Below are 56,554 nucleotides of genomic sequence, written 5' to 3' on the forward strand. Positions count from 1 at the left end.
CTCTCGCTGGGTATTCCCTTTCAGGCTGAGTTGATTGGTTATCATGAACAACTTCAGTCACTACCTGAATCTTGCTCACCAATATTTATTAGCAGTCCGGCATTTCTAAAGCGCATGGATACAAAATTGTCGCCGATTTTGTGTCGACAGATATTTTCCGCGGGCGGGCCGCTCAGTTATCAGGATGCGCAATCTACTTTAAATACACTGGGTACATTGCCAACAGAGATTTATGGTGCCACTGAAACCGGTGTTATTGCTTATCGCCACCAATCAGCACCTGAACAAGCATGGCAGTTTTTCTCCGGTGTCAGTTTGGACATCAACAGCGACAATACTTTCACTGTTTACTCTGCCTTGATACCTGAATCAACAGGTATACCAATGAGCGATATTATAGAGCTATCCGATAACCGGCAGCGTTTTTATCTGCTGGGGCGTAAAGATCGAATAGTTAAAATAGAAGAGAAGCGTGTTTCACTCACAGAGATAGAACAGCGCTTAATATCACTTCCTGAAATTGCAGATGCGACGGTATTGGTCTTAAGCCAAAACGAAAGAGTGAACATTGCTGCTGTTGTGGTATTGACCGACACAGGTAAAGAGCAACTTGCAGCAGAATCATTGAGGTCTTTTACTCAAAGCTTACGCAATACTTTGCGTCACTGGCTTGAGCCGGTCTCTGTTCCTCGTCGTTTACGTGTGATTGATGTTATCCCGCTGAATCCACAAGGGAAGCGTGATTATGCCCGCTTACAGGAGCTATTCTTATGATGTTGCCCGTCGTCGTCAGTCAGCAAATAACAGGTGATCATTTTGCCAGCATTGATCTCTTATTACCTGCTGATTTACTGTGGTTTAGTGGTCATTTCCCCACCTGTTCAATATTGCCCGGCGTCGCACAAATCAATTGGGTTATGCACTACGCCAATCAGTTACTGGGTCAGTTGCCGGTCGTGAGAAGTATCGATGTCGTAAAATTCCAGCGGCCACTGATGCCTGACGATGAAGTCACTCTCGTACTTAATTGGCAACGAACAAATCATAAACTGATGTTTAAGTACCTTGTCCATGGCGAAATAACTGCCAGTAGTGGAAAAATATCTCTATGTCAGTAACCACTTTCGCGCCGTGCGTGGTTATCCCTTGTTTCAATCATGGTGAGACTATGGCGGGTGTTTTATCTCAGTTGGCTATGTATCAATTGCCGTGTCTGATAATTGATGATGGCAGTGATGTTGATACTGCCAATGAGCTAACACGCCTGGCGGCGAAATACCCGTGGGTGGTGCTAATAACACAACCCGAAAATCGGGGGAAGGGTCATGCCGTTCTGAATGGATTGACCGTGGCGCAAAAGCAGGGTTACAGCCATGCTTTGCAAGTCGATGCTGATGGCCAGCACCAATTATCTGATATTCCAATAATGCTGGCCGAGGCAGAAAAATACCCCCATCATCTAATTTCAGGACGACCGGTTTACGATGAGTCTGTACCGAAGGCGCGGCTTTATGGCCGCTATATCACCCACTTCTGGGTATGGATCGAAACCTTATCTTTGTCGCTGAAAGACAGTATGTGTGGTTTTCGCGTTTATCCGATTGCCGAAACACAGGCTTTGGCTGCCCGGCACCCATTGGGTGTGCGAATGGATTTTGATACTGAGGTGATGGTGAGATTATATTGGCAGGGAACTGAGAGCCGGTTCTTGCCAACACAGGTCACCTATCCCGCAGAAGGTATTTCACATTTTGATGCGCTGCATGACAACTTACGTATTTCGTGGATGCATACCCGGCTATTTTTTGGCATGTTGCCGCGTATTCCTGCGTTGCTAAAGCGTAATATGCAAAAGCCCGAGCACCATTGGTCCCAGACGAAAGAACGCAATGGTTTGTGGGGGATGCGCTTGATGTTACGCAGTTATAAAATTCTGGGGCGCACAACTTTTAACCTGTTGTTATATCCTGTTATTGGCTATTTTTGGCTTACCGGACATCGTCAGCGCCAGGCATCAAACCATTATTTACAACACCTTACGGCTTTCGCCAAACAGCAAAATCACCCCTTACCGGCATCCTTAAACAGCTTCCGCCATTTCATGCGGTTTGGTGAGTCTATGCTCGATAAACTGGCGAGCTGGCAAGGGGATTTAGTGATGGGTAAAGATGTGGTTTTGGTTGGGCGTGAGCGCTGTGAGGCACAAATCGCCAGCCGTCAGGGGGCGCTAATTCTGGCATCGCATTTAGGTGATATTGAATCTTGTCGCGCTTTGGCTGAGCTATCTGTTGGTGTAAAAGTTAATGCATTGGTCTTTACCCAGCATGCTGCCCGTTTTAATCAGGTCATGCAGGAGATTAACCCACACGCACTGATTAACCTTATCCAGGTAACCTCTATTGGACCTGATACTGCCATTTTATTGCGCCAGAAGCTGGATGAAGGGGAGTGGGTCGCGATTGTTGGTGATAGAACCTCCGTCAGCCCTTATCAACGAGATAACCAACCAAGAGTCATTTGGAGCACCTTCTTAGGCCACCCAGCACCTTTCCCGGTTGGGCCGTTTGCGTTAGCTGCGGCATTGCGCTGCCCGGTGTTTTTGATGTTTGGTTTAAAACTCGGTAGGCAGGGGAAGGAGGCTGCACCATCAGGTGTTATTGATCCCGCATCTGCTGCCCGATTACATGTTTATTTTGAACCTTTCGCCGATCCATTGATATTACCGCGAGCAAATCGTCAGTCGGCATTGCAACAGGCAGTGGAGAGTTACGCCGCCCGCCTGGAGCACTACAGTTTATTAGCGCCGCTCGATTGGTTTAATTTTTATGATTTTTGGCATTTAAACGATGAAAAGCCAAACCAAGGAAATCAGTGACATGAATTTACCCGATGACCCGCGTTTTACTACCCGGATAGTTCACAATATCCCGTTTCATGATATTGACCCTATGGGGGTGGTGTGGCATGGCAATTATTTCCGTTATTTTGAAATTGCTCGTGAGGCTTTACTGAATCAAATTGATTATGGTTACCGCGCGATGCAGGCGTCAGGCTATGTGTGGCCAATAGTTGATACGCGAGTGAAATACATTGCCCCGCTCGAATTTGAACAGCGTATTCATATTTGTGCCTCTATTGAAGAATATGAGAACCGCTTACGTATCGGTTACCAGATTTATGATGCGACCAGCGGGAAGCGCATGACAACCGGCTACACCATTCAGGTTGCCGTTAAAGCATCCACGAAAGAAATGAGCTTTGTTTCACCGCCGGTACTGCTGGAAAGAATGGGTATCGTCTCATGAAATCGATATTCACCGTTCTCTTACTGTGTCTCAGTATCAGCGCTCATGCGGTAACGTTGGCATCGTTACAACAACGATTCAGCGAACAACCGGTGTTGCGCGCCGAATTTGAACAGCAGCGCAGTATTAGTGGAATGAATAAACCTTTAAAATCAAGTGGTAATTTACTGATTTCACAGGATAAAGGGCTGTGGTGGTCACAGCAGCAACCTTTCGTTCTGACACTGCTACTCGACGATAAGCGCATGGTGCAAACCATGGCCGGCCAGCCTGCGCAGGTTATTACTGCTGACAGCAATCCGCAAATGTTCCAATTTAATCACTTATTAACGGCACTATTTCATGCTGATACGTCGATTTTGGAGCAGAATTTTACCTTAGCTTTCACTGATAGTGGTCAAGATCGTTGGGTGTTAGTACTCACCCCGAAAACCACGCCATTGGATAAGCTCTTTAAAAGCATCACGTTGCACGGTCAATATTTTCTGGAAACTATCGATATTGAAGATATGCAGGGAGATGGGACCCACATCCGGTTTTTCAACCAATTAACTGAACCTAAGATACTGAGCCATGCCGAACAGCAGCTTTTTGCGCACTGATTGCCATCGAAAACTGGCTATCGGCTGGTTACTTATCTGTTTGCTGTTACTGGCAACATTACTCTGGCTGATCCCTCGTAGTCAGATTAACAGCAGTGTCTTGGCACTATTGCCCAAGCAGGAGTTGGCAGGCGTACCTGTCGAATTAACCGCAGGGTTTAATCAGCGTCTTGATCGCCAATTAGTGTGGCTGGTTAGCCCAGCAGAAGACCAATTGGCTCCGGTGAACTGGTGGTTGCAGCAGTTACAAAAAATGCCTGCGCTGCATCAGGTCAGTGGTGAGATGACTGCTCAACGTTTACAGGCGTGGGGCGCCTTTTTCTTTCAGCATCGTAATGTATTGTTGGATGAGGCTACCCGTCTGCGATTAAGCCATGGTGGAGCGGCACAGGCTCAGTGGATATTGGGGCAGGCGTATTCGGCATTTGCTGGCGTGAGTGGTAAAGAGTTGCAGTATGATCCTTTACTGTTGGTCCGTGGCTCTCAATTAGCACAACAACAAAACAGTGGGGCATTAAGTATCAGTAAGGGCTGGCTGGTGGCGAAAGATAGCCAGGGCCGCCCATGGTATTTGATTCACGGTGAATTACGCGCTTCATCTTATGATATGGCCAGTGCCCGTAGCACCGTTGAGTCATTGGCTGAATTAAAGCAGCAACTTCAGCAGCGTTGGCCCGGTACTGAAGTCTTGGAACGCGGCACGCTTTTTTACAGTAATTACGCGAGTCAGCAGGCTGAAAGTGATATCTCGACCATTGGTTTGATCTCCGTCGCCGGTGTATTCCTGCTGATATTGATAATGTTTAAATCGCTATTGCCACTCGCCTTATGCCTTTTATCAATAACTATTGGGGCATTGGCTGGGGCGGTTGCCACGTTACTGGTCTTTGGCGAAGTCCATGTAATGACGCTGGTATTGAGTGCCAGTATCATTGGTATTTCAGCGGATTATACACTTTATTATCTGACAGACCGCATGGCGCACGGTGGTCAAACGTCGCCATTGGAGAGCCTGGCAAAACTTTTCCCAGCCCTGTCAATGGCGCTACTCACCACCGTAATTGCCTATCTGATTCTGCTTATTGCGCCTTTCCCTGGGTTGCAGCAATTGGCTGTTTTTGCCGCCGCAGGTCTAACCGCCGCCTGTATCACGGTGATGTGTTGGTATCCGATATTGGCTAAACGGTTGCCGGTGCGCCCGGTTCCGCGCCTAAAGCTTATTTATCTGTGGCTAGAGAGTTGGCAAAACAACCGAATGTTACGTTTAGGCTTGCCGGCCCTGATTGCTATTTTGACTATCAGTGGGTTAGCCACATTAAAAATTAATGACGATATCAGTGAATTGCAGGCGATGCCGCGTGAGTTCCAGCAACAGGAACAGCGCATTGCGGCACTTACCGGTCAGCACAGCGATCAAAAATGGTTCGTTGTGTATGGTGATAATGCTGAACAGGCATTGCAACGTCTGGAGCAATTCTCTCCACAGCTATCACAGGCGAAAAAGGCTGGATGGATTGAAAGTTATCGTGTGTTGCCGCTGCCATCATTATTGCGGCAGCAACAAAATCTGGCATTACTTGAACAAACCGCGCCAACTATTATCCACCAATTGCAACAGGCGGGTATTAGCGTTTCTCTGCCAGATTTGCCAGCACAAGGCAACCAGCATACATGGGTGACCCCGGAACAATGGCTTGGCTCGGTGGTCAGTGAGGGCTGGCGATTGCTTTGGCTCTCATTACCTGATGGGCGCACAGCGATGTTGGTGCCGGTAAGTGGTGTCAGTAATCCGGCGGCACTGCAACAGTTAGCGGAGTCCGTGCCAGGAGTGACTTGGGTTGACAGGAAAACAGAGTTCAATGCGCTATTTTCTCTCTACCGCGCCTATCTATCATGGTTGTTACTCATTGCAGTGGTTGCTATAGCTGTAGTCTATTGCTGGCGCCTGGGTCTGCGTCGCGGCCTCTATTGTGTGGCACCGACGTTACTTTCATTGGGGATGGGGCTGGCGGTACTTTCTCTTACCGGCCACTCGTTAAATCTCTTCTCGTTGCTGGCATTAATATTGGTTCTGGGGATTGGTATCAATTATACCCTGTTCTTTACCAATCCCCGAGGGACGCCTAGCACCTCAATGTTTGCTATTTTTATGGCGGTGTTCACCACGCAACTGACTTTCGGCATGCTGGTATTTAGCCACACCCAAGCCATCAGTAGCTTTGGCATTGTGCTGAGTAGTGGTGTGTTTACAGCCTTCTTATTAGCGCCTCTGGCGCTGCCCAAGCCAAAAGGAGAGCCTGAGTGAATTATAAACGCTGTGGGGTGTTACTCGTTTTAGCCTTATTGATTGTAGGGTGTGCCAGTTCGCCGGACCAAACACAGCCTAAAGCCTGGCTTAAGCCCGGGGTGCGGGTCGCTTTGCCGCAACCGACTTTGGCACAACCTATCAATCAGCAGCAATTACTGACTGCAACAGCGCAGGGGAAGCAGCAGTCATTATTAGTGTTACTTCAGGCTGATGGGCAGCGCTTAACCTTGGTTGGGCTGTCGCCGCTTGGGATCCGCTTGTTCAAGGTTTCCTATGACCTGCAAGGTATTCATTTAGAGCAAACCATGAAAATTGTTGGATTACCTCCAGCAAATCAGGTTCTTGCCGATATTATGCTGAGTTATTGGCCCATCATATCATGGCGTCCGTTATTACCCGGAAATTGGCGGTTGGTGGATGAAGGGGATACACGCAGACTCTATGATGACAAAAACCAAATAGTGACAGAGATTCGCTACCAGCTATCAGGTAACACCCGTAAGCCAATCACTATTGAGCAATTTGTCTTTCACTACCGTATTACTATCCAAAATGTGGAGGAGTAACAGCGATGGTCTATTTCTCTGCTGTTGGCATGGTTAATGCGTTAGGTAGCTCATTGTCTGAAGTGAGTGCGAGCCTTCGTGCCGGGTTAGCCCCAGGCATGGCTCCCCAGCAAGGGTGGCTCTTGGGTGATTCGCCGATTTGGCTGGGTGCGGTGAATACTGAATTGCCTACCTTGCCCGAGCCACTTTCACAGCACAATAGCCGGAATAATCGCCTGTTGTTGGCGGCATTGTCGCAGATTCAACCTGAGGTTTCCGCATGCATTCTTCGCTATGGCGTATCACGGGTTGCTGTGATTATGGGAACCAGCACCTCAGGTATTTTTGAGGGGGAACGGGCGGTTAGAGAATATCAGCCTGGTTCTGGTGACGTCGCCGGGCAGTTTCCGCCAGGGTATCACTATCAACAGCAGGAGTTAGGCGATCCTAGCATCTTCCTCTCGCGTTATTTGGGGCTGAATGGCCCGAGTTATACCGTGTCTACGGCTTGTTCTTCCAGTGTACGGGCGATTATCAGCGGTAAACGTTTGATTGAGTCTGGAATAGTCGATGCGGCGATAGTCGGTGGCGCTGACAGTTTATGTCGTATGCCCATCAACGGTTTTCATAGCCTGGAGTCACTTTCGGCTGAGCGTTGTACCCCTTTTGCCGCGGAGCGCAAAGGGATCAACGTGGGTGAGGCAGCGGCGTTGATTTTATTATCACGTGAACCTTCACCTGTAGCGTTACTCGGGGTTGGGGAGTCCTCCGATGCCTGGCATATGTCCGCCCCCCATCCTGAAGGGCATGGGGCGGAACAGGCTATCAGGATGGCATTACGTCAGGCAGGGTTGCAGCCCGCTGATGTGGGCTACATCAATCTACATGGCACGGCGACGCGGTTAAATGATCAGATAGAAGCGCAGGTCGTGAATAGGGTTTTTGGTCATCAGACCCCTTGTAGTTCAACTAAACATCTTACCGGGCATACGCTGGGGGCCGCTGGGGCCACAGAGGCGGCACTCAGTTGGCTGATGTTAAGCCGGACTCTACCCTTACCAGTACAAGATTTTTCTCATGCTTCTTGGGATACTACTTTGGCCGAGATTAATTTGGTCACCAAGCCGGAAGTACTTAAAACCCCGGTTATTTTGTCGAACTCATTCGCTTTTGGTGGCAACAATGCGTGTGTGATATTAGGAGCCGGCTGATGGCGTATTCCGCTGAACATTACCTCCCACATCAATCACCAATGGTGATGCTGGATAACGTCCATTGGGTAGGGGAGGACGGGGCTGAATGCAGGGTCACCTTGAGTAAGCATGGGGTGCTTGCGCCGTTCCTCGATGCTCAGGGCTGCCTCCCCAACTGGTTTGCTATCGAATTAATGGCACAAACTATCGGCGTGTGGCGTGGCTGGCATGGCTTGGCGCAAGCGATACCTCCCACGATAGGGATGCTACTTGGTGGGCGAGCTATCAGCTGTGAATTACCGGCATTTCCTGCGGGTAGCGAACTTCAGGTTTGTGTCCAGTTAATCCTGCAAGATGAAAAAATTGGCAGTTTCGAGTGCAGTATCAACATGGCTGGAAAGCAGGTTGCTCGTGGTCGGCTAAATACTTATCAGCCAGATGCCGAAGAAATAAAAAAACTCACATTGAGGAAAGGCGCATGAAGCGTTCTGTTTTAGTCACCGGGGCCAGCAAAGGGATCGGGCGGGCCATCGCACACCGTCTGGCTGCGGATGGTTTTTTAGTGGTTGTTCATTATCACCAAGATCTTACTGGCGGTGAAGCGACACTGGCTCAGATTATTGAGGCGGGTGGTGAAGGGCGCTTGATCTGTTTTGATATCAGCGACAGGCCGCAGTGTAAAGAGGTACTCGAGCAGGATATCGCCACTCATGGCGCTTACTACGGTGTGGTGAACAATGCCGGTATTACGCGTGATGGTGCATTCCCAGCATTGACGCAAGAAGATTGGGATGGCGTCATTCATACCAATCTGGACAGTTTCTATAATGTGTTGCACCCCTGCGTAATGCCGATGATCGGTTTACGTAACGGCGGGCGCATTATTGCGCTTTCTTCGGTCTCCGGTGTGGTGGGGAATCGTGGTCAGGTGAATTACAGTGCGGCTAAAGCGGGGGTTATCGGGGCTTGTAAGGCTTTGGCGCTGGAGTTGGCTAAACGCAAGATTACCGTGAATTGTATTGCACCTGGGTTGATTGATACTGGCATGATCAATATGGAGCCTATCGCGCTGCAAGAAGCCATGCGGATGATCCCACTTAAACGGATGGGAGAAGCTGAAGAGGTGGCTGGTTTAGCCAGTTACCTGATGTCAGATATCGCCGGTTATGTCACGCGTCAGGTGATTTCAATTAATGGAGGAATGGTATGAGCAGCAGGATGGTTGCCATCAATAGAGTTGTGATTACCGGCATGAGTGGGGTCACTGCCTTTGGCAATAACTGGGCGGATATTTCAGCACGTATTTATGCCGGTCAAAATGCGGTGCAATATATGCCGCAGTGGGAAGAATATCAGGGGTTGAATACCCATTTAGGTGCGCCGATTGATGATTTTGTGGTGCCCGCACATTACACCCGTAAACGCATCCGCTCGATGGGGCGGGTATCCTTATTGGCCACCAGAGCCACTGAGCTGGCGCTAGAGCAAGCGGGTCTGATGGGGGAGGATGTACTTACCAATGGGGATACTGGGATTGCCTATGGCTCTTCTACCGGTAGCACTAAGCCGGTGAGTGAATTTGCCACGATGTTAACCGAAAAACACACCAACAATATTACCGGCACGACCTATGTGCAAATGATGCCGCATACGGCGGCGGTGAATACTGGGCTGTTTTTTGGGTTGCGCGGGCGGGTTATTCCTACCTCAAGTGCTTGTACGTCAGGTAGTCAGGCAATTGGTTATGCCTATGAAGCAATCCGTCATGGCTACCAGAAAGTGATGGTTGCTGGTGGTGCAGAGGAACTGTGTCCTTCCGAGGCGGCGGTATTTGATACCTTGTTTGCTACTAGCCAGCTAAATGATTCACCAAAATTATCACCAAGGCCATTTGATCGCCAACGTGATGGTTTGGTTATTGGTGAAGGGGCTGGCACGTTGATTCTGGAAGAACTGGATCACGCCAAAGCACGTGGTGCCACTATTTACGGTGAAATCATTGGTTTTTATACTAATTGCGATGCCAGCCATATTACTCAACCACAAAAAGAGACCATGCAAATCTGCATTGAAAAGGCGTTACTAAGCTCGGGCCTGGCTGCCACTGATATTGGCTATATCAGTGCTCATGGTACCGCGACTGAGCGTGGCGATATTGCAGAAAGCCAGGCTACGGCGGCTGTTTTTGGTAACCGGACCCCCATTTCCTCTTTGAAAAGTTATTTTGGTCATACCTTAGGGGCTTGCGGTGCTCTTGAAGCCTGGATGAGTCTGGAGATGATGCGGGCCGGGCGTTTCGCACCAACCATTAATCTGACCGACCCTGATCCTGCCTGTGGTGACCTGGATTACCTGATGGGCGAGGGGCGTTATATTGATACCGAATTCTTCCAGACAAATAACTTCGCGTTTGGCGGCATTAACACCTCATTGGTGATCCGTCGCTGGCCGTAACCGCCATTGCTTTCCTCATTGTTGATTTTTTATCAAAAGTATTGTGTTGAATATGGCATTTTTTGGCAATAAAACTCTGGGCATAATCAGTTCAGATTTTTACCGGGTGGCTCGGGTAAATGGCCCCCGGTAATCAGCCAATTTTAAACATGTCTAAGCACGATAAAAATTCAAAATGAGGAATTACTATGAGCGTACCTGCATTCGGCCTGGGAACTTTTCGTCTTCAAGATCAAGTTGTTATTGATTCAGTGAGTCAGGCATTAACCGCGGGCTATCGTGTTATCGATACCGCACAAATATATGAAAATGAAGCAGCTGTTGGCCAAGCTATTGCGCAAAGCGGCATCCAGCGTGATGAGTTATTTATCACCACTAAGATTTGGATTGCTAACTTAGCGCAGGGCAAGCTCATCCCTAGCCTGCAAGAGAGCTTGCAGAAGCTGAGAACAGACTATGTGGATTTAACATTGATTCACTGGCCTTCACCAAACGATGAAGTACCCGTCGCTGAATTTATGGCTGAATTAGTGAAAGCCAAAGAGCTGGGCTTAACCCGGCAGATTGGTATTTCTAACTTCACCATCGATTTAATGAAACAGGCCATTGCGGCGGTGGGGGCCGAGGTAATTGCTACTAACCAAATCGAACTGTCACCCTTATTGCAGAACAGTAAGGTCGTTGAATTTGCGAGAGAAAATGGCATAGCGATCACTTCTTATATGACGCTGGCTTATGGTAAAGCGCTAGAAGAACCCGTGATTAAAACGATTGCGGAGCAACATGGTGCCACTCCCGCTCAGGTGATTTTAAGCTGGGCGATGCAACTGGGCTATAGTGTGATCCCATCATCGACCAAAGCCGCTAATCTGGCCAGTAATATGTTAGCGCAGGAATTGCGCTTGAGTGCCGAAGATATGGCACTGATAGCGTCGTTGGATCGTGGTGAGAGGTTAGTCAGCCCTGAAGGCCTGGCACCTGCATGGGATTGATCACGCTTTAAACCATTATCTGAACCACCCTATGTTGGGTGGTTTTTTATTTTGCAGGGAACATTTGTGCCAGACGTTCATTGATAAAATCAATAAAACAACGCAGCCGGTTACTGACGACCTGATCACTGTAATACACCGCATTAATCGGCATAACGACGGGTAGAGTCTGTTCTACCAGTAGCGGCACTAAGTCCCCGCGTTGTAGATCGCCTCTGATCATGAAATCCGATAAGCAAGCAATGCCATTTCCCTCAAGGCAAAGGCGGCGTTGCGTCTCCCCATTATTTGACGTTAAATCTGAATTTATTTCATAAAGTTGCCCATCAGCACCTGCGAGCGGCCAACGATTTAGCACCGGTAAATCATTGAACCCCAGACATAAATGATGCTGTAAATCAGCCACCGTTTGCGGGGTACCATGTTGCTTTAGGTAGGCAGGTGAGGCCAAAATATGGCGATAACTGGTCATCAGCTTTCTGGCTCGTAAGGTTGAGTCCTGTAACGTGCCGACCCGGATAGCAATATCAACCTTTCTTTCAATTAGGTTAATAAAGGTTTCTGACGAAACCAGTGATAATGTCACCAACGGATAACGCTGACGAAACTCCGCCATCAGCGGAGCCAGAATGTGCAACACCACTGGAGTAGAAGCATCGATACGCAGCAATCCTTTGGGATTTAACTGATTATCGAGTATCTCGTTTTCCGCCGTGGCCATTTCCCGCAGAATATTTTGCACTCGCCGAAAGTAGTGCTCGCCTTCTTGTGTCAGGCTGATTTGCCGGGTTGTGCGATTTAACAGCGTCACCCCTAGCTTGCTTTCGAGTTTTTTTACTGTCCGGCTGACGACTGAATTAGCTTGATCGAGTTGCTCTGCCGCACGGCTAAAACTGCCACATTCCACTACGGTAACAAAAGTAATCAGTTCATCTGAATGCGCTTTCATTGTTGCCACTCCAGCAAAAATATTTTGATATTTTGAGCATTTTTGTCATTTAACCATAGGGACATAATAGCCGCTATCAAATTGACCCGTATTTCTGGAGTAATTATGCCACTTGCATTATGGGCACTGACCATCAGTGCATTCGCTATTGGTACCACTGAATTTGTGATTGTCGGGCTGGTTCCGACCATCGCAGAACAACTGGCAGTTTCTGTGCCATCCGCCGGTTTATTAGTTTCAATCTATGCATTGGGCGTTGCTATTGGTGCTCCAGTGTTAACCGCATTAACCGGGCGCATACCGCGTAAAATGCTATTGATTGGCTTGATGGTCTTGTTCACCCTAGGGAACTTATTAGCCTGGCAATCACCTGGTTATGAGACTCTGGTGGTTGCTCGTTTACTCACCGGTCTGGCTCACGGTGTGTTCTTCTCAATTGGTTCGACTATTGCTACCAGTTTGGTGCCAAAGGAGAAAGCGGCGTCGGCGATTGCTATTATGTTTGGTGGTTTAACGGTGGCACTGGTGACTGGGGTTCCGCTCGGGACATTTATCGGCCAGCATTTTGGCTGGCGGGAGACTTTCCTTGCGGTGTCACTGATTGGGGTCATTGCCATTATTGCCAGCGCCATTTTGGTTCCCAGTAATATCCCCAATAAGGCTTCAGCCAGTATAAAGCAGCAACTACAGGTGCTCACCCACCCACGTTTACTGCTGATTTATGCCATTACCGCCTTGGGATATGGTGGTTTCTTCACCATGTTTACTTTCCTCGCGCCAGTGATGCAAGAGCTGGCAGGATTCTCACCTGCCGCAGTGAGTTGGATCTTACTGGCGTATGGGGTATCGGTCGCTATCGGCAATATCTGGGGCGGTAAACTCGCAGACCGCCATGGTGCAGTACCTGCTTTAAGTTTTATTTTTACCGCACTTGCTGTCTTACTGTTTGTTTTCCAATTCAGTGCTAACCACAGTATTGCGGCATTAATTACGTTGCTGGTCATGGGGATTTTTGCCTTTGGTAACGTCCCCGGTTTACAAGTTTATGTGGTGCAGAAAGCGGAAGAATATACGCCACATGCCGTTGACGTGGCTTCGGGCCTGAATATCGCGGCGTTTAATGTCGGAATCGCGTTAGGATCGATTATTGGTGGGCAGACAGTTATCCGGGTTGGGTTGGCTCAGACCCCTTGGATCGGTGGCGTGATTGTTATTGGTGCGCTATTACTGGTGACACTGAGTGGCAAGCTGGATAAGAAACACCCACGGCAAGTTGCTGTCAGCTAAATCCCTGCAAGTATCTATTGAAGCCCGCGATTGTGGGCTTCTTTATTAATAGAAGGCTTATTAGTGCATTATGAATCACATAGATTGAATCTCTGCTTGTGTATCCCAACATCAGAATAATATCGTGGCTAAAAGAAATTACTGACAGGAGCATCTGGGCGTATAATCAGTGAACTACCGGCTGTTGTTACCTCTCGAGCCAGAGTGATTTCGAATAAGGAATAGGCCATCAAAGTGCCGAAACGAACATATGCAATGCGATATGTTGCAGGTCAACCGGTTGAACAAATCTTCCCAGGTTCTGCTAAGCAACTGGGGCTGGGGTTACCGCCAGGCGCGCCATTGCCAACATCTGAATTTTTGCGGGTGATGGTGTGGAATATCTTTAAGCAGCAGCGGGCGCAATGGCTCTCGGTGCTCAAAGAATTCGGGCGTGATACTCAACTGATGTTACTGCAAGAAGCACAAACAACACCTGAGCTGGTGCGGTTTGCTACGTCTCACTATCAGGCCGCCGATCAGGTTCCTGCCTTTGCACTGCCTCAGCACCCTTCAGGTGTGATGACGCTTGCAGCCACCCATCCGGTCTACTGTTGCCCCCTGCGTGAGAGAGAGCCGTTACTGCGGTTGTCTAAATCGGCCTTAATTACTGTTTACCCAATCCATGACGGCCGTTTATTGATGGTGGTGAATATTCACGCGGTGAATTTCAGTCTTGGTGTTGATGTTTACAGTAAACAACTCGAGCCCATTGGGGAACAAATCGCGATGCATCGTGGCCCGGTGATTCTGGCGGGGGATTTTAATGCCTGGAGCCGACAGCGGGTTAATGCTTTACAGTGCTTTGCCCAAGTAGTGGGGTTAGCTGAAGTTGAATTCCGGGCTGATAACCGTAGCCGTGCGTTTGGCCGACCGCTTGATTTTGTCTTTTATCGGGGTCTTACTCTGGCAGATGCATCAGTATTAGTGACCCGAGCCTCTGATCACAATCCACTGCTGGTTGAATTCCAGCCATAAAAAAAGCACCCCGAAGGGTGCTTTTTAACAGCTTTAATCGCGATTCTGACTCTACGTATCCGGGGTCGATTTGCCGTTAACGAACAACGTCAATTTCAAGCCTGGTTGTAAACTATTAGCCTTGCTGACTACCGAATTCCATCGCATCACATCGTCGGTGTTTACACCGTGACGCTTGGCAATACTGGCAAAAGAATCACCTTTACGAACCTGATAGGTGATGCTGTTGCTGGTCGTTGTATTGCTTGCCAGTTGCAGGGTTTGCCCAACTTTTAAGGTGCTCTTGGCACGTAAGTTGTTCCAACTCTGCAAATCGCTGGTCTTGATATTCAACCGCTTGGCAATCGTAGATAAGGTATCACCGGAGCGAACTTTATACTGCGAACCTGATGCTGATTTTGAGCTGTTCTGTGCCAACTTGGTTGGTTGAACGGCGGCAATATCAGTATCTGCCAATGAATCTTTAAGCTGCTCAGCATGGGCCTTTGGCAACATAATATAACGAGGACCATGTCCATCAGGTGCCGTTACATTGCGCTTATACCCAGAATTAAAGGATTTCAACTTAGTAAGTGACATCCCCGCCATCTCAGCCGCCTGAGTTAGCTGTATCTGCTGACCTACATCAACACGTGCTAATGCACGGTCTTTGTCGGGTTCTGGCAAGTTTATACCGTACTTTTTGCTGTTCTTGATTAAATCACCCAAGGCCAGCATTTTTGGAACATAAATTGACGTTTCACGTGGAAGCGACAATGCCCAAAAGTTGGTCGGTTTACCCTTTGCCTTATTAGCCTTAACCGCTTGCATGACTCTGCCTTCACCACTGTTATAAGCAGCGACTGTTAACAACCAGTCACCGTCAAACATTTTGTTCAGGCGCTCCATCATATCAAGCGCTGCTTTGGTAGACGCAACCACATCTCTGCGGCCGTCATACCATTGGTTTTGTTTCAAGCCATAGTTTCGACCTGTACTCGGCACTATCTGCCATAGCCCTGCGGCGTTGGCGGATGATGTCGCGTGTGGGTCAAAAGCGCTCTCCACTATGGGTAGCAGTACCAGTTCCATCGGCATTTTACGTTTCTTAATCTGCTCGACTATCAGGTACATGTACGGCTCTGCCCGTAATGTTACATCGTGGAGATAGCTCTTATTTCTTAAGTATTTTTGCTTTTGTTCACGGATCCGGGAATTTTCCGGAACCTTCATCTTCAGCTCGTCGCTAATGAAGTTCCACAAATCTTGCTGCGCGAGGCCACTTTCACTATCAAGCCATCGCGCGCTGCCCTCTCGGACGCTATTTGTGTACTCTCCTGCTTCACTCTCTTGACCTGCTGAAGACAAACTCTGCGCATGCTGTACGGGAACCTGTACGTCCTGCTTGGACGCCTGGCACCCAACAAGCAAGACTGAGGCGAGAAATATCGCTTTGGTCTTCATGTGTGTGTCAATGTCAGTTGCTTAAAAGACGACCAATCATACTTTGCTTCGACAAAAAACACAACTAAAAGCTCAGAAGCGGTCTTTCTGGGCGCGTAATTCGGAAAAAACTGAAGCAAGTGAGGCTGGTGGCGAGATAACGCCTATTTTCCTTTGTAAATCAATGTCATCGCAACGTAAAAAAACATTAATTTTACGCTCTAATTGCAATTTTACCGGCAAACTAGGTAGGTTTTTTGCCCGTAATTGCATGATTTGTTGTTGATATGTAGCAATATCTTGATCTGCGGGCAAAATGAAACGGGCAAACTTAAGATTTGCGAGAGTATATTCATGCGCGCTGCAAATTAAGGTTTCAGCGGGAAGCTGCGCCAGCCGTTGAATTGACGCATACATTTGCTCTGGTGTGCCTTCAAATAGTCTGCCGCAGCCGGCAGAAAAAAGCGTGTCGCCGCAGAAAAGATAAGGTTCGCTGTAGTATGCAATGTGCCCAAGGGTATGGCCAGGGACGGCGATAATGGTGTAGTTTTGACCATCAATTGTCAGGTGATCACCCCCATTTACGATAACTGTCGCACCTTTATTTGCTGTTTCCTGCGGGCCATAGACGGGAATATTGGGGAAATGGCGGTGTAATTGTGCCACACCACCGACGTGATCGTTGTGGTGATGGGTGAGCAGGATGGCCTGAGGAGTGTATTGGCCTTGTGCCAGTGCAGACAGCACCGGCGCTGATTCACCCGGATCAACAATAACGCAGTGTTTTTGTGGGTTTGCCAATAACCAAATGTAATTGTCTTGAAATGCCGGAATACTGATAAGATTCATTGGATACCTCTTTTTTGTTGGCAACCGCTTGAGTGTGAAAGAAGATAATATACCCGTCATCTTTCAAATCGCAGGTGTATTGGCGGCTCCCGTTCATCCGCATCACTTACGGGGGTTAGCTTATCGGGGTTCACTTACTTGCCACCTTCCTGCACCTTGAAATCTATTGGGTAGAAACATGAAACCAGCGCAAACACACCAACAGATCGATGCGCCTGCATCTTGGGCGGAGTTACCTTGGGGAGAGTATTATCGCGCAGCGCTCGAACAGCAATTACAACCTTGGTGGCCGAAGCTATTTGGTTTTCATCTGTTGAAAATAGGCCAGTTGAGTGCGGAAATCGCCAGCGATAAATGTGCTATCTCCCATCAGGTTAATGTGGGGGAACAAGGTACTAATATGCAGGTGCTGGCCAGCCCATACCAGTTACCTTTTGCTGAAAAGTCAGTGGACGCCTGTCTGTTATCTCATTCTTTAGCCTATGCCACTGACCCACATCGTATTTTGCGTGAAGCAGATAGGGTGCTTATTGATGACGGCTGGTTGATTATCAGTAACTTCAATCCGATGAGTGTGCTGGGTGCCGGCAAGCTGGTGCCAATATTACGCCAGCGGCAGCCTTATATTAGCCGAATGTTTACTCAGATGCGTTTGCTGGATTGGCTGAGTTTGCTGAATTATGAAGTTATGCATATGTCGTGCTTTCACGTTTTACCCTGGCATAAAGAAGGTGGGCGCTTTATCAGCACCCATCTACATGCGCTGGGGTGTGTCAGCCTGATTGTGGCCCGTAAGCGCACCATACCTTTGACATTTAATCCGATGAAGTTTGGTGCACGTAAGCCTTGGTTTAGCCGTGCGGTTGGCGCAACCAAAAGTTATCGCGACCAACCTTGATTCGGTGTGTGAAAGCCACTAATACCGTGGCAACGTCAGGTAAGAAGAGTTAGTTGGGGATATAACCAATATCGTCTTGTGTCGGTGAATTGGCCGCAAGACGTGCCAGTTCATCGCAGCGCTCATTTTCAGGATGGCCAGCATGGCCTTTAACCCATTCCCATTGTACGGTATGGCCTTGGATTGCCAGATCCAGCCGTTGCCATAAATCGACGTTACGTACCGGTTTGCGGTCTGTGGTTTTCCACCCGCGCTTTTTCCAGTTGTGGATCCATTGTGTGATGCCCTGACGCACGTATTGGCTGTCAGTGCTGAGCGTCACGTGGCAAGGTGATGTCAATGCCTCCAAGGCGACGATAGCAGCCATCAACTCCATACGGTTGTTGGTTGTCAAACGGTAGCCAGCACTAAAGGTCTTTTCATGTTGTTTGTAACGCATAATTGCGCCATAACCACCGGGGCCAGGATTGCCAAGGCAAGATCCGTCGGTGAAAATTTCTACCTGTTTAGTCATCTCTGGTAGACTCTTCCTATCTGTTTAAACGTTAAGTCTGACATAAACGAGCGCTATGAGCACTGGCAATATGCAAGTTACCCCGACCAGACAGATTGTTCTGGATACTGAAACCACTGGTATGAATAAGCTGGGCGTTCATTATGAAGGCCATCGGATTATTGAGATCGGTGCTGTTGAAGTGATCAACCGCCGTCTGACCGGCAGAAACTTCCATGTGTATGTGAAACCGGACCGTCTGGTCGACCCAGAGGCCTACGGTGTCCATGGTATCAGTGATGAGTTTCTGGCCGATAAACCCACATTTGCTGATATTACACCGGAGTTTCTCGAGTTTATCCGTGGTGCTGAGCTAGTCATTCATAATGCGGCGTTTGATATCGGCTTTATGGATTACGAGTTCCGTATGTTGCAGCAGGATATTCCGAAAACGGAAACCTTCTGTACCATCACCGATAGCCTGTTATTGGCGCGCCGCCTGTTCCCCGGCAAGCGTAATAACCTTGATGCGTTATGCGATCGCTATCTGATAGATAATACCAAGCGAACGTTGCACGGCGCATTACTCGATGCCGAAATTCTGGCAGAAGTTTATCTGGCGATGACCGGCGGCCAGACGTCTCTGTCTTTCTCTATGGAAGGTGATCAGTCGCAGAATGATTCTTCTGAAAATATCCAGCGTATTACCCGGCCAGCATCTGCGTTGAAAGTAATTTATGCGGCTGAAGAGGAGTTGTCAGCCCATGAATCGCGTCTGGATTTGGTGATGAAGAAGGGCGGCAGTTGTTTGTGGCGGATGCCGCTTGAATCGGAAGATAGTGCAAATGCAGAATAAAATGATTTCCAGATGAAAAACTGCGCAACCGGCTTATTTTGCTGGAAAAAGTATTGACGAGATTGCATTCCATACGTAATATCCGTCTCGTTCTTAACCGGAACAGCAGCGTGGTGCGGTAGTTCAGTCGGTTAGAATACCGGCCTGTCACGCCGGGGGTCGCGGGTTCGAGTCCCGTCCGCACCGCCAACATTCAGAAGCCCTGAGTTATTGCTAACTCAGGGCTTCGTTGTATCTATACCCTTGGCACTTGAAGCTGCAGGGGTGTTAGCTACGCTCACTTACCCAAATCACTTGACTGTGTAAGCTCATTGGGATGCATTCGCTTGCTGCCTACCTGCAACTCCAATTACTTTGGGTATACCCTTGGTACTTGAAGCCGCTGGGGGGCAAAATAATAGAACTCCCCCCTTGGGTAACACATCAATAAACCCATTTAGAATTTACTGCGTAGCTTTCGCATTACCTGCTTGCGCGGCTGTTTTTACCCAACCATCAAAGGTGGCCTGATGGGCCTGAATCCAACCATTCACATGACGTTCAATATCGGCATCTGACGATTCACCCGCGTGCATCCGCATGTTCTGAGCATTCACATCATTAATCGATAATTTCATGATAGAGAACAGCTTAGCGGCGGCCGGGTTAGCTTCAGCCCATTTTTTGTTAGCCACGATATGCATCACACTCGGTGGGAAGCCGTAGTTCGCACCGTTAGACAGCTTGGTGTCGATAGTTTTATCTGGCAGGGAAGAGAATGGAACCTGCAACCATACTACGTCACGGCCCGGCACCAATACATCACTGACCCAATAAGGTGTCCAGGTGTAATACAGGATTGGTTTGCCTTCTTTGTAACGTGTAATCGTATCGGCAATCATCGCGGCATAGTTACCCTGATTATGGATAACGGTATCGCTCAGACCATAAGCTTTGATCTGATGATTTATCGGCGCTTCACAGCCCCAACCTGGGTTACAGCCGGTTAGATCGGCTTTACCATCGTTATTAGCATCAAACAATTTGGCGATTTTCGGATCTTTTAGCTGCTCAATATTGGTAATGTGGTATTTATCAGCGGTTTTTTTATCGATCAGATAACCCTGTGCCAATCCTTCAATATAGTTACCCTGACGATAAAATTTGGCATCGCCACCGGCAGCATTATATTGGTCGTTATGCAGTGGTTCCCAGTTTACCGCCAGATAGGTGGCATCACCTGCGCCGATAGTTGAATACGCGACGTTGTAATCTACTTCTTTGGTCGGTTGGACATCGTAACCGAGTTTTTCCAAGGCTTTATTGACCAGAGAGGTCTGGAAGGTCTCTTCCGAAATGGTACTTTGCAGCGGCTGGACAGTGATGCCTTTGCCCGGTAATTCTGCGGCGGATAACTGAGTGCTGATCAGTGTGGTGAGGGCCAAAGCCCAGATTCCTGTCGAACGCATAGTTGTTCCTTTTTAAGCTATTTTACTTGCCATTTTGAACGAGGACAGTGCTCATCATCCTTACGTACTATGTGTACATTGCGGTGATTGCGCGCTGTCCATGTCCAAACTGCCTGCGACAATTACGCTTAAATTTGAGCGTAATAATTTGAAATTACTTAGTATTTCTAAAAGGTTTGGTGATAAGACCAATCGGGCCGGCTGTATACCAGAGGCCAATGCCTTTGGTACGGCGATCGCGGCCTAATGATTGGGTCAGGCGGTCAAGGATGATCGCCAGAATCACAATACCGACACCGCCGACTGCGGCCAGCCCCATATCAAGGCGGCCAATACCGCGCAGTACCATTTGACCTAAGCCCCCTACAGCAATCATCGAGGCGATGACTACCATCGACAGTGCCAGCATCAGGGTTTGGTTCACACCCGCCATGATGGTTGGCATCGCCAGCGGTAACTGCACTTTGAACAGTAATTGGCGTGGATTGGCACCAAAGGATTCAGCGGCTTCGATAAGATCTTCTGGTACCTGTTTGATGCCCAAAATGGTCAGACGAACAATGGGTGGCAGAGCAAAGATGATGGTCACGACCACGCCGGGGACGTTACCGATACCGAACAGCATGACGATGGGCACCAGATAAACGAATGCCGGTGTAGTCTGCATGGCATCCAGTAACGGCCGAATTATACGTGCGGCATTATTACTGCGTGCCAGCCATATCCCCATCGGTAGCCCGATAAGAATACAGAAGAACAGCGAAGTCAGAACCAGCGCCAGTGTCACCATTGCTTGTGACCACGCACCGATAGCGCCAATAGCAACCAGTGATATCAGGGTTGCTACGCCCATTCCTAAGGTGGAGAACTGCCAGGCGATCAGCGCGAAAACCAGAATGGCGATCGGTGCTGGCATACCCAGTAGTAGGTGCTGAAAGCCACTGAGAATAAAATCAACCGGCACGCGAATGCCCTGGAACAGGGGGCGAAAATGCAGCACAACCCAGTCGATACCGTGGGTGACCCAGGAATCCAGTGGCACCCAGGTGTTATGAAACGGATCCATCAGACTGAAATGCTCGGGAGCAGCGGCCGGAGTACTATTCAACCAATCGGTACTTTGTGTCGCAGTGCTCTGAACGGCCTGAGAAGCAACCTCATGGCTGGTACTGCTGGCGGCATGGCTACCCTCAGCCATGCTCGCTCCCCACGGGTCAACAGCGGCTGACAGTGTCTGAGGGGCGGTATCTGTTGCCGCCGGTGCTGCTGAAGCTGCCGCATCCGTCGCCCAAGGATTACTGTCTACGGGGGTACTGCTTTGAATTGGATCACTCATTTGGCGTCTCCTTATCTAAAGCCTGCAACAGCATGGCTTTGGAAATAATACCGATATAACTGTTGTCTTCACCGACCACAGGGACCGCACACGGGGCCTGGGCAACCAGTGAAATCAACTCACTGAGGGGCATATCTGCGGGAACCGGCGCTGGATCGGCCAGTAAGGCACTATCCAGCGACTGGCTCTCCGCCAAGGCTTTTTTCAGTGAATCTATCGATACCACGCCAATAAACTTCTGCCCGCGTTCCAGCACATAGCCATAATCGCGGTCTTCATCTTGAAGCAGTTTTAACGCTGAACGAGGGCCGAAACCCGGAGTTTTACGAATTAATGATACCGGGCGACGGCGCGCGATATCCTTGGCACTAAAGACGTGGCTGATATCGACGCCACGGAAGAAGGTGCGCACATAGTCATTAGCCGGATTATTCAGTATTTCATCCGGGGTGCCGACCTGTACTACTTCGCCGCCCTGCATAATGGCGATACGATCACCAATGCGCATGGCTTCATCCAAATCATGAGAGATAAAGACAATGGTCCTTTGATGTTTGGCCTGTAATTTGACCAGCTCATCTTGCATTTCTGTACGTATTAAGGGGTCTAGCGCTGAAAAGGCCTCATCCATTAATAAGATGTCAGGGTTATTGGCCATCGCCCGGGCTAAACCGACGCGCTGACGCATCCCGCCGGAAAGTTCATCGGGGTAGGAGTGGGCGTAGCTTTCCAGACTCACCTGACGCAGTGCTTCCAGCGCTTTGTCGTGACGTTCCTGCAAAGGGACGCCAGCCAGCTCCATACCGAATGCGGTGTTATCGAGAACATTCAAATGGGGCATTAATGCAAAGGACTGAAAGACCATACTGATCTTATTACGGCGTACGGTGCGCAGGGCACTATCAGATATTTTGGCAATATCTTCGCCATCGATCAGTACTTCTCCACGGGTGGGTTCTATCAGACGATTGAGAAGGCGTACCAGGGTGGATTTACCAGAACCGGATAACCCCATGATGACGAATATCTCGCCTTCTTCAATGGCCAGATTGGCATCTTTAACGCCAACGGACAAACCAGTTTTGGCAAATATCTGCTCTTTATTCTTACCTGATTCAAGCAGCTTAAAAGCCCGTTCTGGATGCTCACCAAATATTTTATATAGATTCTTTACTTCGAGTTTAATTGCCATGCAGCTGGTGTATTCCTCTGTCAATTTTGAATTATGTTTATTCGATCAATGTTATCCTGATGAAAAAATAGAGCGCCATATACCCTAACACAATGAGAATCTGAGACAACCCTCAATGTTCTTATAATCTGAATTGTAATAGACCTTATCCCAGGATATATCTTTTTAATCTGTTAATTTATATACGTTAATATTGTGGTTTTTTGATGTTCACATCTTGCTTAATATTGATATGCTGAGTGGGCTATAATTAGCCAGTTAATAGCGTGAATATTGTCCATATATATTCATTCTATTGAATATACTGTTATTGATTATATTCCCTCGATTTTTCTTGTGGTCAGCCTTGGGCTTGAGCATCCGTCATCGTGCTGATATGACATTTTTATCGTCACAAGAGACATGCTGAATCCCCCTTATATACTGGCCTGCGCCTAAATTAGTAGTCAGGTAATAATTTCAGTTTTTAGTTGTGGTTCTGTTCATTGCGTAGGTAAATATAGCGGATGAGTGGTGGTGAGTTTACAAGGTGATTGAGGCATTAAATCATCACCAAATAGAGGGCAGCCTTGCTGCGGCTGCCAGTGGATGTGGATCGCCTCATTTTTATGCCATAAAAGTGAGGGTGGGGCACCGATAGGGAACGCTTAAAAATCCCAATCTTCGTCTTCGGTGTTGACTGCCTTACCAATCACATAAGAGGAGCCAGAACCGGAGAAGAAATCGTGATTCTCGTCTGCATTTGGTGATAATGCCGCCAGAATGGCCGGACTGACTGCTGCCTGACTGGTAGGGAATAAGGCTTCATAACCTAAATTCATTAATGCTTTATTAGCATTATAATGAAGGAACTTTTTGACATCTTCGGTCCAGCCAACCTTATCATACAGGTCCTCGGTGTAACGCACCTCATTGTCATATAAGTCTTGCAGCAGATCGAAGGCAAAGTTCTTTATTTCCTGGCGGCGACTATTGTCGACTTTCTCCAACCCTTTCTGAAATTTGTAGCCGATATAATAACCATGTACTGCCTCGTCACGGATGATTAATCGAATAAGATCGGCAGTGTTGGTTAATTTTGCCCGGCTGGACCAATACATCGGTAAATAGAAACCGGAATAGAATAAAAATGATTCCAGAAATACACTGGCTATCTTTTTCTTCAGTGGGTCATCATTATGATAGTGCTGTAAGATAATATTGGCTTTATTTTGTAGTGGGTCATTCTCTTCACTCCAGCGATAGGCATCGTCCACATCAGATGTCATGCAAAGAGTAGAAAAAATAGAGCTATAAGAGCGAGCATGGACCGCCTCCATAAAGCTGATATTCGAGAATACCGCTTCCTCATGGGGGGTAATGGCATCTTTAATCAGTGCCGGCGCACCCAATGTATTCTGAATAGTATCCAGCAGTGTCAGGCCGGTAAAAACCCGAATCGTAAGCTGTTGTTCATTAGGTGTCAGCGTTGCCCAAGAGGGAATGTCATTTGATAGTGGGACTTTTTCCGGCAACCAGAAATTAGCTGTCAGGCGGTTCCATACTTCTAGGTCTTTATCGTCTTCAATCTTATTCCAGTTAATGGCACTGACGTGTGTTATCGGTTTTACTGCGTTCATATCATTTTCCTTATCAACCATTTTTATTCATTCAGTGCCGCGAATTACAGCGAGCAAGAAACACAACCTTCGACTTCAGTGCCTTCAAGCGCCATCTGACGCAGCCGGATGTAATAAATGGTCTTAATCCCTTTCTTCCAGGCATAAATTTGCGCTTTATTAATATCGCGGGTACTGGCGGTATCACGGAAGAACAGGGTCAGTGATAGCCCTTGATCGACATGCTGTGTTGCCTCAGCGTAGGTATCGATGATTTTCTCCGGCCCTATCTGATAAGCATCCTGATAATATTCAAGGTTATCGTTAGTCATATAAGGTGCGGGATAATAGACTCGGCCAATCTTGCCTTCTTTACGAATCTCAATCGGTGAGACAATCGGGTGAATGCTCGATGTCGAGTGATTGATATAGGAAATAGAACCGGTAGGCGGCACCGCCTGCAAGTTCTGGTTATAAATACCGTGTTCCATCACTGATTGGCGTAACGCGGCCCAATCTTGCTGGTCGGGCAGTACAATAGCTGCCTGAGCAAATAGTGCCTGTACTTTGGCGGTTTTAGGCAGCCAGCTCTGCTCGATATATTTTGTGAAATAAGTACCCGAGGCATAATCTGACTCATCAAAGCCTTTAAAGTGGTGGCCTCGTTCTATTGCCAGTTGGTTCGAGGCGCGGATGGCGTGATATACCACGCTATAAAAGTAGATATTAGTAAAATCGAGCGCCTCTTCAGAGCCGTAGAAAATACGCTCGCGGGCCAGATAACCGTGCAGATTCATCTGCCCCAAGCCAATGGCATGGGATTCTTGATTACCTTTCTCGATAGAAGGTACTGAGCGGATATTGCTCATATCGGAGACGGCAGTCAGCCCACGAATAGCGGTTTCAATCGATTTGCCAAAGTCTGGTGAATCCATGGTATGCGCGATATTCATCGAACCAAGGTTACAAGAGATATCTTTACCGATATGGCGATAGCTAAGATCGTCATTGTATTCGGTTGGTGAATTAACCTGCAAAATTTCTGAGCACAGGTTACTCATATTGATTCGACCTTTAATCGGATTGGCGCGATTAACTGTGTCCTCAAACATCATGTAGGGATAGCCGGATTCAAACTGGATCTCGGCTAGAATCTGGAAGAACTCGCGTGCCTTGATTTTGCTTTTATGGATGCGCTTGTCATTGACCATCTCGCGGTATTTTTCGCTGATGCTGATTTCTGACATCGGTAAACCGTAAACCTGTTCTACATCGTAAGGAGAGAACAGGTACATTTCTTCGTTATTCTTCGCCAACTCAAAGGTAATATCCGGGATAACCACGCCTAAGGAGAGAGTTTTGATTCGAACTTTTTCATCGGCATTTTCGCGTTTGGTATCCAGAAAACGTAAAATATCGGGATGATGGGCATGGAGATATACTGCCCCCGCACCTTGCCGTGCGCCCAACTGGTTAGCATAAGAAAAGGCATCTTCCAGCATTTTCATGATAGGGATGACGCCGGAGGATTGGTTTTCAATCCGTTTGATTGGCGCACCGACTTCACGAATATTACTTAGTAGGAAAGCGACCCCGCCACCACGTTTAGACAATTGCAGCGCTGAGTTAATGGAGCGGCCAATTGATTCCATATTATCTTCAATGCGTAACAAGAAGCAGGAGACAAGCTCACCACGCTGTTTTTTACCACAATTGAGGAATGTCGGGGTGGCCGGTTGGAATCGACCAGAGATTATCTCTTCTACCAGTTCTTGCGCCAGTGTCGGGTCACCTGCTGCCAGTGTCAGCGCCACCATGCAAACACGGTCTTCGTAGCGTTCCAGATAACGTTTGCCATCAAAGGTTTTCAGGGTATAGCTGGTGTAATATTTAAAGGCGCCAAGGAAAGTGGGAAAACGAAATTTTTTGCTATAGGCCTGCTGGAATAAGCTTTTGATAAAGCTGAAATCGTACTGAGCCAGCACCTCTTTCTCGTAATATCCTTCTTCGACCAGATAATCGAGTTTTTCTTGCAAATTGTGGAAGAACACGGTGTTTTGATTGACGTGTTGCAAGAAATATTGACGTGCCGCCAACCGGTCTTTATCAAACTGGATACGTCCATCAGCATCATAGAGGTTTAGCATCGCATTCAGTGAGTGATAGTCAAGCTCGCTACTGGATGGATCAGTGATATTCAGTTCTGTCGTTGCCAAAATTCAGTTACTCCCTTGCGCACGTTAGCCACATCTTCTGCTGTACCCAGTAGTTCAAAACGATACAGATAAGGAACCTGACATTTTTGGGAGATGATTTTCCCTGCCAGACAATAGGCGTCGCCAAAATTAGTGTTACCCGCAGCAATAACGCCGCGAATCAATGAACGGTTGTGTGGATCATTTAGAAAACGGATCACCTGAATCGGTACTGCTCCTACCGGGCTGCCACCGCCATAACTGGGCACTAACAAAATATAGGGCTGCTCGATCTGCGGTGTTTTCCGGGCACCGGCAATAGGGATACGTATTGCCGGGAGTTCCAGCTTCCCGACAAAACGGTGGGTGTTCTCCGAAGAGCTGGAAAAATAGACCAGCGGATTCATCTTGTCCCCCCATCAGGCACTGACGGCCTGAACCAGTGCGTTAATTTTGTCAGGGCGGAAGCCGGACCAATGTTCATTGCCGGCAATAATCACTGGCACCTGCTGATAACCAAGAGATTTCACATGATTTAATGCTTGCAAATCTGCTGTTAAATCAATTGTTTGATAGGATATTCCTTGTTTGTCGAATGCTCGGTAAGTGGCATTGCACTGGACACAATTAGGTTTACTGTAAATAATAATACTCATGATTCGCATTTACCTTTTGTAATGAGGAAAGGCGGATTAGTCAGGTTGTTAAGGTGCCGCGACGACCTGCCTCTGATAATCAACTGCGGTTTCATTTCCGTAGGTGATAAAATAAATACTATATCTAGTGTTTATTTAATTCAACCACACTACATGTAGTTATTTATTGAGAATTCATGCATTGTTCAGCGACAGGGCCGCCAGCACGGGGCTGGCGGTAGATTTAGTAATAATAAGGAGGATAAAAATATTTCTATTGCGGAGTTGTTGCGGGCAAGATGATTTACTGGCGCAGGCTGACGGCTAAGCGGTTAAAGGCATTCATGATACTGATAGCAAAAGTTAAATCGGAAATTTCAGCATCGGTAAAATGTACTTTTAAGGCGGCGAAGATATTATCAGGTGTGCCACTGGTGGTGATGTAAGTCACCGCTTCTGCCCAGTCTAATGCTGCTCTTTCTGCTTCAGTAAATGCATTACTGAGTCGCCAGCCAGCTATCACATCCATTTTGGCATTATCAAAACCGTTCTCACGCAAGAATTTACCGTGCATATTCAAGCAGAATGCGCAGCCGTTGATTTGTGATACCCGCATAAAAATCATTTCTATCAATGCTTTAGGTAATGAACTCTTATCTAACGAGAGAGACGCATTAACCAGTGCTTTATAGGTTGTAGGTGAAAGTTCGGAAAAATAAAGACGTTGTTCAACCATGATATGTTCCTGTGAGGTACCGTAGAGTATGGCGCTACTCTAGCGCTGTGATGACCTATACTATAGAGCCATAAATTACTTATTTTAGTGGGTCATGATGAGGTCTTTTTCACATCTTCTGAGCCTGGATAGCCAACAAAACGAGCCGGTCTACCGTCAGCTTTATCAGCGTATTAAAGATGCCATCGTGCAAGGAGCATTGCTGCCTGACTCGCGGTTACCCTCGATTCGGGTGCTAGCCAGTGAAGTGGGGGTAGCACGAGGTACGGTGGAAAATGCCTATGGTCAATTAATTGCCGAGGGGTATTTGCAAAGTCGTGGGCAGAGTGGGACTTACGTTTCCGCTCAGTTACGTGATACCCCTTTGCTGCCATTAACTCAGAGTGCGCAGCCTGTTGTGGTGAATAAAGTCTCAACGGTTAGTCCGGTGGCGCGGCCCTTCGAGCTAGGATTACCGGCGCTGGACGCTTTCCCCCGAGCGCAATGGGGGCGAATCATGGCCAAACAGTTACATAATCTCACCGCATCATCCCTTGGACATCCCCCCGCTACCGGGCTTGCGTTATTGCGCGAAGCAATAGCACATTATTTACAGTTATCACGCGGGGTGAGTTGCCAGCCTGAACAAGTTTTTATTTGCTCAGGCTATCAGTCATTGCTGGATCTGGTGATCAGTACCTTACTGCAACCGGGCGATCGTGGCTGGTTGGAGGACCCCGGCTATCCTGTGACACGGCAACTGATTCGCGAAGCTGGGCTTATTCCGCATCCGGTCGCAGTTGATCAGGACGGAATGGATGTCGGTGCGGCAATTAACGACTGCCCCCAGGCACGTTTTGCCATCGTCACCCCAGCCCATCAAAGCCCGTTAGGGGTGGCGCTCAGTCTGGCACGACGTATTGCCCTGTTGGATTGGGCCGATCAGCAGCATGCATGGATTATTGAAGATGACTATGACAGTGAGTTCAGGTATCAAGGGCGGCCACTGCCACCGTTGAAAACGTTGGACCGGCAGGGGCGGGTGCTCTATGCCGGTACCTTCAGCAAAGTGATGTTTCCGGCACTGAGGCTGGCTTATCTGGTCGTTCCAGCAGAACGGGTGGCACTATTTAATCAGCGATGCCAGTTACGCATTTGTACCAGCCCACCACTGATACAGGCCAGTGTGGCGGAGTTTATCAATCAGGGGCATTTTTATCGCCATCTGAAACGTATGCGTCATTTATATGCCGAACGGCGTGAGATGCTATCGACAAGTCTGAGGCGTCAGTTGGCAGGCGTTGTTGAGGTTGAACAGCAAGCTGGAGGGATACAATTACTGGCGCGATTGGATAAGGGTTTTGCTGATTATGCCGTAGCAATACGGGCGCGGCAGCAAGGGTTAGCGGTTCAGGCGCTATCAGATTGGGCGTTGGCGGAAACGAGCCAGGTAACCGGTAGAAATGGATTGTTGATGGGATTTACTAATCTCACTTCTGTGGCAGAAACTGATCGGCTGGTGACCCTATTGGCCAAAGTTATTACTTCTATGTCTGCTTAATAACCACCATTTACCGAGTAAATGAATTGGCCCGCAGTGCATCTATTATCACTGGGGCCACCGATTAACCAAACTGCCAGATATCGTCATCCCTATAAGTAGACACAGCAATGAGGGGGATAAAATACCGGCGATTTATCAGCTATCAGATTATTTTTAACGGCGTGCTAACAGCACACCCAGAACGATACCGACCGCAGCACCAATACCGACACCTTGCCATGGTTTGTCGCGGATGTAGTCATCTGCGTTACCTGCAACATCTCGGGCATGCTGTTTTAGGCTGGTCGAACCGTTGAAACGCGCTCGCGCATCACGTAATACACCTTCGGCATTGTGGCGCACTTTGGTCAGTTCCTCTTTGGTTTTCTCACCTGATGAACGCAATACATCGTCAAGAGTATCTGCCAGAAGGGTCACGTCCTGATTGAGATCTCTTTCAATTTTTTCTGATTTCTTGAACATTTGACTCTCCGTTTTGCCTGATGAACATTAAGCATAGTCCATCACGTCGCTGTGACATGCGCTTCAGGACTAATCCGAAGGCGAGGGGAGAATTAACCACCATGCCTCCCGAACAGGGCTGCTTTTAAATAGCGTGATTCATAATGTATGGCGTAAATAATAATCACTATTACTTTGTACATTTGGTTACTTAGCGAAACCAATGACTCACGGAAAGGAAAAATTGATTCCTCTATGATTCTTTCAACGGCCCCACCGGGGGCTTAGCGAAACAAACTCTGAGGATTTTAAAATGAAAAAAGTATTAGCGCTGATCGTTGCTGCAACCATGGGTCTGTCTTCTGTTGCTTTCGCTGCTGAAACTACTGCGGCCGCTACAGCAGCACCAGCTGCAACCAGCACTACTGCTGCGCCTGCCGCAGAAAATGCAGCACCAGCTAAAGCAACTCACCATAAAAAACATAAAGCAACCAAACAAACCACAGAACAAAAAGCACAGTCTGCTAAAAAACATGTGAAAAAAGCACCTGCTCAAAAAGCACAGGCCGCTAAAAAACACGTGAAAAAAGCGCCAGCTCAGCCAGCTCAGAAAGCCCAAGCCGCTAAAAAACACCATAAAGCTGTTAAAAAATCAGCAACAGCGCCAGCAGCATAATTATGCCGGAATGCGGGCTACTAAGTACCGCACAGTCTAGCCAATTCCAGACACCCGGTTAACGCCGGGTGTCTTTTTTTATAGGCTAACCATCATGATCAATCGTTATCTGTTCGAGCTGATTTTCAGTGTGATGACCCTATGTGGTGTATCACTTGCCTGTGTGCTGTTTCTTACCGACACCTTTATTTAGTCTCGCAGAGTCTGGATGGCATGTGCGTCACCCTAATAGTGTTGCAATATCAGCGCAAAATATGTTGTTGATGCAGGAACGCAACGATCTGTTGAACCGTTTGTTGATGTAACTTTTCTCTTTCCGTCACTGACGTCGCACAGATAAAGTCTTCGCCTTCCTCTGCCAGAACTGCGCGGGCTGCCGGTTTACAGGTTGGCAGAAAATCGAAATGTCCGCTGTGGGCTAAGGTTCTTGTGGTTATACCCGGCGGATTAAGCTGCTTTATCCACTCGCTCCCGCCCAGATTTAGTGCCATATTCGGTGAGATAAAATAGTGAGCATTAATCAGAAGCAGTGGGGCTGTTAAATGAAACAGGCTACTGTTTTGATAAAAGGGCACCATGCCGGGGTCCAAAGCGACCGCAAAACGTAAACGTTTATCGGCATAATTCCCTTCAAATTTCCGCACTGGAAGTGCCTTTAATTTTACGTCCGCACGGGTATAAAACTGGCAGTTGGCTTGTTCGGGCTGCTGTTGGCAGCTGGCAATGAAACGTGGAAATGAAAGCGTTGCACCCAATGCCGCAATAGCACTATAACCCCCTTTCGAATGGCCAATTACCCCAATAGGCTGATTATCCAGTACCGACTTCCAGCGCGAATCAGACAGTAATGCGCTAATAATAAAAGAGATATCTTCAGTTTGTAACCATAGCTGTGCCGATTTGGCCGGAATAGAATTACCAGTGGTACTGCCTGGGTGATTGGCTGCGACTACCACCATACCTTGCTGCACCAACTTATCTGCCAACCACGCCATACTGGTATTGTTGCCACCACTGCCGTGGCTGAGGACAATCAATGGAAATTGGCCTGTGGCAAGGGGGGCATCAGGTAAAACCGAGATACCGTTGAAGACGGCACTATCACCCAGTAGGGACGTTGTTCCCTGTTTCGCCGTTGGATAATAAATTAAGCTATCAAGTTGGCGCTGGCGTTGAGTGTCATTGAATGAAATGTGAGTAACCGCTGTTTGCCAGCCATAACTGACCATCGGGAAAAACAGCAAAAAACAGAAGCACAGCACAGCATTTTTCATGATTTAATATCCTGACTGATTGAGTTATTTGTCACCTTAGAGGGAAGAGCATTTAGCCGCGACCTCGATCATGATCCAGTCCCTGAACCTGCTTGTTTTCGCTTATCTGGCTGTCTACACTACAAAACCGTTATTCACGATATCCACTTGTTAAGGCAAGGGTTATGCCACTGATCCCCGTCTCTTTTCTGTTATCAATTTTATGTATTGGTTTGTTTTATCATTTGATTAAATCCGGTAAGCAGAGAGGATTCTTACTGCTGCTATTGCTGGTTTGTGCATTACAAAGCGGGTTGATTGGCTTGCGCTATGGCTATCATCTTGCCCTGTTTAATGGCTTACAACCTATCGTCGCTATGACTATCCCCCCGCTGACTTATTTAGCACTCCTCAGTACAACCGGGGAGAGGAGGGCGGGTATTCGCCAGCTTGGGATACATGCTTTAGGCCCTATCGGTACGGCAATTTGTGTCTGGATCGCGCCGCAGTGGCTCGATGCAATGGTCATTATCAGTTATTTGTCTTATGGCCTTGCGGTGCTGGTTTACTTGCGCCCTGGTGAGGATCGTTTGCAACAGATCTCTGTGGAAAAAATTTGGCTTAGCTACCGGTTATGGCTTCTGATGGCTATCTTGCTGATTGGGTCGGGGGTGGGCGATATCATTATCAGTGCTGACTATGCATTTTTTGCCGGAAATCAGGCTGGGTTAATAGCCAGCTTGAGCAACCTTTTGATTACGTTGGCAATATGCTACACCCTAGCGACCAGCGCACATCGTGAAGAGCCGATTGCTGCGGTGTCGGCTGAGTTGGCGGTAATGGATGATAAGCCATTAGCTGAATCGCTGGAGGCGCTTTTCTCTGTCATCTTATTGACCTTAAAGAAAAATAATCTGTATCTGGAGAGTCAACTCAACTTATCAACGTTGGCGCGCAAAGTTGGTGTTGCCCCGCGCAAAGTGTCGCAGGCCATTAATCAGCAAACGGGGCAAAATGTTTCGCAATACGTTAATCAGTTGCGGGTCGATCATGCCGCGATGCTATTGATGCGTACGGAGCTGCCAGTGATCGATATTATGCTAGAGGCGGGGTTCCAGACTAAATCAAATTTTAATCGCGAGTTTATGCGAGTTAAGGGCATTACCCCATCGCAATGGCGTGAAAACAAGCCCTCACTGGGGGCGGAATAAGATTTTATTATCCGTAACTCAGTCAGCCTCTTTTTGTGGTGGTTTTGGCGTGCGACGCTACCACGCCAGCAACGGATTATTAACGCGCCAGTCGAGTAGAAACAACGCTGATGAGATGAACATGGCGTGTAGACTATTCCGAAATAGTCGTTTTGAGCCAATAAATACGTGGTTTCCCTTATTTATTACGGTAAGGTCGCTCAATAGTAGTCAAAAAGAGGGGAAATAAATGTATTTACGGCCAGATGAAGTGGCTAAGGTCCTGGAGAATGCCGGTTTTGATCGGGATTATACGGTTGATCAGGCTTACGGTTATCGTAAAGCGGAGCATTACGTTTATGTTAACCGTGAAGCCCGAATGGGCAGGACAGCATTGGTTATTCACCCAGCGCATAAAGATAAAAGCTTGTTGTTTGCCACACCCACGGCAACTATTCGTATCAGTGATAAGTATGTGGAGTTTCCGCTCTATCTGGCAGGTGAAGCTGATGACCGCTACGGTATTGCCCACGGTTTTAGCTCAAGAGAAATGTTATTGCGCTATCTAAACAGTATGTACCCGTAAAACTAGCTCGCCTTGGCGCAATAAATGTCACCGCGCCGTAGCGCCAGAATCAATGCAATACGGCGTCAGCTTCCTGATTAAACTGCATATTATATTGTCGGCGGAATTGCGCCAATTCAAAGGCATCTAAATCCAGTTCTGCGAAATAGAACAAAGCCGCTTCGGTATGTTCGGCCGTTAGCATTGGGGATATATGTGAGCGAATAAGCGTATTGCGCCATTGCATCACATTTTCATCGGAAGAGTCTTTGATAAAGGTTTGGTAAATAAAGACCAGATAAGCTGCCTTTCTCACATCCTCGGCATAGCCATTGCTGGTGGAGCGGATAAACATTTGTGTCTGACGTTGCCCCATCTCTTGCAACATGGATTCAATGTAAATCGGTTTTATCTTCAGTAAATTGGCCAGTGTATCCACCGCTTTGCGGGTATCTGATGTCAACACACGGTAGCCGACAATAAAAACTACGATCAAAACAGCAATAATTATCCACGTCATTGAATGTTTCTTTGCGCCATAAAAGGTGTAATTGACAACGTAAAATTATCTGGCTGTTAAATCGCCTGAGTAGATAAAGTCAACGAAGTGTTTAAGGGTTATCGCCACTGAAATTATCGCTATTTTGTTGCTGATTATTCAGATGATGATTGAAAGCGGCAGCATCTTTCGCCAGAGCATCAAGATGTGCACCTAACACTTTAATCTGCCTAACTAATGAATGTTGTTCTGGCAAGGTGTTGGCAGTATTAAGCTTTCTAAGCAACATATCATTTTTAGCACGCAATGCTGTTTCCCGTGCTTTTGACTGCTCCAGTTCATGTTGCAATGCATTGTAGCTTGCCTGCCATGTCTGATGCTGCTTCTCAAAAGTTGACTGCAACTCACTCATTGCATTAAGAAACTGTACTTCAAGCTCACGCATTGTCATTGCTTTTCCTTTATGACGGCTTCCGATTTTCATTGGCATTATAACGAAGTCTGAGCATAACCTCACCCGCTAGAATCTGTCTTTCTATCCCGGCACAGGATGCCACCGGACGATGTATGACAGTTGGTTTTATACCCGTCATACTTCAAACTGCATGTGCGTTGGCTGCCATCACTCACCCAGGTCATTGAGTTATTTCAACTCCGTGGGTTCATTTCGTTGCTGCCTTCCTGCAACTTGAATTATTTAGGGTATATCATAATTTATGCACGATTTGTTTTTATCATTCATTTAATACTCAAAATAAATAAGCCTTGCTATTAATATCTCAGCATGCGTTAATAGCTTCATCGGTTTGTAGCACAGACCTATTTATGTAAGCCATTTAAGTAAAGCAGTTCCTAGTTAAAGCGATATTTTTTAGACATCACTTCTCCGACGAATTTCCTTCTTTAGTGCCCCCATAAGTAACTCTTGATCAGCAGACCACAATTGCCACGTTTTGGCACAAATAATGAAGGAAATATCTCTATGTCTAATAAAATGACTGGTTTAGTAAAATGGTTTGACGCTGGTAAAGGTTTTGGTTTTATTTCTCCTGCTGACGGTAGCAAAGATGTATTCGTACATTTCTCTGCAATCCAGGGCACTGATTACAAAACTCTTGATGAAGGCCAGAACGTAGAGTTCAGCATCGAGCAAGGCCAGAAAGGCCCTTCAGCTGTAAACGTAGTAGCACTGTAATTTACACTGCTATCTATCACGTTTAGCTGTAATTAAATCTGGCTCAGGTCAGATTTTTTTTGGTAAACGTATTGTTGGTAAAAAGTATTGTTGGAAAGTTGCGATAGCGATGATGGCCTAAGCCGGAGCAGACAATAATATCCTCAATAATATTATTCTTATCTCTAAAATAAGATTAACCAACAACCTAAAAACCTCGCCACGGCGGGGTTTTTAGTTTTCTAAAATCGTCGATATTGATTCATTACTCTGGAATATCCCCCTTAGTTATATTTAAACTGCCGCCGATACACCGCAGGTGTGATCCCTACTTTTTGGCGAAATGCATTTCTAAAACCTTCAATGGTCTGAAATCCGCAATATTCGGCAATCCTCGCAATACTCATCTGATCCCTTTCTAGTAATTCTTTCGCTTTGTGCATTCTCTCGTGCTGTAACCATATTTTGGGTGATTGGCCCGTGGCGGCAGAAAAATGCCGTAAAAATGTCCTGTCACTGAGCGCCAATTCGGCGGCCATTTGGCTGACACTCCAATTTTGGGCCAGTTGCCCGCGCACTTGCTGCATCATTTTTGCCATATCCCGATACGTTTCTTTGGCAAGCGGCAGCGGAATAAATTGCTGTTGCCCGCCTCGTCGCTGGGGAGCCATGACTAACCGCTGTGCTACCTGATTGGCGATTTTAGCCCCAAAATCACGGGTAATCAGATGTAAGCAGGCATCAATACCGGCACTGCTACCCGCAGAGGTGATAATTTGCCCCTCATCTACATACAACACATTGGCATCGACATGAATGTCAGGATAGTGTTGTGCCAGATAATCGGTATAGCGCCAGTGAGTTGTGGCGCTTTTCCCCTGTAATAACCCCGCAGCCGCCAGTACAAAAACGCCAGAACAGATGGATATAATGCGTGCACCACGTGCAACTGCTTGCTGCAAAGCCTCGGTAAGTGCTGTTGGAGGGAGAGCGTCAGGGCTGCGCCAACCGGGTATCACAATGGTTTTAGCCTGTTCCAGTAGGGACAAATCGGTATCAACTTGAATATGTAGGCTGCCATTGGCCGTAGTGATGTGTTGTTCTACACCGACCACTTGGTGCCGGTACCAGGGAAAATCAAATTCAGGGCGAGCTAAACCAAATATTTCCTGCGCAATACCAAACTCAAATAGGCACAATCCGTCGTAAGCCAGCGTCACCACTAATCCCGGCTCCTCCGTTGGTCTGTTGGCAGATATTGATGCAGTTGAAATATTCATTGGCGTATCTCAGTGGTTTATTGTCATTTCTGCCACTGTAATCGGCTAATGCCATTTCATAAAGTGATGCTTCATAATATTGAATGGAGAAATCATATGAGCAGTTTAGTCAGTCAGATCCCAGCGGCTTGTGCAGAACGCGCATTACAGTACTTTTCCCAGCGTTTAGCATTTGAAACTGATTGCTCAGATGTCTATACCAGCCAGCAGCAAGGTAATGTAGATTTTGTGTTGGTAGATGTGCGTAGTGAGGCGGCGTTTGCCACGCTACACCTACCGGGAGCTATCAATATTCCTCATCGATTAATGGATACCACTTTGCTTTCACTCTATCCGCCAGAGACATTATTTGTGATTTACTGTGCTGGTCCCCACTGCAACGGTGTTCACCGCGCCGCCGTTAATTTGAGCAAACTTGGCTATGCGGTTAAAGAGATGATAGGAGGTGTCACCGGCTGGCGTGATGAGGGGTTACCGCTGCACACGAAAATCACGGACATAGATAAACCCAGGGATCCAGTGAGCTGTGGCTGCAATATTTGAATATAAAAGTGCTTTTTCTCCTGCGATGGACAACCACTGCTATTATTCTTGGCGTTCATTATAGGTTAGCTGATAGAGTAATCGTGTTTACTCATTGCAGGAATTCTGTATGCGTTCTATTTATCTGTGGATAGTCGTAGTGGCTATTAGCATTACGGCGCTCATATCTCAGCTCAGCTTCTTTTTTATTGAACCTCAAATGGGGAACAGTGAAGGGAAAGTTTTAGTGCTTAAACGCATTCCTAAGATGGATTTTATCGATAGCCCTCGGGGATACTGTCAGCGCCAATATCCTACAGAAGACTATTCACGCTGCGAGCCAAAAATCCTCCCTTCGCTTTTGGAGAGTACTCAAGTTTTGTATGAGTTGCCGTTTAGCGCTTATTTTTACGAGATGACCTACCAGCCTAATGGTTAAGTATTTACTGTAAATTTGTGTGTTCGCTAGAATAGCTACTGCATATTGTGAATTTTAATATACGTGTAAGTAGTATAGTTTCATTACTTTAATATTTATCGCATAAAGGATTTAGCGGTGAATTAGATGGAGGTTATGATATCCAGGTATTGGTGTGGTTTTGTCAGATATCGCAACGGCATTACGTAACAGAAATAAATGTAATAATATGAGTACTATTCTGCGGGTATTATTCTAATTGGAATTGGGAACATTATTTATTACCAGTATATTAACCCGAACTGGCGACAGAGCGGCTTCGTGCATGAAATGATTTACAGGTGTCCGAAAATCCAGCTACACCTGATGTTGATCGTGACAGGCCTGTGATATGTCTATCGATATGTATACCCAGATATTCAAGTATTTTACCTTCAAGGTGGGTGGGCGTGTAAAGGGCTGTGAGGGATAATCTGTGTCAGAAAAATTATTCTGGTGCGAAAGAATGTCTACTCAATCACTCTCTTTCTCTCATTATTATGATAGATTTCCCTCAATGGGTAATAATTCCCGATTGGAACTTATCTTAATATCCTCGCAGTGTTCCGATGCTTGACGGAAAAATAAAAATTGCACCAATGGCTCGATAATTAATCTTCTTGATTGAAAATAACGCGGCCATGAATTAATAGGCTATATCTCTTGGTTTGTGGGTACTAATCGGCGAATCTTGTTGCAAGGCGATATTATAAGGAATATATCGACTATTTCATTTACTATCTTTGTCGTTTTTATAGATGTAGATCAATTTTATTTATAATCAATTTTAGATCTGTCTTGTTTTTTTTTGATTTACCTCATCTAAACCTGACTTTTGTTAGTTGAATGCTGTTAAGTTCTAACTAAAGTTGTGAAATTGGTCTTTAATACTAAAAAAGACATCTATTACCCATATTAATGTTTAGTGCTACGCTTAATTATTTGTTGAATCTTTGCCTGACAGGCAATGCCCTATATTCACTGGCTAATTTATCAAAGGATGATTCATGTCTAAACGTCTATGGCTCCGAACTACCTTACTCACAGCCGCTCTACTCAGTGTTTTTTCTGTTCCCGTTAGTGCCGCAACACATACACTGCAACTGGCTATCGGTGATGAACCCACCGAAGGCTTTGACCCAATGCTAGGCTGGAGTCATGGCAGTTATCTGCTATTGCATAGCCCGTTGCTAAAACAAAATGAAGATCTTAGCTGGAATAATTTTCTGCTGAGCCAGTATAAAACCAGCAACGACGGTAAAACCTGGACTCTGACGCTCAAGCCGGGCCTCAAATTCTCTGATGGATCTCCTCTGACGGCCAAAGATGTGGTGTTTACCTATAACAATGCTGCTGCCAGTGGCGGTAAAGTCGATATGGGTAATTTCCTCCGCGCCGAAGAAATCGATCCCCTCAATATTCGAATCCAATTGAAAGCGCCACAAAGTACTTTTGTAAATGTGTTGGGATCGCTGGGGATCGTTTCTGCTGATAAATATAATGCCAAAACCTATGCACAAAACCCTATTGGTGCTGGCCCGTACCGTTTGGTGAGCTTCCAACCTGGTCAGCAAATGATCGTGGAAGCCAATCCTCATTATGCCGGTAATAAGAATGATTTCGATAAACTGATTTTTGTTTTTCTTGATGAAGACAGTGCCTTTGCCGCGGCGCAAAGTGGGCAGTTAGGGGTCGTCCGCATTCCACCATCGATGGCGGCAGGTCCGGTCAATAACATGAAGTTATGGGTGCGGCCAAGTGTAGAAAACCGTGGCATCGTGTTCCCGACCACTCCGGCGGGTAAGAAAGATGCTCAGGGTTATCCGATTGGTAATGATGTAACGGCTGATGTTGCTATCCGCCGTGCCATTAACTATGCCATTAACCGCCAACTCCTGGCCGACCAAATTATGGAGGGTCATGCTATTCCTGCCTATACAGGTGTACAGGGGCTGCCATGGAATAACCCAGATTCGGCCATTAAAGATGGTGATAGCGAAAAAGCCAAACAGATATTAGAACAGGCCGGTTGGGCGCTGAACAGTGAGGGTATTCGAGAAAAAAGTGGGGTGCCGGCCAAAATCACGCTTTGGTATACCAGCGGTGATACTACGCGCCGCGATTTAGCCCAGGCGTTGCGTTCGATGCTGAAACCTATTGGTATTGATGTTGATTTGAAATCCGGTAGCTGGGAAACCGTTGAACGTAATATGCATGCTAACCCCACGTTGTTTGGCTGGGGTAGCCTTGATCCCATGGAGCTGTACCATCACTACAGCAGTAAAGCTGCCGGTGTTGAATATTATAATCCAGGCTACTACCAGAATCCGGTAGTTGATAAACATCTGCAACAGGCACTGGATGCGCCAACCTGGGAACAAGCAGTGCCATTTTGGCAACAGGTTGATTGGGATGGAACGACCGGTGCCGGTATTCGCGGTGATGCGGCGTGGGCGTGGTTATTGAATATTCAGCATACTTACCTGGCTAATGATTGCGTTGATTTAGGTAAGGGGGCACCGGAAATCCATGGTTCCTGGTCACTGCTTAATAGCCTGGATAGCTGGAAATGGACCTGTCAGTAATGAAGGGGGTCTCGCTATTTACTCTGCGTTTAATTTGCCTGCTGCTAATCACCGCAGTAGGCACTTTTACGCTGCTGAGTTTTTCCCCGGTAGACCCAATACGCGCCTATATTGGCAGTGAGCTGCTGCATGTTCCACCGGAACAATATCCGCTGATTGCGGCGCGGTGGGGGTTGGATCTGCCTTTGTGGCAGCGTTTTCTGCATTGGTTTACTCAGGTTTTGCAAGGTGATTTGGGTTACTCCATGCTGTATAACGCGCCGGTCTCACAGGTCATTGGTGAACGTTTTGCCACCTCGTTTGCGTTACTGCTTTCGGCATGGCTATTCTCCGGCATTGTTGGGCTACTGCTGGGGCTGACTGCGGGGCGTTATCTTAATCGCTGGCCTGATCGTTTGATCTCAACCCTGTCATATTTATTAGCTTCGCTACCCACTTTCTGGATTGGTTTATTGTTGCTGTCATTATTTGCGGTGAAGCTGAATTGGGCGCCGATTTGCTGTGCATGGGCACCTGGAAGCAATGCTGAAACAGCCAGTTGGAGCGACAAACTGCGTCATCTCATTCTGCCGATGCTGGCCTTGGGATTATTGGGGGTTGGCAATATTGCGTTGCATACCCGTGCCAGGGTTGCTGAGGTGATGAATAGCGAGTTTATCCGCTATGCACGTGCTCAGGGAGATAAGGGCTGGTCATTGGTTCACTTCCATATTTTACGCCATGCCATTACGCCAGCGCTTTGTCTGCAATTTGCCTCTGTGGGGGAATTACTGGGTGGCTCGCTATTAGCGGAGAAAGTTTTTGCCTATCCCGGCTTAGGGCAAGCCACTATTGATGCCGGGCTTCACGGCGATATTCCGTTACTGATGGGGATCGTCATGTTTTGCGCCATATTGGTCTTTTGCGGTAACAGCGTTGCCAACGCACTGTTACACCGCTTAAATAGGGGAGCTGCGCGGCAATTATGACTTATAACCCAAACCGGGCGTTGTTTCGGCTGTTCGTTTCATTGGCGCTATTACTCATTTTAATTGTTTATGGCTGGGTTATTTATCCCATTGAAGTTCCGATGGATCTGATGGCGCGCCGCCAGCCGCCATCACCGGCTTATTGGTTTGGTACTGATAGTCTGGGGCGCGACTTGTGGTTGCGCTGTTTTCAGGGTATGACAACCAGTTTACAAATTGGCCTGATTGCTGCTTTTGCCAGTGGGCTGCTGGCGATGCTCACTGCCAGTTTGTGTGCTATCAATAAAACGCTGGATTATATCATTCGCGGATTAATTGACAGTATGTTGGCATTGCCCCACTTGCTGTTATTGGTGCTGATCTGCTTCACTTTGGGGGGCGGGAAACAAGGCGTTATTCTGGCGGTAGCCCTCACCCATTGGCCAAAGCTTGCCCTGATTTTACGCGCAGAAATCTTACGTATTCGCGAGACTGATTATGTGATGTTGTCTCATCGGTTGGGTAACAGTAATTTTTACCGTTGGCGTCATCATCTGCTACCGTTATTACTGCCACAATGGATTGTTGGCACACTGTTGATGTTTCCCCATGCGGTGTTACACAGCGCAGCGCTCAGTTTTCTTGGGTTTGGGCTGTCACCTCATGAGCCGTCGTTGGGGATCTTATTAGCGGATGCACTGCGTTACCTGAGCAGTGGGGCATGGTGGCTGGCTTTTTTCCCTGGCCTGATTTTGGTGGGATTGGTATTAGTATTTGACCAGTTTGCCCGGTCGCTGCAACAACTCTGGGTGAGGATAACCTGATGTTGAAATTTGCAAAATTTGCTATTGATGTTGCTCATTACCGCTGGCTGGGGCGAAAAACCTGGCATCCTCTGCTGAGTAATATTTCTTTGGAGGTGAATCCGGGGGAACTGGTGGCGTTAGTTGGCGGTAGCGGTGAAGGCAAAAGTCTGTTGTTACAAAGTGCATTGGGTTTATTGCCAGACAATATGCGTTGTCATGGCGAGATTATCCTTGATGGTGAGGTGTTGTGCGCCCAAGACAAAATTGAACGGCGCGGAAAAACGTTATGTTACGTCCCTCAAGGGGTCAGCGCGCTAAATCCATTAATTAAAGTCGGCTCACAAATGACCCGCGCCGCGCAGCTTAGTGGTGTAAAACTGCGGCTAGAAGATGTGGCAATGCAACTGCAAACCTACAATCTTGCGCCAGGGTTGGTGCATGACTTCCCTCGCCAACTCTCTGGCGGCATGGCAAAACGGGTGCTGACTAGTTGTGCCACCCTGACCAATGCCCGCTATATTTTGGCTGATGAAGTGACCTCGTGGCTCGATGACGAGCATGCCTGCCAGTTACTGACTCACCTGCGGGCTTTTTGCCAACAAGGGCGGGGCATTTTATGGGTAACTCATGATCTGGCATTGGCGGCACGTTTTGCCGATAAGATTGCGGTGTTACATCAGGGTAAGCTACATGAGACGCTGAGTGCTGAAGAATTGAAGAATAACGGTGGTAGCCCCTGGCTACAGTCACTATGGGCGGCGCTACCGGAGCAACAATTTGTCAGTCAGCACATAGCCTTGTCGGAGGTGGGCGAATATGTTTAGTGTCGATAATCTGACGGTGGTTCAAGGTGGCAAACTGTTGTGGGATAGCATCTCATTTTCTCTAACAGCCGGAGAGCGCTTAGGTATTTCGGCTCCCAGTGGTTTTGGTAAAACGACCCTTGGCCGGGTATTAGCACAATGGCAGTCAGCCACTTCCGGCCAGATTTTGCTCGGTGGCGCGCCACTGGCAAAAAAAGGTTATTGTCCTATTCAGTTAGTGCCACAGCATCCAGAACAAAGTTTCAATCCTTACCGGACTACGGGGGAGAGCTTGCATGATGCCTGGCGACCCGCAGCACATTGGCTTGAGCGGATGGCCGTTAATCCTGATTGGTTGAAGCGCCGGCCTGATGAATTGTCGGGAGGCGAGTTGGCGCGTATCGCACTATTGCGGGCACTGGATCCGCGCACCCGATACTTGATTGCCGATGAAGTAACGGCACAACTGGATGCACATGTTCAGGCACAAATTTGGCGCGTTTTATTAGACGAAGCGGCACACCGCCCATTGGGGCTCATTGTTTTCAGCCACAATAAATCCTTATTGGAAAAGGTGTGTTCACGTATATGGATACCAGAGCGTGAAAGTAAAATCCCTCTTTATCAAAAACCAGTGGTTAAGCCTCAAATTGGTTTGGCATTGATAAAAACAGGATGAGTTAATAACGGTAAATTAAAATGTAATCGATTAAATAATTATCTAGAGTGATAGTCACTCAATGTATGAGATGTTTTATTTCCAAGTGAAAATAGAATTATTGATTAGGATCATGTTCTGTTTAAATAATGATAAAAACGCGGGGTTATACAGTGGAGATGATAATTAACATCACGGTAAGATAACTTTACATAAATAAATTGAGATAGCGTTCAATATTAACTTGAAGTAGGTGGCTATTCTATACACAGTGATTAGTATTTTAACGTATTCTTATCAGGCTAACACCCCTTAGGGTTTGTGTGATTTTGTTTCTGTCTCAGCATGCCGACTTAACATCTATTTTTGGTGGGAGTTCTGGTGTTCTTTATTTGTGATGAATATAAACCCGCATCATTTTACATCTAACTAATTGATTTTCAATTACATTTAATTACCCTGCCCTCATCGCTACAGTGTTTTTTATCAAGTTGGTAATTAATGATGAATTTTCCAGTTTTTGGTCTATATTGGTTAGAGGTGTTTTTTTTATAGCAACATATTGATTTATAATTATCTATGCTACAAAAAGAACATACCGAAACTGAGCGCTGAATAAGGGATTGGTTAGCTATGGGAAGCAAACGTTTAATCGATTCATCCGTTTGTTGTTTACTGTGGATAAATGCAGTAATCCTTTTCTGTTTTAGTAAAAAAATATTAGCGGATGCCATTCACCTATTGATTGGCATAACTAAAAGCGGTAAAAAATACCCATCAAAAATTCATCATACAAATCAATCCAGCGGGATAACACCTTTATACACGATTGTAATATCTTGCTGTATAACGGGCGGCAGTCGTTCTTTCGATATTTTAAGTTGCAGCGCAAATGTCGGGCAGCATATTGAGGGTGGTTAAAACGCAAAATCAGAACTCAAATGAAGAATCTAACAAGATATGCAGGAGGATGCGCTTAAATTCTGAAATATACTAATTAACTGGCATCAAAAGCCTATTTTATCAGTAATAACAAGGGATAACCCTTTACTGACAAGGCAAATTAGAGGGCTAGCAGTTATAGAGCTAGTAGGTTGTTTTTCTCACTTTCACTTTCTTAACACCATACAGGAGGGCTTATGCAGCTCACCCCAAGAGAAGTTGAAAAACTCATGATCTACACGCTGTCTGATGTGGCGTTCAAACGCAAAGCGCGTGGCTTGAAACTCAATTATCCCGAAGCCGTTTCTATCATCACCGTGACTGCAATGGAAGGGGCCAGAGATGGCAAATCGGTAGAAGATGTCATGAAAGAAGCCAGCAAAGTTCTCACTAAAGATGATGTGATGGACGGGGTAGCTGATCTGATTCCGAATGTTCAGGTTGAGGCAATTTTTACTGACGGTAGCCGGTTGGTCACGGTGCACGATCCTATTAAATAACACCGATGGCAGCATGCGAGTAAAACCTGAACTGATTATTGCAGAGGATTAAAGCATGAGCGCAAAGAAAAGCACTAAAGATAATGCAGAACAGAATACCCCTCTCGGGGGCTGTATTTTAGCTGATACACCGATCACCTTTAATGAAAATAAGCCAGTAACCAAAGTTAAAGTTCGCAATACCGGTGACCGACCCATTCAAGTGGGGTCGCATTTCCACTTCTTCGAAGTTAACCGTGCACTGGAGTTCGACCGTGCTGCGGCTTATGGCAAGAGACTCAATATCTCCTCAACCACCGCAATTCGTTTTGAACCCGGTGATGAAACCGAAGTTCCGCTGATCCCTTTCGGTGGCAAGCAAACACTGTATGGCTTTAACAATCTGGTGGATGGTTGGACCGGCGAAGGCGTGGTGCCTAATAGCGAACGCCCAGATAAGCTAGAGGCTATCCGTCGTGCGGCTGAGCGTGGTTTCAAATCGTCTAAATGACACCTTTATAATATAGAAATTCACATACGTGTAATCAGCTATATATGTGTAATCAACTCTATAGTTACACGTACCGGAAAAAGAAAGGAGCGACAGATGCCTCAAATTTCTCGGCAAGAATACGCGGGTCTATTTGGCCCAACGACTGGCGATAAAATCCGTTTGGGTGACACCAATCTGTTTATCGAAATCGAAAAAGACCTGCGTGGATATGGTGAAGAGTCCGTTTACGGTGGTGGCAAGTCATTGCGTGACGGGATGGGGGCGAATAACCATCTGACCCGCGATAATGGTGTGCTGGATTTAGTGATAACCAACGTCACAATTGTTGATGCTCGTTTAGGGGTAATTAAGGCTGACGTCGGTATTCGCGATGGCAAAATTGCCGGTATCGGTAAAAGTGGTAACCCAGGTGTGATGGATGGGGTGACACCAGGAATGGTGGTCGGTGTCAGTACTGATGCCATTTCAGGTGAGCATTTGATTCTGACCGCTGCCGGTATTGATAGTCATATTCATTTAATCTCCCCACAGCAGGCCTATCATGCGCTGTCCAACGGTGTGGCAACCTTCTTTGGTGGCGGGATTGGCCCAACCGATGGTACCAACGGGACAACTGTGACGCCGGGGCCATGGAATATTCGCCAGATGTTACGTTCTATCGAAGGTCTGCCTGTCAACGTGGGTATTCTGGGTAAAGGTAACTCCTACGGACGTGGTCCACTGCTGGAACAAGCCATTGCTGGTGTGGTTGGCTATAAAGTCCATGAAGACTGGGGTGCGACCGCCAATGCCCTGCGCCACTCATTGCGCATGGCAGATGAGATGGATATTCAGGTTTCGGTACATACCGACAGTTTGAACGAATGTGGCTATGTGGAAGATACCATTGATGCATTCGAAGGCCGCACTATTCACACCTTCCATACTGAAGGTGCGGGTGGGGGGCATGCACCCGATATTATCCGCGTCGCCAGCCAACCTAACGTGTTGCCAAGCTCAACCAACCCAACTCTACCATACGGTGTCAACAGTCAGGCTGAGTTGTTCGACATGATCATGGTATGTCATAACCTCAATCCAAATGTGCCAGCTGACGTCTCATTTGCTGAAAGCCGTGTGCGTCCGGAAACCATCGCAGCAGAAAACGTTCTGCACGATATGGGTGTTATCTCCATGTTCTCTAGTGACTCGCAAGCCATGGGGCGCGTCGGGGAAAACTGGCTACGTGTAATGCAAACCGCTAACGCGATGAAAGCATCACGCGGGAAATTACCAGAAGATGCACCGAATAACGATAACTTCCGTGTACTACGTTATGTGGCAAAAATCACTATTAACCCCGCAATTGCACAGGGTGTTAGCCATGTTATCGGCTCAGTCGAAGTAGGTAAAATGGCCGACCTGGTACTGTGGGATCCGCGCTTCTTCGGAGCTAAACCTAAAATGGTTATCAAAGGTGGCATGATCAACTGGGCGGCGATGGGTGACCCGAACGCATCATTACCAACGCCACAACCGGTATTCTATCGCCCAATGTTTGGTGCGATGGGCAAAACCCTGCAAGACACTTGCGTCACCTTTGTTTCCCAAGCCGCTCTCGACGATGGCGTGAAAGAGAAAGCTGGGCTGGAACGTCAGGTTATGGCGGTTAAAAACTGCCGTACCATCTCTAAACATGATCTGGTGCGTAATGATCAAACCCCCAATATTGAAGTGGACCCTGAAACCTTTGCGGTGAAAGTGGATGGCGTACATGCCACCTGTGAACCTATCGAAACAGCATCAATGAACCAGCGCTATTTCTTTGGTTAATAGGAAGTTTGGACGCTAATCCGTTACTTCAGAATTCAGCTTGCCCACAGTAAGTATTATTTAGTGCCAAGGAGGGGGCGCGTTTGGATGAATGATACAGAAAAGGATTTCATTACTGTGGGCAATCTGACACACGCAAGGAGTCAACAACATGATTTTGATAGAGCACATTCTTGGCAATGTGAAAAAGGATCCGGTTTGGCAGGCGAAACTTAAAAATGCCACTGTTGATCTGTTGGTTTTGGATCAACGGGAAGCGCAAAAAAGCCGCTGCCGTAAATCCACCATGCAGGGGTTGGATCTCGGTATTTCTCTCGACAGAAACGTGGTACTTGCTGATGGTGATGTGCTGACATGGGATGAAGAAAGCAACGTAGCAGTAGTGGTGCAGATCCATTTGCGCGATGTGATGGTGATTGATTTGAGTGAACTGAAAAACCGTTCAGCGGATGAGTTGATTAAAACCTGCTTCGAACTGGGCCACGCATTGGGTAATCAGCATTGGAAAGCGGTGACTAAAAATAATGAGGTGTACGTACCTCTAACGGTTGCTACCACCATGATGGACTCGGTCATGCGAACACATGGCTTTCAGCACTTACCTTTCCGTTTTGTTAAAGGGGCAGAGATTCTGCCATTGCTGACCAACTCTGAAGCACGGCTGTTGTTTGGTGGCGCTGAAGACACTGATACCCATGTTCATGTTGCCAGCCCTCTGGATGAACCCCATGGTTCTCGCTTACATATTCACAGTATTCACTCTCATGGTGAAGGTCATAGCCACGACCACGACCACGACCACGATCACAGTCATGGTGATCATGATAGCGACCATAAACACTGATTGAGGCAGGGAGGCACCGCAATGAATGCATCAGATCTGATTCGTATTATGCAATTTGGTGATTCCGTACTGCCGGTCGGGGCCTTTACGTTTTCCAATGGTGTGGAATCAGCCATTCAAACCGGCGTGGTTCATGACGTGCCCACATTAAAAGGCTTTGTCCTGACGGCGTTAAAGCAGGCAGCGAGCTGTGATGGTATGGGGGTTGTCGCGGCCCATCGGGCCGTAATGGCGGATGATAGTGATGGCATCATCCGTGCTGACTGGGCAGTAAATAATCGTAAGTTAAATGAAGAAAGCCGCTTGATGGCAACCCGAATGGGGAAAAAATTGGCGGAGATGTCTATCCATGTGGTGGAGCACCCGCTGATCAGTTGGTGGCTGGGGCAGATAAAAAGTGGCAATACCGCAGGCACCTATCCGGTGACTCAGGCGGTAGTTATGGCTGCACAAGGGATAAGGCAGCGGGAAGTGGTGGTTATGCATCAATACGGTGTAGCGATGACGATATTAAGTGCGGCTATGCGTTTGATGCGCGTGACCCATTTCGACACCCAGCGCATCTTGTTTGAGTTGAACCATGACATTGAAACGTTCTGTGATATTGCCGAGATAGGTGATATTGACCAGATGTCTTCTTATGTGCCGATTGTGGATGTATTGGCGGCGGTGCATGTGAAAGCACACGTCAGATTATTTAGTAACTAACTGATTAATAAATTGTATTCTGAGTGCTTGGTTTTGTATTAACCGAGTGCAGAGCTAAAGCCAGATCAAAATTAAGAGGATTACCCCGTGAATAGCCATTCAACCGATAAACGCAAAAAGATTACCCGCATTGGTATTGGTGGCCCGGTAGGTTCAGGTAAAACTGCCATCATCGAAGTGATCACCCCGATTCTGATTAAACGGGGGATTAAGCCACTGATTATTACCAATGACATTGTGACAACAGAAGATGCCAAGCAGGTGAAACGTACCCTGAAAGGCATTTTGGATGAAGAGAAAATCCTTGGGGTCGAAACTGGTGCCTGCCCGCATACCGCGGTACGTGAAGACCCAAGCATGAATATTGCCGCAGTAGAAGAGATGGAAGAGCGTTTCCCGGACAGTGACCTGATTATGATTGAAAGTGGTGGTGATAACCTGACACTGACTTTCAGCCCGGCACTGGCTGACTTCTATATCTATGTTATCGATGTGGCTGAAGGGGAAAAAATTCCGCGCAAAAATGGCCCTGGACTGGTTCAGGCAGACATTCTGGTCATCAATAAGATTGATCTTGCCCCCTATGTCGGCGCTAGTTTGGATGTGATGGAAAGTGATACCAAAGTGGTGCGTGGTACGCGCCCTTATATTTTGACTAACTGTAAAACCGGTCAGGGGATTGAAGAGCTGGTGGATATGATTATGCGTGATTTTCTGTTTACTCACGTACAGCCTGAAGGAGCAAATGCATGACATCGCAGAGCCAGAATATCGTGGAGACACCTTCACGGGTTCGCGCTCACGCATTAGGTGTTAACGCGCCGGAATTAGCGAGATATCAGGATGAACCGGTGCAGATGCGTAGCGGGGCCGTAGGGAAAAGTGGTTATCTCAAACTGAGATTTGCCAAACGTGAGCATCGCAGTATTTTGGCCGAAATGGAAAGACGGGTGCCGTCGATGGTACAAAAAGCACTGTACTGGGATGAAGAAATGCCTGAATTACCTTGCGTCACCATGATTTCGACCTCGGGGTGTATTTTACAAGGGGACCGGCTGGCAACTGATATACATGTGGAGGCTGGAGCTTGCGCGCATGTTACCACACAGTCGGCCACCAAAGTTCATATGATGAATGCGAACTATGCCTCGCAGATACAGAATTTCACCGTGGAAGAGGGAGGCTATCTGGAGTTTATGCCGGACCCGCTGATCCCACATCGTAATTCACGTTTTATTACTGATACCACTATTAATATTCATCCGACGGCAAGCGCAATTTATTCAGAAATACTGATGTCAGGGCGTAAATACCATCATGCCGAAGAACGGTTCGGCTTTGATGTGTATTCGTCGAAAGTGGCGGCCCATGATTTGGCAGGAAAAGAGCTATTTGTTGAGAAATATGTTCTGGAGCCGAAGTCAGAGAGTCTTGATGCTGTTGGTGTGATGCAAACATTTGATGCTTTCGGCAACGTGATTTTATTAACCCCGAAAGAGCATCATGACCGCATTCTGGCTCGGGTGGCGGCCCATTTTGACATTAAAGCCGGTATCGCCAGTGGGGCAACACGCTTACCTAATGACTGTGGTTTAGTGTTTAAAGCACTGGGTATCGACAGCGGCGGAGTGAAGGCGGAGATTCGCCAGTTCTGGAAGATAGCTCGTGAGGAGATTCTTGGTATCACGCTGCCGGCGCAGTTTTTGTGGCGCTAATACTCAGGCTGGGTAATCAACATTATGGAGGCGAGGCCCAAGGATGGGCGAGTAACGAGAGCAGCTAACACCGCTGCAGCTTCAAGCTAGAAGGGGATTACCCAAATTAATTGGAGTTGCAGCAAGGCAGCAAACGAATGAATCCCGATGAGCTTACATCAGTAAGTGATTCGGGTGCGTGAGAGCAGCTAACACCGCTGCAGCTTCAAGTAAGAAGGGTAAAGATAATGAATGCAAAAACAGATAACCAATCTGGCTGGACACAACTGGCCGCTTCGAATGTTTTTATTGAATTTATTGATACAACTCTGCGTGGCTGTGCTCAGGTAATGTTCCAGAATAATCCACTCACCGGGCTATTCTTTTTTATCGCCATATTTGTCGGTGCTTATGGTGAAGGTAACCCGGCTGTTGCCTATGGCTGTGTGTTAGGTACGGTGGTTGCCACGCTTACCGGTTTAACCATGCGTGACCGTAAATCATGGCGTGCAGGGTTGTATGGCTATAATGGGTGCTTGGTTGGCGCGGCTCTCCCGACATTTTTAATGGCAACTCCGGTGGTATGGGCTTGCATTGTGCTAGGCAGTATCGTGTCGGTAATCGCCACCGTGTGTATTGCCGATATTTTAAAAACCTGGAAAGTCGCGGCATTAACTGCACCCTTCGTGTTCACCACTTGGATGATTCTGCTGGCAAGTTACGCCTTTAGCGGTTTGCACAGTAGCGCATTACCCACACCGGCTTTGCCACATCAATTTATATTGGAATCCGGGAGCATCTTTGGTGGCGGCAATACTTTTGTCAGCATGTTTAACGGTATTTCTCAGGTATTCTTATTCAGTAGCCTGGTCGGAGGGATTCTATTTGTTATCGGATTGGCGGTGGAATCTTTGTGGGCGGCTATTTTTGCCATTTGTGGTGCGATATTAGCCATCCTCACCGCCGCTTTTCTAGATGCTAATCCCCATGATATTAACGCCGGGCTTTATGCTTTCAGTGCGGTATTGACCGCGATAGCTCTGGGCTCGACCTTTAATAAACCCAGTTGGCGTGTGCTGGCTTACACCATTGTGGGGGTTATATTTACCGTGTTGGTTCAGGGGGCGCTGAATACCTTATTGTTACCGATTGGTATTCCAACACTGACCATGCCGTTTGTTTTAGCTTCATGGCTGTTCTTGGTTCCGAATAAAGATGTGATGCCAGCACATCGACAATAACTATTCCGCTCTGGACGTTTTGCTCTGAACATTTGATCGCTATACGGCTGAAAATAATCTGGAGTGCGAACATGACGACAGTGACAGAAAAAAGAGTGGCGTTTGGTAATCAGCAAACCAAACGCCACGCCATCTATCTGCTTATCGGTTTGCTGGTAGTTAATGGGTTAGCTTGGGTTTGGGCTTTTACCGAATTTAATGATAATGCGGTACTGATGGGGATGGCTTTTCTGGCATACAGTTTTGGCCTGCGCCATGCTGTTGACGCGGATCATATTGCGGCTATCGATAATGTTACTCGCAAGCTTATGCAACAAGGTAAAACGCCGATTGCTGTCGGGACTTTTTTCTCGCTCGGCCACTCTACTATTGTGATATTAGCCTCGCTGGCTATTGCCGCGACGGCTATGGCATTTAAAGATGATATGGCGTGGTTTCATGAAACCGGTGGGTTGATTGGTACGCTGGTGTCATCGGTATTTTTATTACTATTCGCTTTTCTCAATTTAACTATCTTGCTTTCAGTGTATAAAAAATTTAAACAAGTCAAAGCGGGCCATGTTTATCAAGAAGAAGAACTGGATCTTTTAGTCGTCAACAATGGGGGGCTGCTGGCCAGAGTTTTCAGACGCGTATTTAATATGGTCAATAAAAGTTGGCACATGTATCCGGTGGGGTTTTTATTTGGCTTGGGTTTTGATACGGCGACCGAGGTGGGGGTGTTAGGGATTTCTGCCGCCAGTGCTACTCATGGCATGAACTTGTGGTCCATTATGGTATTCCCAATTTTATTTGCAGCGGGTATGGCATTGATCGACTCACTCGATAATTTTGTCATGATTGGTGCCTATGGTTGGGCCTTCTCTAAACCGGTGCGAAAATTGTATTATAATATTACCATTACGGCAGCGTCGGTTATTATTGCTTTCTTTATCGGTGGGATTGAAGCGTTAGGATTGATTGCAGACAAAATGAATTTAACCGGAGGAGTCTGGACGCCGATTAATAATATTAGTGAGAATTTAGGCGAGATTGGTTACTGGATAATAGGCATGTTTATATTATGCTGGATAATTTCGGCTGTTAATTATTATGTGCGAGGTTATGATAAGTTGAGTGTTAGTCGTTAACTTTACATTTATCACAAAAATAAGGCGCTAATTAAACATTTAAAGTTAATTAGCGCCTTATTTACTTCGCGACTCTGTGTTTAACGTTGCGCACCTACAAGTTACATATGTTTCTTAGCGAAACCTACAATATCCTGTTTAATTTCAGAAAGTTTACTTTCAGGTGCTTTCTTACATACTTCAACTACCTTCGGTGTCACGACAGTATCAGTTTCTTGCAGATCAACATAATCGCCTTTCTTATATTGAGTATCATCATTCAATACCCAATACACAACCGGAGTAAATGACTTAGGATTCAGATCGAGGAATTCTTTGCAGGTCATATCACTCGGGGTCGTGCCCGTTGCTTTAGTGGTTGTAGATGTTGCTGCAAAGGTTGTTGCGGCAGCGGAAAGCAGTAAACCAGTCAATGCAATATTACGAAGTGATTTGAAGGACATGCTTATTTCCTTATTTATTTGTCAAATATCATTGAATATTTACAAAGTTAAACTAAGGGTGATGTATATCACTCAGCTATGGCGACTCAGGATAATGTTCTATTCCTGAGTGCTGCTGTATTATTATATATTAATGGCATTAACGCCATTAATTAAACGTATTATATAATTGGTCATCCAGTATGGATAACTTTACAATGTGTAAAGTGGGCTTTATATATTATAGATGTAATCTATCTAGGAATGGTAATGAATGTTATTTTACTACTTTATTTTAATTACACTCCGTGAATATTAGGCAGCTACAAATGAGGGCAAATAACCCACGATTAAATACAACTATTATTTGATTTTCATCAAAAATAATTCTACTTAACCATGATTTTTCTCATTTTTTATCTATACTTAATTCACCTATAACAATTTTAGTCACTCTATTGATGAAAATATTACAGGAAATTAAGTCTAAAGTTTCGATACCACTTTGCCTCGCTATTCTGGTGGCAATAAATGGATATCTGGTCTTAAGCCCAGTGCTGTTGCGGGCGATATCTCATTCAACCGATGCTGTAAACAATTTCAGTACATGGAAGGAGGCATTAAGTTTTCTTGAATTATTTGAAATTCCTCGATTTATGATCGGTCTGGTATTGATATTGATGGCAATCGCACTTTCGATGAGAACCCGCATTGCATGGTTTTTCACCGTGTTATTGCTGTTTACTATCGTTGCTATCAATCTCTTTATTCTTAAAGATCATAATACGCTGACGACTTATTCTCTTGTGATTATTGTTGCCTTGCTTTTTTATTGGCGCGATTTTGATTATCACAGCCTCGGCAGCGGTACCTTCTTTGCGGTCGTCAGTATTGCATCATTGATCGTCTATAGCATGCTCGGTACGCTCTATATGGGGGATGAGTTTGCTCCGGCCGTTACCGATTTACCTACGGCTTTCTATTTTGCGATCGTTTGTATGTCGACAGTAGGATTCGGGGATATTATTCCTCACTCTACGCTGGCACGGATGTTTACTCTTACGGTGATTATTTCCGGTATAACGGTCTTTGCTGCTTCAATTTCTTCTATTGCCGGACCGATGATCAGTAATAATATCAAACGTATAGTTAAAGGTAGGATTTCTCACGTGGAACGTAAAAATCATTTTATTATTGTCGGTACCAACTCCCTGGCACTGAATGTCTATAATGGTCTACGTGACCGGGGTGATGAGGTTACTGTGGTTTGCGCCGTCGGTAGCCAGCATGAATTTCCTTCCGATGCAGATATTATCGAGGGCGACCCATCATCGGTTGCGACATTGCAACTGGCAGGTGCGGCTAAAGCAAAATATATTATCGCCTTATGTAACAGTGATGCTGATAATACCTTTACCATTTTAGCTGCCAAAGAAATTGCGGGTGAGTCCACCAAGACGCTGGCATTAGTGAATGAAAGCCAGAATATGAAAAAAGTTAAACGGGTAAATCCTGATATGGTGTTCTCATTGCCGTTGCTTGGCAGTGAACTACTGGTTAGGACTCTGAATGGAGATACCATTAATAACGATCTTATTACGGAGATGTTCTTTGGTAACTGTCAGAAGTTAGATTGATCTGGCGAGCTTAATCTGCAGTAGTACACAAAAACACCCTCAGCATTGAGGGTGTTTTATTGTTGGAGAGTATTTTATTGGGTAGCTGCATGTGGGTCTTTTGGTTTTTCTTTAGGGCCAATCATCAAACCTAATTCAACAGCGATGAAGCCTATGATCAGGCTGGCGACCAAATAACAGATTGAGACTAAAATTCCTGTAGGGTTCTTCATCATTTCGACCGCACCAAAGACAAAACTGGAAAAGGTTGAAAGACCACCCATGATCCCGGTTGCGACCATCAAATGCACATATTGGTTAATTTTATCTTTTTTAAATAAAGAGGTAGTCAGCCCTAATAAAAATGCTGCAATAATGTTGGCGACAAAAATATCCATTGGGAAGCCGTCGGCCAGTCGCGGCACGGATAACATAATAAACTCGCGACACATGGCACCAAAAGCACCACCAACAAAGACTAAAATAATAAGATTTAGCATAACATTTCCCTCTGATTAGTAAGCCAACCAGGCACCCAATGCCGCTGCTGCCAGACCGACGATGACAGAAATAATTAAATATCCAGCAGCCATTGCTCTACCACGAGCAGTGGCCAGTTTTGCTGCATCCAATTGCATGCTACTAAAGGTGGTATAACCGCCAAGAATACCGGTTAGTACCGCTGCATTGATTAAGTCACCATAGCGATCACGCCAGTCAACACTAAAGAGAATACTCAAATATCCAATAACAAAGGCACCAGAAATATTAATCAAAAAAGTACCTAGGGGAAAATTACCTTGATATATTTTGCCAACCCTCAGCCCTATCCACCAACGTAAAAGTGATCCGATACCGCCACCAAATCCAACCCACATTACATCGATTGCAGTCATAACCAACCCCTCAATGGTAATTCGTCAGAATAAGAATAATTGTAGTATAAATAAATTACGTGATCGTTCGAATATGGCGAGTTATCGGCCTTAAGTATTATGTTTTATTCGAGTTTAATCCGCGGAACTAATATAAATAAAATGAAGATCGGTGAAGAAGATAACCGGAAGTTAATATAGTTCATCTTCTGTATTGTTCCCTAGTGAAACTATATTGCTATTGCTGCCAACGATAGCTGTAGAAACCTGCGTTTGAAATCCGCCAAACCTGCATTTATTGCGTTTTTCGGCTCACATTAACTGCAATTATCAGTGGATATAAACCCACTATATCTGCAAATGAACCTGCATTTTATGGGGCTGACCTGCATTCCATCTTCATGGACCCACAATAACTGCAACTCTAAAATTTTAAACGCCAGAAGCACTCGAAGGTAATCATTCGCTATGAGCTGGTCAACTTTTGATACTAAATAGGTAATCCGGCAGCCAAAATACGATCACGTAACTCCACGACTTCCATCAAACGCTTTAAACCGATGAGGGT

General features: G+C 46.7%; 59 protein-coding genes, 1 tRNA gene and 1 pseudogene (2 of these 61 only partly in view). 40 read left to right on the forward strand and 21 right to left on the reverse strand.

Translation table 11 applies throughout. From position 1 onward, the window contains the following. The 12 genes from V1953_RS04505 to dkgB all read left to right on the forward strand — a co-directional run. Positions 1 to 774, forward strand: the 3' portion of a protein-coding gene (locus V1953_RS04505; protein WP_442851299.1) for an AMP-binding protein. It extends 576 nt beyond the left edge of the window; 774 of the gene's 1,350 nt are visible here — the last part of the coding sequence; its start codon lies beyond the left edge, outside the window; it ends in the stop codon at positions 772 to 774. Continuing rightward, positions 771 to 1,118 (forward strand): ApeI family dehydratase, encoded by a 348-nt coding sequence (locus tag V1953_RS04510; RefSeq protein ID WP_372569527.1) that lies wholly within the window; start codon positions 771 to 773, stop codon positions 1,116 to 1,118. Before V1953_RS04505 ends, V1953_RS04510 begins: the two co-directional genes overlap by 4 nt. Then, positions 1,109 to 2,875: a glycosyltransferase family 2 protein gene (locus V1953_RS04515; RefSeq protein WP_442850698.1), complete on the forward strand. Its 1,767-nt coding sequence runs from the start codon at positions 1,109 to 1,111 to the stop codon at positions 2,873 to 2,875. The genes V1953_RS04510 and V1953_RS04515 overlap by 10 nt, the downstream gene beginning before the upstream one ends. A 1-nt stretch (position 2,876) precedes the next feature. Further along, on the forward strand, positions 2,877 to 3,305 hold the full coding sequence (locus V1953_RS04520; protein ID WP_372559744.1) for an acyl-CoA thioesterase: 429 nt from the start codon (positions 2,877 to 2,879) through the stop codon (positions 3,303 to 3,305). Further along, entirely contained in the window at positions 3,302 to 3,907 is a 606-nt protein-coding gene (locus V1953_RS04525; RefSeq protein ID WP_083162984.1) for a LolA family protein, read from the forward strand. Before V1953_RS04520 ends, V1953_RS04525 begins: the two co-directional genes overlap by 4 nt. Next, positions 3,879 to 6,212 (forward strand): MMPL family transporter, encoded by a 2,334-nt coding sequence (locus V1953_RS04530; protein WP_442848515.1) that lies wholly within the window; start codon positions 3,879 to 3,881, stop codon positions 6,210 to 6,212. Before V1953_RS04525 ends, V1953_RS04530 begins: the two co-directional genes overlap by 29 nt. Continuing rightward, positions 6,209 to 6,781: a DUF3261 domain-containing protein gene (locus tag V1953_RS04535; protein ID WP_083162985.1), complete on the forward strand. Its 573-nt coding sequence runs from the start codon at positions 6,209 to 6,211 to the stop codon at positions 6,779 to 6,781. The genes V1953_RS04530 and V1953_RS04535 overlap by 4 nt, the downstream gene beginning before the upstream one ends. A 5-nt stretch (positions 6,782 to 6,786) precedes the next feature. Next, positions 6,787 to 7,971 carry a beta-ketoacyl-[acyl-carrier-protein] synthase family protein gene (locus V1953_RS04540; RefSeq protein ID WP_083162986.1) on the forward strand — a complete coding sequence of 395 codons (1,185 nt, stop codon included), beginning with the start codon at positions 6,787 to 6,789 and terminating at the stop codon, positions 7,969 to 7,971. Continuing rightward, complete coding sequence (locus V1953_RS04545) at positions 7,971 to 8,435, forward strand: ApeP family dehydratase (RefSeq protein ID WP_083162988.1); 465 nt, start codon at positions 7,971 to 7,973, stop codon at positions 8,433 to 8,435. Before V1953_RS04540 ends, V1953_RS04545 begins: the two co-directional genes overlap by 1 nt. Next, the gene (locus tag V1953_RS04550; RefSeq protein WP_083162990.1) at positions 8,432 to 9,163 is read left to right on the forward strand and encodes a 3-ketoacyl-ACP reductase FabG2; all 732 of its coding nucleotides are present in this window, start codon (positions 8,432 to 8,434) and stop codon (positions 9,161 to 9,163) included. The genes V1953_RS04545 and V1953_RS04550 overlap by 4 nt, the downstream gene beginning before the upstream one ends. A gap of 8 nt (positions 9,164 to 9,171) precedes the next feature. Beyond that, positions 9,172 to 10,407 carry a beta-ketoacyl-ACP synthase gene (locus V1953_RS04555; RefSeq protein ID WP_193784870.1) on the forward strand — a complete coding sequence of 412 codons (1,236 nt, stop codon included), beginning with the start codon at positions 9,172 to 9,174 and terminating at the stop codon, positions 10,405 to 10,407. Positions 10,408 to 10,595: 188 nt separating this feature from the next. Continuing rightward, the gene (gene dkgB, locus V1953_RS04560) at positions 10,596 to 11,399 is read left to right on the forward strand and encodes a 2,5-didehydrogluconate reductase DkgB (protein ID WP_083162994.1); all 804 of its coding nucleotides are present in this window, start codon (positions 10,596 to 10,598) and stop codon (positions 11,397 to 11,399) included. 46 nt (positions 11,400 to 11,445) lie between these two features. On the opposite strand, the gene yafC is transcribed toward dkgB, so the two are convergent. Continuing rightward, entirely contained in the window at positions 11,446 to 12,348 is a 903-nt protein-coding gene (gene yafC / locus V1953_RS04565) for a DNA-binding transcriptional regulator YafC (RefSeq protein WP_083162996.1), read from the reverse strand. A gap of 105 nt (positions 12,349 to 12,453) precedes the next feature. Here yafC and V1953_RS04570 point away from each other — a divergent pair, with 105 nt between their 5' ends. Continuing rightward, positions 12,454 to 13,635: an MFS transporter gene (locus V1953_RS04570; protein WP_083162999.1), complete on the forward strand. Its 1,182-nt coding sequence runs from the start codon at positions 12,454 to 12,456 to the stop codon at positions 13,633 to 13,635. 234 nt (positions 13,636 to 13,869) lie between these two features. Then, positions 13,870 to 14,652 carry an endonuclease/exonuclease/phosphatase family protein gene (locus tag V1953_RS04575; protein ID WP_083163001.1) on the forward strand — a complete coding sequence of 261 codons (783 nt, stop codon included), beginning with the start codon at positions 13,870 to 13,872 and terminating at the stop codon, positions 14,650 to 14,652. 51 nt (positions 14,653 to 14,703) lie between these two features. Here the strand turns inward: V1953_RS04575 and mltD are convergent, their stop codons facing one another. Both mltD and gloB read right to left on the reverse strand, forming a co-directional pair. After that, positions 14,704 to 16,095, reverse strand: a complete 1,392-nt coding sequence (gene mltD / locus V1953_RS04580) for a murein transglycosylase D (RefSeq protein WP_442820583.1) — start codon at positions 16,093 to 16,095, stop codon at positions 14,704 to 14,706. Positions 16,096 to 16,167: 72 nt separating this feature from the next. After that, positions 16,168 to 16,923, reverse strand: a complete 756-nt coding sequence (gene gloB / locus V1953_RS04585) for a hydroxyacylglutathione hydrolase (protein ID WP_420073214.1) — start codon at positions 16,921 to 16,923, stop codon at positions 16,168 to 16,170. Positions 16,924 to 17,101: 178 nt separating this feature from the next. Between gloB and V1953_RS04590 the strand changes: the two genes are divergently transcribed. After that, positions 17,102 to 17,821: a class I SAM-dependent methyltransferase gene (locus V1953_RS04590; RefSeq protein WP_083163007.1), complete on the forward strand. Its 720-nt coding sequence runs from the start codon at positions 17,102 to 17,104 to the stop codon at positions 17,819 to 17,821. A 49-nt stretch (positions 17,822 to 17,870) separates the two neighbouring features. Here V1953_RS04590 and rnhA read toward each other — a convergent pair whose 3' ends face one another. Then, the gene (gene rnhA / locus V1953_RS04595) at positions 17,871 to 18,335 is read right to left on the reverse strand and encodes a ribonuclease HI (RefSeq protein ID WP_050074222.1); all 465 of its coding nucleotides are present in this window, start codon (positions 18,333 to 18,335) and stop codon (positions 17,871 to 17,873) included. 70 nt (positions 18,336 to 18,405) lie between these two features. Between rnhA and dnaQ the strand changes: the two genes are divergently transcribed. Further along, positions 18,406 to 19,170, forward strand: coding sequence for a DNA polymerase III subunit epsilon (dnaQ, locus tag V1953_RS04600; protein WP_083163009.1), 765 nt, complete (start codon positions 18,406 to 18,408; stop codon positions 19,168 to 19,170). 112 nt (positions 19,171 to 19,282) lie between these two features. Next, a tRNA-Asp gene (locus tag V1953_RS04605) sits at positions 19,283 to 19,359 on the forward strand. A gap of 254 nt (positions 19,360 to 19,613) precedes the next feature. Here V1953_RS04605 and proX read toward each other — a convergent pair. The 8 genes from proX to V1953_RS04645 form a co-directional block, all read right to left on the reverse strand. Further along, positions 19,614 to 20,618 carry a glycine betaine/L-proline ABC transporter substrate-binding protein ProX gene (gene proX / locus V1953_RS04610; protein WP_083163011.1) on the reverse strand — a complete coding sequence of 335 codons (1,005 nt, stop codon included), beginning with the start codon at positions 20,616 to 20,618 and terminating at the stop codon, positions 19,614 to 19,616. Positions 20,619 to 20,772: 154 nt separating this feature from the next. Then, positions 20,773 to 21,954, reverse strand: a complete 1,182-nt coding sequence (gene proW, locus V1953_RS04615; protein WP_083163013.1) for a glycine betaine/L-proline ABC transporter permease ProW — start codon at positions 21,952 to 21,954, stop codon at positions 20,773 to 20,775. Beyond that, on the reverse strand, positions 21,947 to 23,146 hold the full coding sequence (proV, locus tag V1953_RS04620; RefSeq protein ID WP_083163015.1) for a glycine betaine/L-proline ABC transporter ATP-binding protein ProV: 1,200 nt from the start codon (positions 23,144 to 23,146) through the stop codon (positions 21,947 to 21,949). The genes proW and proV overlap by 8 nt, the downstream gene beginning before the upstream one ends. A 647-nt stretch (positions 23,147 to 23,793) precedes the next feature. Beyond that, the gene (nrdF, locus tag V1953_RS04625; RefSeq protein WP_083164116.1) at positions 23,794 to 24,765 is read right to left on the reverse strand and encodes a class 1b ribonucleoside-diphosphate reductase subunit beta; all 972 of its coding nucleotides are present in this window, start codon (positions 24,763 to 24,765) and stop codon (positions 23,794 to 23,796) included. A 44-nt stretch (positions 24,766 to 24,809) separates the two neighbouring features. Continuing rightward, positions 24,810 to 26,960 carry a class 1b ribonucleoside-diphosphate reductase subunit alpha gene (gene nrdE, locus V1953_RS04630; RefSeq protein WP_083163017.1) on the reverse strand — a complete coding sequence of 717 codons (2,151 nt, stop codon included), beginning with the start codon at positions 26,958 to 26,960 and terminating at the stop codon, positions 24,810 to 24,812. Continuing rightward, on the reverse strand, positions 26,942 to 27,346 hold the full coding sequence (gene nrdI / locus V1953_RS04635; protein ID WP_442850699.1) for a class Ib ribonucleoside-diphosphate reductase assembly flavoprotein NrdI: 405 nt from the start codon (positions 27,344 to 27,346) through the stop codon (positions 26,942 to 26,944). The genes nrdE and nrdI overlap by 19 nt, the downstream gene beginning before the upstream one ends. A 12-nt stretch (positions 27,347 to 27,358) precedes the next feature. Beyond that, a complete protein-coding gene (gene nrdH, locus V1953_RS04640; RefSeq protein ID WP_442850700.1) occupies positions 27,359 to 27,595 on the reverse strand; it encodes a glutaredoxin-like protein NrdH in 237 nt (78 codons plus the stop codon). 283 nt (positions 27,596 to 27,878) lie between these two features. Continuing rightward, the gene (locus V1953_RS04645; protein ID WP_372569518.1) at positions 27,879 to 28,310 is read right to left on the reverse strand and encodes a carboxymuconolactone decarboxylase family protein; all 432 of its coding nucleotides are present in this window, start codon (positions 28,308 to 28,310) and stop codon (positions 27,879 to 27,881) included. 94 nt (positions 28,311 to 28,404) lie between these two features. On the opposite strand from V1953_RS04645, the gene pdxR reads away from it, so the two are divergent. Then, positions 28,405 to 29,850: a MocR-like pyridoxine biosynthesis transcription factor PdxR gene (pdxR, locus tag V1953_RS04650; protein WP_420073610.1), complete on the forward strand. Its 1,446-nt coding sequence runs from the start codon at positions 28,405 to 28,407 to the stop codon at positions 29,848 to 29,850. 156 nt (positions 29,851 to 30,006) lie between these two features. On the opposite strand, the gene V1953_RS04655 is transcribed toward pdxR, so the two are convergent. Further along, the gene (locus tag V1953_RS04655) at positions 30,007 to 30,315 is read right to left on the reverse strand and encodes a DUF883 family protein (protein WP_083163027.1); all 309 of its coding nucleotides are present in this window, start codon (positions 30,313 to 30,315) and stop codon (positions 30,007 to 30,009) included. A gap of 292 nt (positions 30,316 to 30,607) precedes the next feature. On the opposite strand from V1953_RS04655, the gene asr reads away from it, so the two are divergent. Further along, positions 30,608 to 30,970, forward strand: coding sequence for an acid resistance repetitive basic protein Asr (gene asr, locus V1953_RS04660; protein WP_083163029.1), 363 nt, complete (start codon positions 30,608 to 30,610; stop codon positions 30,968 to 30,970). Between the two features lie 242 nt (positions 30,971 to 31,212). On the opposite strand, the gene V1953_RS04665 is transcribed toward asr, so the two are convergent. After that, entirely contained in the window at positions 31,213 to 32,244 is a 1,032-nt protein-coding gene (locus V1953_RS04665; protein WP_227746583.1) for a hypothetical protein, read from the reverse strand. 164 nt (positions 32,245 to 32,408) lie between these two features. On the opposite strand from V1953_RS04665, the gene V1953_RS04670 reads away from it, so the two are divergent. Both V1953_RS04670 and V1953_RS04675 read left to right on the forward strand, forming a co-directional pair. Further along, the gene (locus V1953_RS04670; protein ID WP_442850701.1) at positions 32,409 to 33,434 is read left to right on the forward strand and encodes a helix-turn-helix domain-containing protein; all 1,026 of its coding nucleotides are present in this window, start codon (positions 32,409 to 32,411) and stop codon (positions 33,432 to 33,434) included. Positions 33,435 to 33,663: 229 nt separating this feature from the next. Continuing rightward, positions 33,664 to 33,999, forward strand: coding sequence for a DUF2002 family protein (locus V1953_RS04675; RefSeq protein WP_083163033.1), 336 nt, complete (start codon positions 33,664 to 33,666; stop codon positions 33,997 to 33,999). Positions 34,000 to 34,048: 49 nt separating this feature from the next. Here V1953_RS04675 and V1953_RS04680 read toward each other — a convergent pair whose 3' ends face one another. Both V1953_RS04680 and V1953_RS04685 read right to left on the reverse strand, forming a co-directional pair. Then, entirely contained in the window at positions 34,049 to 34,498 is a 450-nt protein-coding gene (locus V1953_RS04680; RefSeq protein WP_083163035.1) for a DUF1198 domain-containing protein, read from the reverse strand. A 91-nt stretch (positions 34,499 to 34,589) separates the two neighbouring features. After that, complete coding sequence (locus V1953_RS04685; RefSeq protein WP_083163037.1) at positions 34,590 to 34,928, reverse strand: MbeD/MobD family mobilization/exclusion protein; 339 nt, start codon at positions 34,926 to 34,928, stop codon at positions 34,590 to 34,592. 531 nt (positions 34,929 to 35,459) lie between these two features. On the opposite strand from V1953_RS04685, the gene cspE reads away from it, so the two are divergent. Next, positions 35,460 to 35,672, forward strand: coding sequence for a transcription antiterminator/RNA stability regulator CspE (gene cspE, locus V1953_RS04690; RefSeq protein WP_005275958.1), 213 nt, complete (start codon positions 35,460 to 35,462; stop codon positions 35,670 to 35,672). 263 nt (positions 35,673 to 35,935) lie between these two features. On the opposite strand, the gene ftrA is transcribed toward cspE, so the two are convergent. Further along, the gene (gene ftrA / locus V1953_RS04695; RefSeq protein WP_442850702.1) at positions 35,936 to 36,931 is read right to left on the reverse strand and encodes a transcriptional regulator FtrA; all 996 of its coding nucleotides are present in this window, start codon (positions 36,929 to 36,931) and stop codon (positions 35,936 to 35,938) included. Positions 36,932 to 37,027: 96 nt separating this feature from the next. Between ftrA and V1953_RS04700 the strand changes: the two genes are divergently transcribed. From V1953_RS04700 to V1953_RS04780, 17 genes are all read left to right on the forward strand, one after another. Further along, a complete protein-coding gene (locus V1953_RS04700; protein ID WP_083163041.1) occupies positions 37,028 to 37,474 on the forward strand; it encodes a rhodanese-like domain-containing protein in 447 nt (148 codons plus the stop codon). A 109-nt stretch (positions 37,475 to 37,583) separates the two neighbouring features. Then, positions 37,584 to 37,892: a DNA-directed RNA polymerase subunit beta gene (locus V1953_RS04705; RefSeq protein ID WP_083163043.1), complete on the forward strand. Its 309-nt coding sequence runs from the start codon at positions 37,584 to 37,586 to the stop codon at positions 37,890 to 37,892. 1,025 nt (positions 37,893 to 38,917) lie between these two features. Beyond that, the gene (locus tag V1953_RS04710; RefSeq protein WP_372569512.1) at positions 38,918 to 40,495 is read left to right on the forward strand and encodes an ABC transporter substrate-binding protein; all 1,578 of its coding nucleotides are present in this window, start codon (positions 38,918 to 38,920) and stop codon (positions 40,493 to 40,495) included. Continuing rightward, positions 40,495 to 41,463, forward strand: coding sequence for an ABC transporter permease (locus tag V1953_RS04715; protein WP_083163047.1), 969 nt, complete (start codon positions 40,495 to 40,497; stop codon positions 41,461 to 41,463). The genes V1953_RS04710 and V1953_RS04715 overlap by 1 nt, the downstream gene beginning before the upstream one ends. Next, positions 41,460 to 42,266 carry an ABC transporter permease gene (locus tag V1953_RS04720; RefSeq protein WP_372559718.1) on the forward strand — a complete coding sequence of 269 codons (807 nt, stop codon included), beginning with the start codon at positions 41,460 to 41,462 and terminating at the stop codon, positions 42,264 to 42,266. Before V1953_RS04715 ends, V1953_RS04720 begins: the two co-directional genes overlap by 4 nt. After that, entirely contained in the window at positions 42,266 to 43,072 is an 807-nt protein-coding gene (locus tag V1953_RS04725; protein WP_083163051.1) for an ATP-binding cassette domain-containing protein, read from the forward strand. Before V1953_RS04720 ends, V1953_RS04725 begins: the two co-directional genes overlap by 1 nt. Next, entirely contained in the window at positions 43,065 to 43,730 is a 666-nt protein-coding gene (locus V1953_RS04730) for an ATP-binding cassette domain-containing protein (RefSeq protein WP_083163053.1), read from the forward strand. Before V1953_RS04725 ends, V1953_RS04730 begins: the two co-directional genes overlap by 8 nt. Positions 43,731 to 44,342: 612 nt before the next feature. Beyond that, positions 44,343 to 44,630 (forward strand): hypothetical protein, encoded by a 288-nt coding sequence (locus V1953_RS04735; RefSeq protein ID WP_227746584.1) that lies wholly within the window; start codon positions 44,343 to 44,345, stop codon positions 44,628 to 44,630. 218 nt (positions 44,631 to 44,848) lie between these two features. Then, positions 44,849 to 45,151, forward strand: coding sequence for an urease subunit gamma (locus V1953_RS04740; RefSeq protein ID WP_002215288.1), 303 nt, complete (start codon positions 44,849 to 44,851; stop codon positions 45,149 to 45,151). Positions 45,152 to 45,206: 55 nt separating this feature from the next. Further along, positions 45,207 to 45,641, forward strand: coding sequence for an urease subunit beta (locus V1953_RS04745; protein WP_083163055.1), 435 nt, complete (start codon positions 45,207 to 45,209; stop codon positions 45,639 to 45,641). A 96-nt stretch (positions 45,642 to 45,737) separates the two neighbouring features. Next, the gene (locus V1953_RS04750) at positions 45,738 to 47,456 is read left to right on the forward strand and encodes an urease subunit alpha (RefSeq protein ID WP_083163057.1); all 1,719 of its coding nucleotides are present in this window, start codon (positions 45,738 to 45,740) and stop codon (positions 47,454 to 47,456) included. A gap of 151 nt (positions 47,457 to 47,607) precedes the next feature. Next, positions 47,608 to 48,300 (forward strand): urease accessory protein UreE, encoded by a 693-nt coding sequence (gene ureE / locus V1953_RS04755; protein ID WP_442850703.1) that lies wholly within the window; start codon positions 47,608 to 47,610, stop codon positions 48,298 to 48,300. 21 nt (positions 48,301 to 48,321) lie between these two features. Continuing rightward, entirely contained in the window at positions 48,322 to 49,008 is a 687-nt protein-coding gene (locus tag V1953_RS04760) for an urease accessory protein UreF (protein ID WP_083163061.1), read from the forward strand. Between the two features lie 87 nt (positions 49,009 to 49,095). After that, the gene (ureG, locus tag V1953_RS04765; protein ID WP_005188826.1) at positions 49,096 to 49,761 is read left to right on the forward strand and encodes an urease accessory protein UreG; all 666 of its coding nucleotides are present in this window, start codon (positions 49,096 to 49,098) and stop codon (positions 49,759 to 49,761) included. Further along, complete coding sequence (locus V1953_RS04770) at positions 49,758 to 50,723, forward strand: urease accessory protein UreD (protein WP_083163063.1); 966 nt, start codon at positions 49,758 to 49,760, stop codon at positions 50,721 to 50,723. The genes ureG and V1953_RS04770 overlap by 4 nt, the downstream gene beginning before the upstream one ends. Positions 50,724 to 50,950: 227 nt before the next feature. Continuing rightward, entirely contained in the window at positions 50,951 to 51,943 is a 993-nt protein-coding gene (gene yut / locus V1953_RS04775) for an urea transporter (RefSeq protein ID WP_083163065.1), read from the forward strand. 71 nt (positions 51,944 to 52,014) lie between these two features. Continuing rightward, positions 52,015 to 53,073 carry a HoxN/HupN/NixA family nickel/cobalt transporter gene (locus V1953_RS04780; protein ID WP_083163067.1) on the forward strand — a complete coding sequence of 353 codons (1,059 nt, stop codon included), beginning with the start codon at positions 52,015 to 52,017 and terminating at the stop codon, positions 53,071 to 53,073. A 101-nt stretch (positions 53,074 to 53,174) separates the two neighbouring features. On the opposite strand, the gene hdeB is transcribed toward V1953_RS04780, so the two are convergent. Then, the gene (gene hdeB, locus V1953_RS04785; protein WP_083163069.1) at positions 53,175 to 53,516 is read right to left on the reverse strand and encodes an acid-activated periplasmic chaperone HdeB; all 342 of its coding nucleotides are present in this window, start codon (positions 53,514 to 53,516) and stop codon (positions 53,175 to 53,177) included. 440 nt (positions 53,517 to 53,956) lie between these two features. Between hdeB and kch the strand changes: the two genes are divergently transcribed. Beyond that, positions 53,957 to 55,132, forward strand: coding sequence for a voltage-gated potassium channel protein (kch, locus tag V1953_RS04790; protein ID WP_083163071.1), 1,176 nt, complete (start codon positions 53,957 to 53,959; stop codon positions 55,130 to 55,132). A 74-nt stretch (positions 55,133 to 55,206) separates the two neighbouring features. On the opposite strand, the gene crcB is transcribed toward kch, so the two are convergent. From crcB to V1953_RS04805, 3 genes and pseudogenes are all read right to left on the reverse strand, one after another. Next, entirely contained in the window at positions 55,207 to 55,611 is a 405-nt protein-coding gene (crcB, locus tag V1953_RS04795; protein WP_420073649.1) for a fluoride efflux transporter CrcB, read from the reverse strand. Positions 55,612 to 55,626: 15 nt separating this feature from the next. Continuing rightward, a complete protein-coding gene (locus V1953_RS04800; RefSeq protein ID WP_372559711.1) occupies positions 55,627 to 56,007 on the reverse strand; it encodes a fluoride efflux transporter FluC in 381 nt (126 codons plus the stop codon). 508 nt (positions 56,008 to 56,515) lie between these two features. Continuing rightward, positions 56,516 to 56,554: pseudogene (locus V1953_RS04805) on the reverse strand (ExeA family protein) (its annotated part continues 171 nt past the right edge of the window); the annotation flags it as partial.

This window comes from Yersinia sp. 2541 StPb PI (assembly GCF_052217145.1).
Taxonomy (GTDB): domain Bacteria; phylum Pseudomonadota; class Gammaproteobacteria; order Enterobacterales; family Enterobacteriaceae; genus Yersinia; species Yersinia enterocolitica_E.

What these genes read in the sequence shown, in the direction of transcription:
- hdeB (WP_083163069.1), bottom strand. Translation starts at nt 53,516, where the DNA reads ATGTCCTTCAAATCACTTCGTAATATTGCATTGACTGGTTTACTGCTT.
- V1953_RS04705 (WP_083163043.1), top strand. Translation starts at nt 37,584, where the DNA reads ATGCGTTCTATTTATCTGTGGATAGTCGTAGTGGCTATTAGCATTACG.
- nrdI (WP_442850699.1), bottom strand. Translation starts at nt 27,346, where the DNA reads ATGAATCCGCTGGTCTATTTTTCCAGCTCTTCGGAGAACACCCACCGT.
- yafC (WP_083162996.1), bottom strand. Translation starts at nt 12,348, where the DNA reads ATGAAAGCGCATTCAGATGAACTGATTACTTTTGTTACCGTAGTGGAA.
- V1953_RS04740 (WP_002215288.1), top strand. Translation starts at nt 44,849, where the DNA reads ATGCAGCTCACCCCAAGAGAAGTTGAAAAACTCATGATCTACACGCTG.
- V1953_RS04800 (WP_372559711.1), bottom strand. Translation starts at nt 56,007, where the DNA reads ATGACTGCAATCGATGTAATGTGGGTTGGATTTGGTGGCGGTATCGGA.
- V1953_RS04530 (WP_442848515.1), top strand. Translation starts at nt 3,879, where the DNA reads ATGCCGAACAGCAGCTTTTTGCGCACTGATTGCCATCGAAAACTGGCT.
- mltD (WP_442820583.1), bottom strand. Translation starts at nt 16,095, where the DNA reads ATGAAGACCAAAGCGATATTTCTCGCCTCAGTCTTGCTTGTTGGGTGC.
- nrdF (WP_083164116.1), bottom strand. Translation starts at nt 24,765, where the DNA reads ATGAACGCAGTAAAACCGATAACACACGTCAGTGCCATTAACTGGAAT.
- V1953_RS04545 (WP_083162988.1), top strand. Translation starts at nt 7,971, where the DNA reads ATGGCGTATTCCGCTGAACATTACCTCCCACATCAATCACCAATGGTG.
- V1953_RS04700 (WP_083163041.1), top strand. Translation starts at nt 37,028, where the DNA reads ATGAGCAGTTTAGTCAGTCAGATCCCAGCGGCTTGTGCAGAACGCGCA.
- V1953_RS04570 (WP_083162999.1), top strand. Translation starts at nt 12,454, where the DNA reads ATGCCACTTGCATTATGGGCACTGACCATCAGTGCATTCGCTATTGGT.
- proV (WP_083163015.1), bottom strand. Translation starts at nt 23,146, where the DNA reads ATGGCAATTAAACTCGAAGTAAAGAATCTATATAAAATATTTGGTGAG.
- V1953_RS04550 (WP_083162990.1), top strand. Translation starts at nt 8,432, where the DNA reads ATGAAGCGTTCTGTTTTAGTCACCGGGGCCAGCAAAGGGATCGGGCGG.
- V1953_RS04780 (WP_083163067.1), top strand. Translation starts at nt 52,015, where the DNA reads ATGACGACAGTGACAGAAAAAAGAGTGGCGTTTGGTAATCAGCAAACC.
- V1953_RS04540 (WP_083162986.1), top strand. Translation starts at nt 6,787, where the DNA reads ATGGTCTATTTCTCTGCTGTTGGCATGGTTAATGCGTTAGGTAGCTCA.
- cspE (WP_005275958.1), top strand. Translation starts at nt 35,460, where the DNA reads ATGTCTAATAAAATGACTGGTTTAGTAAAATGGTTTGACGCTGGTAAA.
- rnhA (WP_050074222.1), bottom strand. Translation starts at nt 18,335, where the DNA reads ATGACTAAACAGGTAGAAATTTTCACCGACGGATCTTGCCTTGGCAAT.
- V1953_RS04670 (WP_442850701.1), top strand. Translation starts at nt 32,409, where the DNA reads ATGCCACTGATCCCCGTCTCTTTTCTGTTATCAATTTTATGTATTGGT.
- V1953_RS04590 (WP_083163007.1), top strand. Translation starts at nt 17,102, where the DNA reads ATGAAACCAGCGCAAACACACCAACAGATCGATGCGCCTGCATCTTGG.
- V1953_RS04680 (WP_083163035.1), bottom strand. Translation starts at nt 34,498, where the DNA reads ATGACGTGGATAATTATTGCTGTTTTGATCGTAGTTTTTATTGTCGGC.
- V1953_RS04645 (WP_372569518.1), bottom strand. Translation starts at nt 28,310, where the DNA reads ATGGTTGAACAACGTCTTTATTTTTCCGAACTTTCACCTACAACCTAT.
- V1953_RS04760 (WP_083163061.1), top strand. Translation starts at nt 48,322, where the DNA reads ATGAATGCATCAGATCTGATTCGTATTATGCAATTTGGTGATTCCGTA.
- V1953_RS04675 (WP_083163033.1), top strand. Translation starts at nt 33,664, where the DNA reads ATGTATTTACGGCCAGATGAAGTGGCTAAGGTCCTGGAGAATGCCGGT.
- V1953_RS04555 (WP_193784870.1), top strand. Translation starts at nt 9,172, where the DNA reads ATGGTTGCCATCAATAGAGTTGTGATTACCGGCATGAGTGGGGTCACT.
- yut (WP_083163065.1), top strand. Translation starts at nt 50,951, where the DNA reads ATGAATGCAAAAACAGATAACCAATCTGGCTGGACACAACTGGCCGCT.
- V1953_RS04730 (WP_083163053.1), top strand. Translation starts at nt 43,065, where the DNA reads ATGTTTAGTGTCGATAATCTGACGGTGGTTCAAGGTGGCAAACTGTTG.
- kch (WP_083163071.1), top strand. Translation starts at nt 53,957, where the DNA reads ATGAAAATATTACAGGAAATTAAGTCTAAAGTTTCGATACCACTTTGC.
- V1953_RS04685 (WP_083163037.1), bottom strand. Translation starts at nt 34,928, where the DNA reads ATGACAATGCGTGAGCTTGAAGTACAGTTTCTTAATGCAATGAGTGAG.
- V1953_RS04715 (WP_083163047.1), top strand. Translation starts at nt 40,495, where the DNA reads ATGAAGGGGGTCTCGCTATTTACTCTGCGTTTAATTTGCCTGCTGCTA.
- proX (WP_083163011.1), bottom strand. Translation starts at nt 20,618, where the DNA reads ATGCGTTCGACAGGAATCTGGGCTTTGGCCCTCACCACACTGATCAGC.
- asr (WP_083163029.1), top strand. Translation starts at nt 30,608, where the DNA reads ATGAAAAAAGTATTAGCGCTGATCGTTGCTGCAACCATGGGTCTGTCT.
- ftrA (WP_442850702.1), bottom strand. Translation starts at nt 36,931, where the DNA reads ATGAATATTTCAACTGCATCAATATCTGCCAACAGACCAACGGAGGAG.
- V1953_RS04720 (WP_372559718.1), top strand. Translation starts at nt 41,460, where the DNA reads ATGACTTATAACCCAAACCGGGCGTTGTTTCGGCTGTTCGTTTCATTG.
- V1953_RS04510 (WP_372569527.1), top strand. Translation starts at nt 771, where the DNA reads ATGATGTTGCCCGTCGTCGTCAGTCAGCAAATAACAGGTGATCATTTT.
- ureE (WP_442850703.1), top strand. Translation starts at nt 47,608, where the DNA reads ATGATTTTGATAGAGCACATTCTTGGCAATGTGAAAAAGGATCCGGTT.
- V1953_RS04750 (WP_083163057.1), top strand. Translation starts at nt 45,738, where the DNA reads ATGCCTCAAATTTCTCGGCAAGAATACGCGGGTCTATTTGGCCCAACG.
- V1953_RS04770 (WP_083163063.1), top strand. Translation starts at nt 49,758, where the DNA reads ATGACATCGCAGAGCCAGAATATCGTGGAGACACCTTCACGGGTTCGC.
- V1953_RS04735 (WP_227746584.1), top strand. Translation starts at nt 44,343, where the DNA reads ATGGGAAGCAAACGTTTAATCGATTCATCCGTTTGTTGTTTACTGTGG.
- crcB (WP_420073649.1), bottom strand. Translation starts at nt 55,611, where the DNA reads ATGCTAAATCTTATTATTTTAGTCTTTGTTGGTGGTGCTTTTGGTGCC.
- V1953_RS04745 (WP_083163055.1), top strand. Translation starts at nt 45,207, where the DNA reads ATGAGCGCAAAGAAAAGCACTAAAGATAATGCAGAACAGAATACCCCT.
- dnaQ (WP_083163009.1), top strand. Translation starts at nt 18,406, where the DNA reads ATGCAAGTTACCCCGACCAGACAGATTGTTCTGGATACTGAAACCACT.
- V1953_RS04665 (WP_227746583.1), bottom strand. Translation starts at nt 32,244, where the DNA reads ATGAAAAATGCTGTGCTGTGCTTCTGTTTTTTGCTGTTTTTCCCGATG.
- V1953_RS04525 (WP_083162984.1), top strand. Translation starts at nt 3,302, where the DNA reads ATGAAATCGATATTCACCGTTCTCTTACTGTGTCTCAGTATCAGCGCT.
- gloB (WP_420073214.1), bottom strand. Translation starts at nt 16,923, where the DNA reads ATGAATCTTATCAGTATTCCGGCATTTCAAGACAATTACATTTGGTTA.
- proW (WP_083163013.1), bottom strand. Translation starts at nt 21,954, where the DNA reads ATGAGTGATCCAATTCAAAGCAGTACCCCCGTAGACAGTAATCCTTGG.
- V1953_RS04725 (WP_083163051.1), top strand. Translation starts at nt 42,266, where the DNA reads ATGTTGAAATTTGCAAAATTTGCTATTGATGTTGCTCATTACCGCTGG.
- dkgB (WP_083162994.1), top strand. Translation starts at nt 10,596, where the DNA reads ATGAGCGTACCTGCATTCGGCCTGGGAACTTTTCGTCTTCAAGATCAA.
- V1953_RS04515 (WP_442850698.1), top strand. Translation starts at nt 1,109, where the DNA reads ATGTCAGTAACCACTTTCGCGCCGTGCGTGGTTATCCCTTGTTTCAAT.
- V1953_RS04655 (WP_083163027.1), bottom strand. Translation starts at nt 30,315, where the DNA reads ATGTTCAAGAAATCAGAAAAAATTGAAAGAGATCTCAATCAGGACGTG.
- pdxR (WP_420073610.1), top strand. Translation starts at nt 28,405, where the DNA reads ATGATGAGGTCTTTTTCACATCTTCTGAGCCTGGATAGCCAACAAAAC.
- V1953_RS04710 (WP_372569512.1), top strand. Translation starts at nt 38,918, where the DNA reads ATGTCTAAACGTCTATGGCTCCGAACTACCTTACTCACAGCCGCTCTA.
- V1953_RS04520 (WP_372559744.1), top strand. Translation starts at nt 2,877, where the DNA reads ATGAATTTACCCGATGACCCGCGTTTTACTACCCGGATAGTTCACAAT.
- nrdH (WP_442850700.1), bottom strand. Translation starts at nt 27,595, where the DNA reads ATGAGTATTATTATTTACAGTAAACCTAATTGTGTCCAGTGCAATGCC.